The organism is Psychromarinibacter halotolerans, assembly GCF_029168315.1.
In the GTDB taxonomy this organism is placed as follows: Bacteria; Pseudomonadota; Alphaproteobacteria; order Rhodobacterales; family Rhodobacteraceae; genus Psychromarinibacter; species Psychromarinibacter halotolerans.
In genome coordinates, this window is the sequence record NZ_JARGYD010000009.1 from 112,844 (window position 1) to 168,283 (window position 55,440).

The window sequence follows — 55,440 nt, forward strand, 5'->3', positions numbered from 1 at the left end:
AGCTATTACGCCGTCAGCCTCGCGGCCTATGCGCTTTACCCGCTCGCCGACCCGCTCGGGCTGTCGAAGGGCATGCTGACCGCGCTTCTGGTGCCGGTGGTGGTGGGCGCCGTGTTCCTGATGGTCCGGCGGATCCGCAAGCGCCTGCACTGACCGGCTTGCGCCCGGGCGGCGCCGGCTTAGGATCGGGTGACAGGGAGGACAGGCGATGGATCTTAAGGGCAGGCACGCGCTGATCACGGGGGGCGGCACCGGGATCGGGCTGGGGATCGCGCGGGAACTCGCGGCAGCGGGCGCGCAGGTCACGATCTGCGGCCGCCGTCCCGGCCCGCTGGAGGATGCCGCCGCCTCTGCCACGGGTCTGTTTCCGCAAGTGATGGATGTCAGCGACGAGGCGTCCGTCCGCGACGGGTTCGCCGCAGCGGTGAACGCGCGGGGGCCGGTGGCGATCCATGTCGCCAACGCCGGCATCGCCGAGGGCCGGTCGCTGCGGAAGACCGATCTGGCGTTCTGGCGCCGGATGATGGGCATCAACCTCGACGGCGCTTTCCTGACCATCCGCGAGTCGCTGGAGACCATGTCGGACCTCGATTGGGGCCGGGTCATCGCGGTGTCGTCCATCGCAGGGCTGAAAGGCCTGCGCGGCGCACCGGCCTATAGCGCGTCCAAACACGCGATGGTCGGATTGATCCGTGCGATCGCTGCCGACTACACGGGGCGGCCCTTGACCTTCAACGCGCTCTGCCCCGGCTATGTCGAGACCGAGATCGTCGACCGCAACGTCGTGTCGATCCGCGCCCGCACCGGCATGTCCGAAGACGAGGCGCTGGCGGTCATGGTCGGCGCCAACCCGCACGGGCGGCTGGTGACCGTGGAAGAAGTGGCAGAGGCCGCGATGTTCCTGTGCGGCCCGCACTCGGGCAGCGTAAACGGCCAGACGATCACCGTCGCGGGCGGTGAACCGTGACCGCTTGCATCCGCGTCCCGGTCGGGGCACGCCCTGCGGCATGACCGATTTCACCGCCACCCGCGCCCGCTTCGACCTGCCTGACGGGATCGTCTATCTTGACGGCAACTCGTTGGGCCCCCTGCCCCGCGACGCCGCCCATCGCATCGCGCGCACCGTCACCGACGAATGGGGCGGCCAGCTGATCACCGCGTGGAACCGCGCGGGGTGGATGGATCAGCCCGCGCGGCTGGGCGACCGGATCGCCCGGCTGGTCGGCGCGGCGCCCGGCACGGTGGTGGTCGGCGACACCCTGTCGCTGAAGGTGACGCAATGCCTTGCGGCGGCGCTGCAACTGCGCCCCGACCGCCGGGTCGTTCTGTCGGACAGCGGCAACTTCCCGTCCGATCTGTACATGGCGCAAGGCCTGCTTGCGGCCCTTGGACAGGGGCACGAGCTGCGCGTCGTCGCCCCCGAGGATGTCGAGGCCGCGATCGGCCCGGAGGTCGCCGCCCTGATGCTGACCGAGGTCGACTATCGCACCGGCCGCAAGCACGACATGGCGGCGCTGACGGCAAAGGCCCACGACGTCGGCGCGCTTGCGATCTGGGATCTCGCCCATTCCGCCGGTGCCCTGCCCGTGGACCTGACCGGCACGGGCGCGGACTTCGCGGCGGGCTGCACCTACAAGTTCCTGAACGGCGGCCCCGGTGCCCCCGCTTTCGTCTACGTCGCGCCCGACCACCAGCACGTCGCGCCGCTGCTGTCCGGCTGGCTGGGGCACGAAGCGCCCTTCGCTTTCGACCCGGACTATCGCCCCGGCCCCGGCATTTCCCGGATGCGCGTGGGCACCCCGCCGGTGCTTCAGATGGCGGCGCTGGAGGCGGCGCTCGATATCTTCGACACCGTCGACATGCAGGCCCTGCGCGCCCGCTCGCAGCACCTCGGCGACCGGCTGATCGCGGCGGTCGAGGCGCGCTGCCCGAACGTGACCCTCGCCAGCCCGCGCGATCCCGAGGCGCGCGGCAGCCAGATCTCGTTCCGCCACCCCGAAGGCTATGCGGTGATGCAGGCGCTGATCGCGCGCGGCGTGGTCGGCGACTTCCGCGCGCCGGACATCCTGCGGTTCGGGATCACGCCGCTGTACATCGGAGAGGCCGAGATCGACCGCGCCGCCGAAACGCTGGCCGACATCCTCGACACCGCCGCGTGGGACCGCCCCGAGTACAAGCACCGCGCCGCGGTAACCTGATCCCCGGCTTCTTCTGACCATAAATATACCCGCCGGAGGCTCCCGCACTCGGCCACGGGCGCGTCGGCTACCAGCTGCCGCTTGCCCCGCCGCCCGAGGACGACCCGCCCCCGAAAGACGACCGGCTGGACCCCGATCCGCCGGACGATTTGACCTTGGGGATCGTGCGGACCTCGCTGTCGTGATAGCCGCAATTCTGGCAGTCGTAGTCCAGCCGCTTCCGGCCGGTGCTGGACTTGGTCGCCGCCTGCAGCACCTCGGCGGTGGTGCTGAGGGTGCGATAGCTGCATTGCGGGCAGGCGCTGTAGCCCGAGAACCATGACCGATAGCGCTGGATCAGCATGTGCGCGCAGGACGGGCAGTGCCAGACGTCGTAGTCCACGGACCGCAGGTATTCCTCCAGCCGCTGGCCGCCATCCAGATGCGCGTCGTCGGCCTGTTCCCCGGCGCGCAGCATCGTCGTGCCGCAGACGTCGCAGGGGCGCGGGCGGTTGCGAAGATGGCGGCGCACCGCGAAGACCACCGCGCCCACCGGCGCGGCGATCAGGCCCCATGCAAACTGGCCCAGCGCCTGTATCCAGTGCCAGATGCGGCCGAACCCGCGTTCCAGCGTGGTCGCTTCGAACTCGTCGGGATAGTTGCCGGTCAACTCGAAGATCGTCTCGTCCACGCCGGTCAGAATGCCCGCTTGGTACGCCTCGTCGCGGAAGTCGGGCAGGAAGCCCTCGTCCACGACCCGCTGCATCCGCTCGTCCCAGGCGCGGGAATACCCTGCCCCGATCTCGATCCGAATCCGGCGGTCACCGACCGAGACCAGCACCAGCACCCCGTCGTTGCTGTCCGCGTTGCCGATGCCCCATGTGTTGAACAGCGCCGTCGCGAAGGTTTCCAGCGTCCCCCTATGCCCATAGGTGGCAAGGTCCGGGATCGTCAGAACGGTCATCTCGATACCGGTCTGGTCGTACAGCAGGATCAGGTCGTCGCGAACGGCACCTTCCGCCGTATCGTCCAGAACGTCGGCGTAGTCGTTCACGTAAACATCGGAATAGCCGGGGATCGTGCCGACGGCGCGCTCGGCATCACTTTGTACCGCGTCGGGGCTGAAGCTGACCGGACCTGCAGGAAGCTCGGCCAGCGGGGCGGCGGGACGCGTCAGCGTTCCCACAAGAAACCCTGCGCCCAGCCCGATGACGACCACGGCGAAGGCGATCGCCAGTGCGAAATTCATATCGTGTTTCGTCATCCGCCTGCCCTGCCCGCGCCTTTCCTGTCTGGCGAGACCCTAGGCGGCGGAACGGCATGCGCCAATGGCGGAATTCCGGTATCGGAAACGGACCGCCCGGACCCAGCCCGGACGGCCCGCAAGACCTTGGCCTAGAACGGGTTCGGATGCATCCGGTTCGCCTCGTCGATCTGTTCGAGAACCTCGTCGGACAGCGTGAGTTCACCGCCCTGAAGCGCGATCTCGACATGTTCGACCGACGACGCGCCGAAGATCGGCGACGCGACCGAATGCCGGGTCAGCGCCCATGCCAGCGCCATCGCCGACGGGTCCATCCCGTGCCGTTTGGCGATGGCGATATACGCCTCGATCGCCGGCCAGACCTTGGGATTGATCCGCCCGTTCAGCGTGCTTTCCTGCGCGCGGCGGGTTTTCTCGGGCGTCAACTCGGGCCCGTACTTGCCCGAGATCAGCCCCATCCCCAGCGGCGAGAACGGGATCTGCGGCACGTCTTCCGCCAGACAGGCCTCGGCAAGGTCGGTGTCGGCGATCCGGTGCAGGATCGAGTACTCGTTCTGGATCGTCAGCGGACGCGGCAGGCCGTTCTCTTCGGCGACGCGGACCCATGTGGTCAGGCCCCACGCCGTCTCGTTCGACAGGCCCCAATGGCGGATCTTGCCCGCCTCGATCAGGCGCTGCATTCCGCCCATCAGGTCGATCATGTGCGCTTCGATGGCGGCGCGGTCGATGCGCTCGGGGTTGTATTTCCACTGGGCGCGCATGTGGTACTGCGGGCGCAGCGGGAAATGCGTCTGGTACAGGTCGATCACGTCCGTCTGCAGCCGCTTCAACGAGCCGTCGACCGTACGCTGCACGATGTCGCCGGAATAGCCCTCGCCGTCGCGCACCGCGCCTTGGTTCGGGGCCGCGACCTTGGTGGCCAGCACGATGTCGTCCCGCCGACCGGTCTTGGCGATCCAGCTGCCGACGATCTCTTCGGTGCGGCCAACGGTCTCTGCTTTGACCGGGTAGGTCGGGTAAACCTCTGCGGTGTCGACGAAATTGATGCCGCCGGCGATTGCGGCGTTCATCTGCGCGTGGCCCTCGGCCTCGGTGTTGCGGCTGCCCCACCCCATCGTGCCAAGGCACAGGCGCGAGACCTGAAGGTCACTGCGGCCCAGCTTGATCCTGTCCATGTTCGTTCTCCTGTTCGGGTGCTGGGCGCAAGCTAACCGCTGGTCGCTCAGGGGCAAGCGGGTTTGCCCAGGACGGGCGCTGTTTGCGCGGGGCGGACGCTGTTTGCACTTGAGAACAAAATGGGAACATGTAGGATGGGAACCATGACCGCCCATCTTCTGTCCCGCACCACGTCGTCCCGCGACCGCGACCGGCCCGCCCTGTCCTTTCTGGACGGGATGGCGCTGCCGCTGGCCCGCGCGCACGAGTTCTGCGGCGACGCCCGGCGCACGCTGGCGGCGCTGGTGGCGGCCCGGACCGAGGGGCCGGTGTTCTGGATCTCGCCCTCGTGGCAGCCCGAACGGCTGAACCCCGAGGCGGCCGCGCACCTGTTCGACCCCGGCCGCGTGGTGTTTCTTGAACCGCAGCGCGCCGAGGATCTGCTGTGGTGCCTCGAAGAGGTGCTGCGCGCGGGCGTGGTGCCGCTGGCGGTGGCCGACCTGCCGGGCCCGCCGGGAATGACGGCGGTGCGGCGGCTGCACCTTGCCGCCGAAACCGGCGCGGCCGAGGGCGAAGTGGCGCCGCTGGGCCTGATCCTGACCCCCGGAGACGGCGGCGCGCCGGGGATCGAGTCGCGCTGGCGGATGCGCTCGGCGCACGGGATGCAGGCGGACGCGTCCGGCAAGCTGCGGCAGGGCTGGCACCTGCACCGCCTGCGCGCCCGCACCGCGCCGGTGCAGGGCTGGCAGGTGAACCTTTCGCCACAGGGGCTTCGCGCGGCCCCGCTGTCGGAAGCGGCTTAAGCCGCGCGCGCCAGTCCCCGCATCCCAGTCCCCGCACCCCCGTCCCCAGACCTGTGGCCCGCATCCCGCGTCCCGCCTGCCTCTGGCCCATTCCCTGCGAATAGGCTAAGGCGCGCGGGACACCAAAAGGACGCGAACATGGCCCGGATTCTCATCACCTCCGCCATTCCCTACATCAACGGGATCAAGCACCTGGGCAACCTTGTCGGCTCCCAGCTGCCCGCCGACCTCTACGCCCGGTTCTGCCGCGCGCGGGGCGACGAGGTCATGTTCATCTGCGCCACCGACGAACACGGCACCCCTGCCGAGCTTGCCGCCGCCAAGGCTGGCAAACCGGTGGCCGAGTACTGCGCCGAAATGCACGAGGTCCAGAAAGGCCTGAGCGACGGCTTCCGCCTGTCCTTCGACAAGTTCGGCCGGTCCTCCAGCCCGCAGAACCGCGCGCTGACGCAGTATTTCGCAGGCCGGCTGGCCGACAACGGCTACATCGAGGAAGTCAGCGAAAAGCAGGTCTATTCCAACGCCGACGGCCGCTTCCTGCCCGACCGCTACATCGAGGGCACCTGCCCCAACTGCGGCTACGACAAGGCGCGCGGCGACCAGTGCGAGAACTGCACCAAGCAGCTGGACCCGACCGACCTGATCGACCCGCGCTCGGCGATCTCGGGGTCCACCGATCTGGAAGTGCGCGAGACCAAGCACCTGTACCTGCGCCAGTCGGCGCTGAAGGACCGGCTGGACGCATGGATCGACGAAAAGACCGACTGGCCCGTGCTGACCACCTCGATCGCGAAGAAATGGCTGCACGACGGCGACGGGCTGCAAGACCGTGGCATCACCCGTGACCTTGACTGGGGCGTGCCGGTGAAACGCGGCGACGCGGACTGGCCGGGGATGGAAGGCAAGGTCTTCTACGTCTGGTTCGACGCCCCGATCGAATACATCGCCGCGACCAAGGAATGGGCCGACGAAAAAGGTCTGGACGACGACGCGTGGCAAAGCTGGTGGCGCACCGACAAGGGCGCGGACGACGTCCGCTATGTCCAGTTCATGGGCAAGGACAACGTGCCGTTCCACACCCTGTCCTTCCCCGCCACGATCATCGGCTCGGGCGACCCGTGGAAGCTGGTCGATTACATCAAGTCGTTCAACTACCTGAACTACGATGGCGGCCAGTTCAGCACCTCGCAGGGGCGCGGCGTGTTCATGGATCAGGCGCTGGACATCCTGCCCGCCGATTACTGGCGCTGGTGGTTGCTAAGCCACGCGCCCGAGAACTCGGACAGCGAATTCACGTGGGAGAACTTCCAAGCCTCGGTGAACAAGGACCTTGCCGACGTGCTGGGCAACTTCGCCAGCCGCGTCACCAAGTTCTGCCGCTCGAAGTTCGGCGAGGTCGTCCCCGAGGGCGGCGAGACCGGCCCGCGTGAACAGGCGCTGATCGCCGACCTGTCGAAACGGCTTGATGCCTATCAGACCCACATGGAGGCGATCGACGTCCGCAAGGCATCGTCCGAGCTGCGCGCGATGTGGGCCGCCGGGAACGAGTACCTGCAAGAAGCCGCGCCGTGGTCCGTGTTCAAGGAAGACGAGGCCGCCGCCGCCGCGATCATCCGGCTGTCGCTGAACCTGATCCGGTTGTACGGCGTGCTGTCGGCCCCGTTCATCCCCGATGCCTCGGCCGAGATGCTGAAGGCGATGAACGCGGAAGACGCCGCGTGGCCGAAGGACATCGCCTCTGCGCTGTCCGCCCTGCCCGCCGGGCAGGCGTTCACCGTGCCAGAGAACCTGTTCCGCAAGATCACGGACGACGAGCGCGCGGACTGGCAGTCGCGCTTCTCCGGCGTGCGCAGCTAAGGCGTGATCCACGTCTGCCGTCGCGGCAGGCGTGGTGGCCCGGTGGAAAGCCGGGCCGCAAGCCCCTAGATCAGGCCGGTCCGCCAGTTCAGGAGTGACCGATGGTTCCGTATTCCGTTCTCGACCTTTCGCCCGTGCCCGCCGGCAAGACCCCGGCCGACGCGCTGGCGAATTCCGTCGACCTTGCCCAGAACGCCGAGACCTGGGGCTATAATCGCTACTGGCTGGCCGAGCATCACAACATGACCGGTATCGCGTCGGCGGCAACGTCGCTGGTGATCAGCCATGTCGCGGCGAACACCAAGACGATCCGCGTGGGCGCTGGCGGCATCATGCTGCCCAACCATTCGCCGCTGGTGATCGCCGAGCAGTTCGGCACGCTGGCGACGCTGTACCCCGGCCGGATCGACCTTGGGCTGGGCCGTGCGCCCGGCACCGACATGGGCACCGCCCGCGCCCTGCGCCGCGGCATGGGGAATAACGACGACTTCCCCAACGACGTGGTCGAACTGATGTCCTACCTCGGCCCGGAACAGCCCGACGCCCGCGTGCGCGCGGTTCCGGGCACCGGGACCGAGGTTCCGGTCTGGATGCTGGGGTCCAGCCTGTACGGCGCGCAACTGGCGGCGCATCTTGGCCTGCCATACGCCTTCGCGTCGCATTTCGCGCCCGGCTACCTGCAGCCCGCGCTTGAAACCTACCGGTCCAGCTATCGCCCGTCCGAAGCTTGGCCCGAGCCGCATTTCATGCTTGCGATCAACGTGTTCGCTGCCGACACCGATGAAGAAGGCGCGCGCCTTCGGACCTCGATGCAGCAGACCTTCCTGAACCTGCGCCGCGGCCGTCCCGGCCCGCTTCCGGCGCCGGTCGACACGCTGGACGCGACGCCCGACGAACTGGCGGGCGTGAACGAGGCGCTGATGGTCAGCGCGGTTGGCAGCAAGGATACGGTGCGGGCCCGGCTGGACGAACTGATCGGCATGTTCAAACCCGACGAGGTCATCCTGACCGGTCAGATCCACGACCACGACGCACGGGTGAAATCCTTCGGCATGGCGGCGGACATCCTCGGCTGATGCGGCGCGTCCGCGTTTACGAGGAATAAACCCGGGGCCTTTAGTCCTCTGGCATCCGGTTGTGGCCCGGTCATCCCGGCCGACGCCCACCGGCGCCGGAGGGTTGCCATGCGCCGACGTCTATTTCTTTGCCTGTGTGCCGCGCTGCTTGCGCCGCCCGCCGCCCACGCGCAACAGGCGACCCCGGATCACGTGTTTCAGCGCACGGAAGAAATCCTGCTGCATCTCGACCTGCTGAATACGGCGAATTTCTCTGAATCCGCCGGGGTCGAGGTGCCGTCAGACCCGACCCGCCCGCGCCACGTCCTGCAATCGGCGCGGGACGTGTGGCGCAAGCTGCAATTGTTGCGCTACATGAACGGCCTGCCCACGGCGTCGCTGGACCCCGTCCCCGCGCGCGAGGTGACGCCAGCGGACGTCAAGGACGTGATGGACCGCGTTTTGTCGGGTGTCGTCGACCTGCGTGGCGCCTATGGCGTCGACGATCCGGTGACCGCCCCCGCCCTGCCGCAAGGCAAGACGCCCGCCGACGTCTATGCCAACCTGATGCGCATCGACGCGCAGCTTGATGCGCTGGGTGTCCCCGCCACGGTGCCGAACGACGTGTTCCAGCTGGCATCCAGCGTCCTGATGGCGCTTGAGGATATCGCCACCCACGCCGGGATCGAGGCGGACACAGCCTCGTTGTGGCCCGAAACCGGGCGCACGCCGGAAAACGTGTACAAGGCAGTGCACCAACTGATCGCCGATCTGAAGACCCTGTCAGACGCCGACGCGCGCTTTGCAGTGGACGGCATCGTGGACCCGTCCCTTGTGTCTGGCGACATCACCCCGTCCGAAGTGATGAAGATCCTGTCGCGCGCCATGGCCGACGTACAGGCGATCCGCGCCGCCGCAGGTGTGCCCGACCCGGCCGAAACCGCGCCCTACGTCGGCGGCAAGACCCCGTCCGACGTGTATTTCGCAGTCAAACGCGCCCGCGCCGTGGTCGCCGCCCTGTCGGGCGCCAGCGGCAGCCTGTTCTAAGCCCTTGGCAGGAGGATCGCGCATGACCGCGGACGACACCGTCACCGAAGCAGAACCGCGCCGGACCGTCTTCGGCCTTGCCGCCCGGATCATGGCATGGGTCGTCGGCCCGATCTTCTTTCTTGCCATCCTGAACGCCGTCACCATCGACCTGTCGTCGCGCCGCGCCGCCGCCTCCTTCGAACGGCAGGACGCCACGATGCGCACGGCAGAGACGGTGTCGCAGATCAGCGCGCAGATGACCGGCGCGCTGTTGGACATCAACACCAGCCTTGCCGCCCTGCTGGACCTGCGCGCCGCCAACATCGCCGCCAAGCGGTTCGAGCCGCAGGCGGAAATCGCCCTTCGCACCCGTTTGCGCAGCGCGATCCGCGCCTATTTCGGCGCGGTCATGCGCCTGTCCTCTGCGCTTGAACAGGCCGATCTTGCCGATGACCGGCTTGACGCCGCGCTGAACCTTTTGTCCCGCAAAGCGGCCGAGATGGAGCGGATCATGTCGCTGTACATCGTGTCCAACAGCCGCACGCTGCGCCTGTCCCGCGATGGAAACTTCGACAACGCGTCGAACAACTTCCGTTTCGAGGAACAGATCCACGTCGCGGCGATCCGGCGCAGCCTCGAAGCGGCAAGCCTCAAGTTCACAGAGGTGACGGAAACGACCGGGATGCTGCTGGGCGCCGCCAGCCGCGCAGCCGCCGCCGACGACCAACGCGCCGAAGCGCGCGGCCGCCTTGTCGCCTTCGCGATGCTGGCCGCCATCGCTTTGATCGCCACGCTTGGCGCCGTGGTATCCGTGCGCCGCTCGATCCTGCGGCCCCTCAAGCGGCTGAACGGCCAAATGGTCGCCATCGCTGGCGGGACACTGGACACCTCCCTGCCCGACACGGACCGCCACGACGAGCTTGGGGCAATGGCCCGCTCGGTCGAGGTGTTCCGCGAGAACGCGATCGAAAAACTGCGCCTTCAGGAAGAGGAGCGCCGCGCACAGGCCGCCGCGCAAGAGGCCGAACGCGAACGATTGGCCGAGGACGCCGCGCGGGAGGAAGAGGAACGCCGCCGCGAAGACGCCGACGCCGAACGCGCGCGTCAGGATCAGGCCGAACGCGACGCGGCCCGCCGCATCGCCGAGCAAGAGCGTCAGGCGCGGCTGGCCGAGCAGGGCCGCGTGGTCACGGAACTGGCCGACGCCCTTGGCCGCCTGGCGGCCGGCGACTTGTCGCACGGCATCGACGCCGAACTGGCCGAGGGTTACGATACGCTGCGCGTGGACTTCAACGCCGCCGTCGCGCAGCTGACCGACACGATGGGGCACATCCTTCTGTCGACGGAGACGATCCGGAACGAGGTCGACCAGATCTCCGGCGCCTCGGATTCACTGGCGCAACGCACCGAAAGCCAGGCCGCGTCGCTGCAGGAAACCTCTGCCGCGCTCGAGGTGCTGACCGCCGCCATGAAGTCCGCCGCCGACAGCTCTGCCGAGGTCGACACCTTCGTGCGCGAGGCTCGGGATACGGCCGAAAACAGCAAAGAGGCCGTGACCCGGATGGTCGGCGCGATGGAGGGCATCAGCCGTTCGTCGCAAGAGACCGGCCGCATCGTGAACCTGATCGACGACATCGCTTTCCAGACCAACCTTCTGGCGCTGAACGCCGGGGTCGAAGCCGCCCGCGCCGGCGAGGCCGGGCGCGGCTTCGCCGTCGTCGCCTCCGAGGTTCGCGCCCTCGCCCAGCGCGCATCGGAAGCGGCGCAGGACATCACCGCCCTGATCGCCCGAAGCGACGAACAGGTCCGCGCCGGAACCGGCTTCGTCGACGAGGTTCAGACCGCGCTTGTCGGCATCGTGACCACGGTCGGCTCGGTCGCCGAACGGGTGTCGGGCATCACCGTCAAGATGAGCGGCCAGTCAGAGACGCTGGGCGGCATCAACGCCGCCGTCGCGCAGTTGGACCAGCTGACCCAGAAGAACGCCGCCATGTTCGAAGAAACCACGGCAGCCACGCGGCTTCTTGTCTCTGAATGCGAAACGCTTGGCCATGCGGTCGGCCGGTTCACCCTGCCCGACGACCCCGAGGACCTGCGCGGCGCCGCCTGACGCGGCTGGCGCAGGGCCTCTGTTGCACGGGCGGCACCTGCCCGCGGACCGTCGACTTCGCAGGGCAAACCCGCTATCCCGGCGCCGAACATCCCCGGCGGCGAGGAGCAGCAAATGGCGGACGCGTACCCAACCTATGGCCGGATCGACGGCCCGATCGTGATCATCGGCTTCGGCTCTATCGGCAAGGGCACCTTGCCCCTGATCGAGCGTCACTTCGACTACGACGCCTCGAAGCTGACCGTGATCGACCCCGACCCGTCCAAGGCCGTCTTCCTGCGCCAGCACCAGATCAACCACCTGCAGACCCGCCTGACCCCCGAAAACTACCGCGAGGTTCTGGGCGATCTGTTCGAAGGCGGGGGTGGCTTCTGCGTGAACCTGTCCGTCGACACCTCGTCGCTCGACATCATGAAGTTCATGCGCGAACTCGGCGTGCTGTACATCGACACCGTGGCAGAGCCTTGGGCCGGCTACTATTTCAACACCCCCGACAACGCGGACCGCACCAACTACGCGCTGCGTCAGGCCGTCCGCGACGAAAAGGCCCGCAGCCCCGGCGGCACCACCGCCGTCAGCTGCTGCGGGGCCAACCCCGGCATGGTCAGCTGGTTCGTGAAAGACGCGCTGTTGACCCTGTCCCGCGACCTAGGCCGGGAAACCGCCCCGCCCGAAGACCGGGCCGGCTGGGCCGCGCTGATGCAAAGCCTCGGCGTCAAGGGCGTCCACATCGCAGAGCGCGACACTCAGGCGCGCCGCGTCCCCCGCCCCCGCGGCACCTTCGTCAACACGTGGTCGGTCGAGGGCTTCATCGCCGAAGGCTTCCAGCCCGCCGAACTCGGCTGGGGCACGCACGAGACGTGGTTCCCCGAGAACGCCCACCGCCATGACACCGGCTGCCAAGCAGCGATCTGGCTGGAGCGCCCGGGCGCCATCACCCGTGTCCACACGTGGTGCCCGACCCCGGGCCCGCAGTTCGGTTTCATCGTCACCCACAACGAGGCGATCTCGATCTCGGATTATTACACCGTCGGCGAAGGCGCCGCGCCAGAGTATCGCCCGACCTGCCACTATGCCTACCACCCCTGCGACGACGCGGTTCTCAGCCTGCACGAGATGTTCGGCTCGGGCCGCCAGCAGACCCGGCATCACATCCTGACCGAGGATGAGATCGTCGAGGGTATCGACGAACTCGGCGTGCTTCTGTACGGCCACGACAAGAACGCCCTCTGGTACGGCTCGCGTCTAAGCAACGAAGAGGCCCGCGATCTGGCCCCTTACCAGAACGCGACCGGCCTGCAGGTCACGTCCGCCGTGCTGGCCGGCATGGTCTGGGCGCTGGAAAACCCGAACGCGGGGATCGTTGAAACTGACGAGATGGATTTCGCCCGCTGCCTCGAAGTGCAACGCCCTTACCTTGGCCCGGTCGAAGCGCACTACACCGACTGGACCCCGCTGCAGGACCGCTGGGCGCAGTTCCCCGAGGACATCGACGAATCCGACCCGTGGCAATTCCGGAACGTGCTGGCCACCTGACGCGCCAATCCCCGCCCCGCGCGGCTTTTTCAAACCCCGGCCAGTTTCGCCTTGTACTCCCTCCGCCGGCTTCGCTATACGCGTCGGCGGAGACGTGGCCGAGTGGTCGAAGGCGCTCCCCTGCTAAGGGAGTAGGCGGGAAACCGTCTCGAGGGTTCGAATCCCTTCGTCTCCGCCACCAGACCCCGCGACGCCACCATCGGCCCTGCCCAGCGCAGCGGGTTCGGCAGCCGAATTTCTTCGGGCCGGTCCAGCGGCAGACCCCTACATCTTCTTCAAATAACCACGCGCAGACCCGGTACCCTTTGCCCCGAAGCGGACGCCGCTTCGGGACCAATCCATGTCACCGCGCACGTCGCAAGATCAGGCCGCCGAAGACACCGGCTGGCTGACCGAGGCCGCCATCGACTTGGGGTAGCGGACCATCAGAAGCGCGGGGCTTTCGATGCCGTGATGGGCGACCGTGTCGGCCAGTGCGCCAAGGGTGGTGGAGACGTGGCGCTGGCTTCCGGTGCTGACCGAGGCGACGATGTCGACCGGACAGGCCACCGGGGCACCGGCGGCGACGAGGTCGGCCTGCACCAGCGCCGCCTTCTCAACCGCCATGTAGAACGCCACTGATGTCCCCGGCCGGGCCAGAAGGGCGCGATCCGGTTCGGCATCCTCGGGGCGGCAGGTTCCGGTCGTGATCACGAACGTGTCGGTTTCGCCGCGCTCGGTCAGCGGGCGTCCAAGGGCCGCGGCGGCGGCAGAGGCGGCGGTGATGCCCGGCACGATCTCGACCTCTATTCCGGCGGCGGTGGCGGCGGCGATCTCTTCGCAGGCGCGGCCGAAGACCGATGGGTCGCCGGATTTCAGGCGCACGACCCGCCTGCCCTGTGCCGCCTCGGCCACGATCAGCCGGTCGATCCGGTCCTGCGGCCATGCGCAGGCACCGACCTCTTTGCCGACGTAGACGCGGTCGGCATCCCGGCGCGCCAGTTCCAGAACCTCGGGATCGACGAGGCGGTCGTAGAAGATCACATCGGCGGCCTGCAACCGCTGCACCGCCCGCATCGTCAGAAGATCGCGGGCGCCCGGACCCGCGCCGACAAGCGCGATATGTCCCGTCATCTTTGGCGCCTGCCGGTCCGCGATCGCCTGCTTGAGAAGCAGGGCCGCCTGCCGTTCGCGTCCGTCCAGATGCGCGCGCCATGCCTCTCCGCTGAATGCCCATTCCCAGAACCCGCGCCGCGCGGCGTGGGGGAACGCCTCTGCCACGGCGCCGCGCAGGCGTCCGGCAAGCGCCACGAAAGACCCAAGACGCGGCGACAGCATGGTCTCGATCCGGGTTTTGATCGCGCGTCCCAGAACCGGCGCGGCCCCTTCGGTCCCGATGGCCACGACGACGGGATCGCGGTCGACAATCGACGGCGTGAACGCGTCGCACAGTTCGGGCCGGTCGATGACGTTCACCACGCCCCCCGCCGCGCGGGCGATCCCCGCAAGGCGCAGGTCAAGGTCGTCATCGCCGGTGCCGATGAACGCAAGCGCGGCGTTTTCGAAGGTTTCGTCGCGGATCTCGGCGTGGTGCTCTGCCCGCCCCGATGCAACAAGAGACGCCAGCTCGGGCTCCAGCGTGGGCGCAAGAAGGGTGATCTGCGCCTCGGTTTTCAGGATCAGGCGCGCCTTTCGGGCGACCTCTTCCCCGCCGCCACACAGCACGACACGGCGTCCGTCCATCCGCAGGAACATTGGAAAGTTCTTCATCTTGCAGCTCCGTCAAACACGAAAAAGGCCGCCGACACCAACGTGACGCGTGTCACGCATTGCCGAGCAGCCTTGCCCATTGACCCATTGTGGGGAATCGACGACGCCGTTGCCGTCGGGATCAGCTAGCCCCAGCGGGCCATCGGAATCAACAAAAAGCCGTCCGCGCCGTCGCGAAACGCGCCCGGAGGGCCCTGAACTGCGTCTATTTGCAGAAAAAACGGTCGGTCCGAAATTTCTTTCGGCCGAACCGCTGGATCACCGTGTTCGGGTAAACGGACCGGCGCGGGCTTAGCCCCGGCTGACGGTACGCAGGGTCAGCCGGCCAGGATCGGGCGCGAAGCCGTGGCCCGGCCGGTCGGGCGCGGTGATCGTGCCGGGACCGTTCAGAACGATATCGGGCGCCGCAAGATCCGTCTCGTACAGGCGGCCGCGCGGGAAGATGTCGGCCGCATAGGCCATGCCCGGCAGCGTCGCCAAGGCCAGCGACACCCCCTGCCCCACGTTGGATTCCAGCATACCACCGACCCAGCACGGGACACCCGCCCCGGTACAGTAGCGCTGGATCTCGATGGCGTTCGTCAGACCGCCCACGCGCCCGTGCTTGATGTTGATCCACCGGGACGCGCCCGTCTCTACCGCCTGCTTCGCGATCTCGACCGAGGTGATCGTCTCGTCCAGACAGATCGGCGTCTCCAGTTCGGCTTGCAGCTTCGCGTGGTCGATCAGGTCCTGCCAGCCCAGCGGCTGCTCGATCATCACCAGCCCAAGCGTATCCAGCTCGCGGAACAGGTCCATGTCGTCCAGCGTGAACCCAGAATTGCAGTCGATGTGCAGCGGCATGTCGGGGAACGCCTCGCGGACCGAAGCGACCATCCCCACCCCGCTGTCGGGCCGGAACTTCAGCTTGGTCCGGCTGAACCCGCCGTCCACCGCCGCCCGGACCCCGTCGTGCAGTGCCGCCATGCTGTCCTGCACCGGGATGTCCGCCCCCACCGCCACGTCCGGTGCGGTCCCGCCGATCATCTGCCACAGCGGGCGGTCTTCGATCCGCGCCGCAAGGTCCCACCACGCGGTGTCCAGCGCGGCCTTGGCGAACCAGTTGCCCTTGAAGCTGCCCAGGAGGTCCTGAAGCGCGGCGCCGCTGTCGATCTCGCGGCCAGTGACCAGCGGCGCAAAGACATCGCGGATCAAAAGGAAGACCCCGGCGGCCCATTCCGGACAGAACTGCGGCACGGCATAGGGCGCCGTTTCGCCCCACCCCACCATGTCGCCGGATCTCAGGCGGACCAGCACGGTGTCGATTGCCGTTTCAACGCTGAACGACGTCTTCCACGGTGCCTTCAGCGGCATCGAGACATGGAAGACGGACACCTCGTCAATCCGCATGGTGGGGGGCTCCTGTCATGTTCCGGGGTCGAGTTCGCCAAGCTCGTCAAGCATCGTCTCGATCCCGCTCAGGCGCGCGCGCCCCGTCTGGCCCGAGGCGTGATAGGTGTGCGTGGCAAGATAGTTCAGCAGGCTGATGACGCCGACGTAGGAATCGAACAGCGACGTGCCGCGGACCTGACAGGCGAAGACCCATTTGGCGTATTCGCGGGTCCGCACGGCGCGCCGGTCGGTGATATAGGCGATCGGCACGCCACGGTCGCGGAACAGTTCCATCGCGCGGGCGGACTGGGCAGACCGGCGGCGCAGCCCGACAGCGATCAACAGATCGTCCGGCCCAAGGTCGCCGATATCCTCCATCAGCATCTGCCCCGCCGATGGGGCCAGTATCACGCCCGGCCGGATCAGGGTCAGCTGGCGGCGCAGGTAGTTCGCGAAAATATAGCTGTTGCGAAACCCAAGACAGACCACGCGCCGGGCCGACAGGATCTTCTGCGCCACCTCTGTCAGCAGGGTGGCGTCGATCTGTTCGATCGTGTCTCGCAGCGTCGCGAGGTCCTGTTCAAGGTGCAGCGCAAGGCTGCTTTGCCCGCGCTCTGGCTTGGCGGACAGGAAGATCGGGTCGCCCGTCATCTGCGCGTGCCGGATCTCGCGCTGCATCTCGCGGAAATCGCCATAGCCGATGCGCTTGACGAAACGGGACACCGCCGCTTTCGACGCGCCCGCACGGTCCGCAAGCTCGGTGGCAGAGTACAACAGCACCTCGTTCGGATACTCCAGAACGTGGTCCGCCAGCGCGCGCTCGCTGCCCGGCATCTCGTCGTATTTCGAGCGGATCAGTTTTTCGATCGCCCGCGGTTGCGGAGCATCTGACTGTTTTTCGGGCATTGCGCGTCTCTTACTCTGATCCGGTTAAAACACAATTTTCACATTATTGACAGGTTAAAATTTTCGTTTCAGTCTTATCCCTGTCATCACCCGAGGCGCCGGTCGGGAGGCCGGTTCCCTGATACAACCAACGACAGGAGAGAACGAGAATGAGATCGCGATTGAAACATTTGGCGGTCAGCGCACTGGCCATATCGCTGGGCACGCAGGCCTTCGCAGGGGACATCGTCTGGGCCCGCGACGGCGACATCGACTCGCTCGACCCGCACCGCGCGACGTCCACCCTGTCGCGGCAGGTCTGGTATCAGATCTACGACTCGCTGCTGGAATTCGACGACGACGGTTCGGTCGTGTCGAACCTCGCCGAAAGCTGGGACGTGTCCGAGGACGGCACCGAGATCACTTTCACGCTTCACGATGACATCATGTGCCACGACGGCACCCCGTTCGACGCCGACGACGTCATGTGGACGGCGGAACGCGCCTTGTTCGGCGACAACCCGAGCCTGACCAAGGCAAGCTGGGGCAACGTCAGCGCGGTCGACAAGATCGACAGCCTGACGGTGATGTTCACGCTGGACACGCCGTTCGGCGCCTTCGTTCCGTTCATGGCCGACCAGTTCACCTCGATGCTGTGCGACAGCAACGCCGAGGCCGCCGATTTCGGCACGGGGTCGGCCATCGGCACCGGACCGTGGAAATTCGGGTCGTGGACCAAGGGGTCCGAGATCGTTCTGGAAGCGAACGCCGACTACGTGAACCGTGGCCGGCCCGTCGATAACCCCGGCGCGCCGCTGGCCGACCGGCTGATCGTGCGCACCATGCCCGAGGGCCAGACCCGCGTGGCCGGCCTGCGCACGGGCGAGTTGAACGTCATCGTCCCGCCGATCCAGGAAGTGAAGTCGCTTCAGGACGACGAGGCGGTCGAGGTTCACGTCGCCGAGGGCACCGGCCAGAACATGTTCCTGCAGTTCGCCGTGACGCGCCCGCCGTTCGACGACCCGCGCGCCCGCCGCGCCGTCAGCCACGCCATCGACAAGGACATGGCGATTCAGGTCGTCTATGGCGACCTCGTGGAACGCCAGTACTGCCCGATCTCGCGCGGGGTGTTCGGCAACGATCCCGAATTCTGCAAGCAGTTCGATCAGGACTATGATCCCGAGAAGGCGACCGAGCTGCTGGCCGAACTTGGCTATGGCCCGGACAATCCGATGGAAATCATCCTGGCCACCTGGACCGGCGACAACCGCGAGCGGATGCTGCAAATGCTGCAGAACCAGCTCAAGCAGGTGAACATCATCGCCTCGATCGAGGTGATGGACATCGGCACCCTGAACGCCCGCGACACGCAGGAAAACAACAAGACCGAAGGCCCCGGCTATGTCGACCTGATGGGCTGGACGTGGTTCGACCCCGACCTGCTGTACCTTCTGTGGCACTCGCCCGGCGCCTACGAAGGGTTCCACACCCCCGAGCTGGATACGATCCTTGAAGCGACGCGCACCACCGTTGACCCCGCCGAGCGCGAGGAAGTCGTGAAAGAGGCGTTCAAGATCCTGCTCGAAGAAGCCGGACAGGTGCCGATCTACACCCCGGGCTGGCTGTGGCTGTACGCCGTGTCCGCCGACACGCCGGGCTTCAAGATCGGCCCTTTCAACCGGGCTCAGTTCGGCGCGATGGAAGCGTCCTAGGCACCACTTGGCGGGCGGGGATCTTCCCCGCCCGTCACCACCCCCAGCCAGAGGAGCAGAAACGCCCGTGGCCCAATTCCTTGTGCAACGCCTTCTTGCGGCCGTCCTGACGATCTTCGTCACGACCATCGCCGTCTCGATGCTGATCCACCTTGTTCCCGGCGATCCCGTTCAGATCATGTTCGCCCAAAGCCAGGGCACCACGCCCGAGCAACTGGAAGAGGTGCGCCAGCGCCTTGGCCTCGACCAGCCGCTGGTGAAACAGTACATCGCCTATCTCGGTCGGCTGCTGCAGGGCGATCTTGGGGTCACGATCCGGGGCGAACAGCCGGTGCTGCAACTGTTGCTGCTGCGGCTTCCGAACACGCTGATCCTTGCCGCCTCGGCACTGCTGATCGCGTCTGTGATCGGTCTGACCTTCGGCTTCATCGCGGCCTACAAGCGGGGCAGCTGGCTGGACACCTTCCTGATGACCACCGCGATCTTGGGCGTGTCGATGCCGCACTTCTGGCTTGGCCTGATCCTGCTGTTCTATTTCGCGGTGCACCTTGGATGGTTCCCCGTCGCCGGAAGCGGGTTCCCGAACCTCGTGCTTCCCGCGCTGACGCTGGGGCTGACCAACGCCGCGATCATCGCCCGCCTGACCCGGTCGTCGATGATCGACATCTTCGACCAGGATTTCATCCGCACTGCCCACGCCAAGGGCCTGCCCCGCGCGATGGTCCTGTACCGCCACGCGCTGCGGGCCGGGCTTGTCCCCATCGTCACGATGATGGGCCTGCAGTTCACCTACATGATGGGCGGCGCCATCGTGGTCGAGAATGTCTTCGGCTGGAACGGCGTCGGACGCATGGCGATCCAGGCGATTTTCCAGCGGGACTATCCCCTGATCCAAGGCTTCATCCTGATGTTCGCCATCGTGGTGGTGCTGGTCTCGATCCTGATGGACGTGATCTATGCCCTGCTCGATCCCCGGATACGGCACTAGGAGGCGACGACGATGAACCAGAGAGTAACCCGCGCCGTAGATCTGGCCACCGCCGCCATCGACGCCGCCCCGGCCCGCAGCAGCATCGGACGGCGCATGATCGGCGTCCTGCAGGCGGCGACCGCGAACCGGGGCGCACGCATCGGCCTTGGTCTTGTCCTTATCCTGATCGTCACCGCGATCTTCGCCCCGTGGATCGCGCCCTATGGCGCCGACCAGATGGGCGCCGGCATGAGCCTGATGCCCCCCTCGTGGGATCACTGGTTCGGCACCGACGAGTTCGGCCGCGACATGTTCAGCCGCGTCGTCTATGGCGCGCGCCTGACGATCCAGGTCGGGGTGATCGCCGTCGGCATCTCGCTGACCATCGGCACGCTGATGGGGCTTGTCGCCGGTTACGCGCGCGGCTGGACCGAACGGATCCTGATGCGCCTTGTCGACGTGGTGTTTTCCTTCACCGAGACGCTGATCGCCCTGGCGGCGGTCGCCGTGCTGGGCCCAAGCCTGACCAACGCGATGATCGCGGTCGGCATCGCCGCGATCCCGTTCTATGCGCGCATCGCCTATTCGGTGACGCTGGTCGAACGGAACAAGGCCTATTTCAGCGCCGCCTATGTCGCGGGGGCCGGGCACTTTCGGCTGGTGTTCGTGCACCTGCTGCCCAACATCGTGCCGCCCCTGATCGTGGTCGCGACGCTTGGCGTGTCCTCGGCCGTGCTGGCCGCCGCCGGGCTTAGCTTTCTCGGCCTCGGGGCACAGCCGCCGTCGCCGGAATGGGGCGCGATGCTGTCGGCGGGCCGCGACTACTTCACGCAAGCCTCGTGGATCATGATCTATCCCGGCCTTGCAATCATGATCACCGTGCTGGCGTTCAACCTGCTGGGCGACGGTATCCGCGAGGCGCTTGACCCGAAACAGAAGGCAAAGCGATGACCGACACAGCAACTCAGGCGATCACCGCGCCGACCCCCGACACCCGCGAGACCGTGCTGTCCGTGCAGGACCTCACGACCGAGTTCCGAAGCGGCAAAGGCAGCGTGCGCGCCGTCGATGGCGTGTCCTTCGACCTGAAGAAGGGGGAAATCCTGTCCATCGTCGGCGAATCCGGATCGGGCAAAAGCGTCACCTCGCTGTCGATCATGGGGCTTCTGCCCTACCCCGCCGGACACATCGCCGGGGGCCGCATCCTGTTCGAAAACCGCGATCTGGCCTCTTTGTCGGACCGCGAGATGCGCAAGCTGCGCGGTGCGGGCCTGTCGATGATCTTTCAGGAACCGCTGACCTCGCTGAACCCGGTGCTGTCCATCGGACGGCAGATGACCGAAGGCATCATGCAGCACCTTGGCCTGTCCAAGCCCGAAGCCCGCAAGCGCGCGGTCGAGATGATGCGGCGGGTCAGCATCCCCGCCCCCGAAGACCGGCTGAAGGACTATCCGCACCAGTACTCGGGCGGCATGTTGCAGCGCATCATGATCGCGATCGCGATGTCCTGCGACCCGCGCGTCCTGATCGCGGACGAACCGACGACGGCCCTTGACGTGACGATCCAGGCGCAGATCCTTGAACTGATGAAGGACCTCCGCGACCGGACCGGCGCGTCTATCGTGCTGATCACCCACGACATGGGCGTGGTTGCGGAAATGGCGGACCGGGTGATCGTGATGTACTGCGGCCGCAAGGTAGAGGAAGGACCAGTGGACAAGGTCTTCGCGGGGCCCAAGCACCCGTATACCATCGGCCTTCTGGGCGCGCTTCCGGTGCTTGGCCAAGCAGGATCGGTCGGCGACACCGAACTGGCCGAGATCCCCGGCGTGGTGCCCGCGCTGGACGCGCTTCCGTCCGGCTGCCGGTTCTCGGACCGCTGCCGTTTCGCCACCGACAAATGCCGGGCCGAGGATCCGCCGTTCGTGGAATCGGACCCCGATCACTTTTCCGCCTGCTGGCACACCGACAAGCTGGAGGCCCACACATGACCGCGGCACCGATCCTTGAACTCGACAGCCTGATCAAACGGTTCCCGGTCAAGGGCCGCCTGTTCGGCCCCAAGAAGACATTGGCCGCCGTCAACGGCGTCTCGCTAGAGATCAGGCCCGGCGAGACGCTGGCGCTTGTGGGCGAGTCCGGCTGCGGGAAATCGACCGTCGGCAAGACGATCATGAAGCTGCACGACCCGTCCGAGGGACGCATCCTGATCAACGGACGCGACATCGCCCCCCTGTCCCGCGCTGGCATGAAACCGGTCTGGCGCAAGGTGCAGACGATCTTTCAGGATCCCTTCGCCTCTCTCAACCCGCGCATGACGGCGGGCGCGATCGTCGGCGAACCGCTGACGATCCACGGGCTGGCCAAGGGCGCCGAGAAGGACCGGATCGTCGCGGAAACCTTCCGCAAGGTGGGCCTGCGCCCCGACCAGATGGCCCGGTTCGCGCATGAGTTCTCGGGCGGCCAGCGCCAGCGCCTGTCGATTGCCCGCGCGCTGGTGACGGAACCGGACCTGATCGTCGCTGACGAACCCGTGTCGGCGCTTGACGTCTCGATCCAAGCCTCGGTCATCAACCTGCTGATCCGGCTGCAAAAAGAGATGGGGCTGGCGATGCTGTTCATCTCGCACGACATGAGCGTGGTGGAACACATCAGCCACCGCGTCGCGGTGATGTACCTTGGCCGGCTGGTCGAAAGCGGCCCGCGGGCCGAGATCTACCGCAACCCGCAACACCCCTATACGCAGGCGCTGTTGTCGGCGGTTCCGGTGGCGGACCCGTCGCTGCGCGGACGCGAACGGATCGTGCTGAAGGGCGACGTGCCCAGCCCCATCGACCCGCCATCGGGCTGCCCGTTCCGCACCCGCTGCCCGATCGCCGAGGACGTCTGCGCCACCGCCATGCCGAAGACGACGACGGTCTCGGAGGGCCACGGGGTTGCGTGCCACGTCCGCGCGCGCGGGCTAGCCGCATGACCATCGGCATCGGCGCCATCGGCCCGAACGCCGGGCTGGCCGTGGTCCGCGCGCTTGCCGCGGCAGAGGCGGTCGGCACCGGCGCCATCGGCGGCTTCGCCGTGTTCGCGGCCATCGGTGCCGACGGGCGCCTATACCGGGCCGAGACGCAGCGCGGCGGCACCAAGACGCTGTTCACCGACGGCGAAACAACCGGCACAGCCCCGCCGCCCGAGATCGCCGCCGCCCCGTTCGCCGCGCTGATGTCGAGCGGCCCGGACCGGCCCGCGCCGCTGTCGCAGTTCCTTGCCGCGTCGGGGGCGGGCCTTGTCACCGGTCACCGCCTGCCGAACACCCCCGGCCCCGACGGGCGCCCGGCGAACGAGGCGGTGCTGGCCGCGATGGCTGCGGGCCGCAAGGCGCAGGACGCCTTGACGGATATCCTTGACGCCGATCCGACCGTCGATGCCGGGATGATCGCGCTGGGACCGGGCCGCGGCCTTGCCGCCCGCAACAGCCGCCTTGTCGCGACCCGGCCCGACCTTGGCGGCGCCACGCTGACGGCGGGCGACTGTTCCGTGGCCGTCCTGCACAACGCGATCCGCCCCGATGCCACGCTGGCGCCGATGGTCGCCGCCGTCGCGCTCGACTTCCTCGTGCCGCCCCACACGGTCGCGGGGCACGCCACCGTGCGGGCTGGAACTCCGGTGGCATTGGCCGACGCGCACCGCGTGACGCTTGGCCCCGACGGCGTCGCCACCCTGATCGAGACGACCGACCCCCGCCTCACGACCGGCCGCCACGCCTGCGCCGCGATCTACCTTGGCGCGCTGGTGGTGCAGGACGGCGTGCCGCTGGGGCGCACCGTCATGGAACCCAACGTGCTGGTCGAAGACGGACGCATCCGCCGTCTGAGCGGTCAGGACGAGGTCCGCATCCCCTTTGCAAAGGCCGATTGAACCCTTGAACACCCGCGACATACTCGACCGCCTGATCGCCTTTCCGTCGGTCTTCACCGCCGACGACTATTCCGACATCACCGACTTCGCCATCGACTTGCTGGAACCGCTGGGCGTGGCGTGTCACCGGCTGGACGCGCCGGACGGCGGCCGCGCCGGGCTGTTCGCCGCGACGGGCCCGTCCGGTCCGGGCGGGGTGATGCTGTCGGCTCATCTCGACGTGGTGCCGGTCATCGGACAGGCGTGGCAAACCGCCCCCTTCACCGCCACCGAACGCGCCGGGCTTATCTATGGGCGCGGCACCTCGGACATGAAGGGCTTCGCCGCCGCCGCCTTGCACGCCATGATCGACGCGGCGCGGCGCCCGCTGGCCCAGCCTCTGAAGCTGGCACTGTCCTACGACGAAGAGGCCGGGTGCATCGGGATCACCGACATGATCGGCGCGCTCGACCGGACCATCGGCCGCCCTGACCTGTGCATCGTGGGCGAACCGACGCGGATGCAGATCGTGTCCGGCCACAAGGGCAAGACGTCGGTGCGGGTGACGTTCACCGGCTCGGCGGGGCATTCGGCGCAGGCGCCGCACCACGTCAACGCCCTGCACCTTGCTGCCGACCTCATGCAGGCGCTGCGGCGGTTGCAGGACGAGATCGCCAAGACCGGGCTGCACGTCGATGGCTATGCCGTGCCCCATTCGACCATCCACGTCGGCAGCCTGTCGGGCGGAACCGCACTGAACATGATCCCGGAAACCGCCGTTCTGGAATTCGAGATCCGCCACCTGTCGGGCGAGGACGTGCCCGCCCTGCTGGACCGGGTGCGCGACGCCGCCGCCGGGATCGAAGCCGAGGCGCAGAAGACCCGCCCCGAGGCGCGGATCGAAATGGCCACGTTCAACACCTATCCCGGCTTCGATCAGGCAGCACCGGACGCTATCGGCCTCGTCGAAAGCCTTGGCGGCCACCTGCCCCCCGGCAAGGTGGATTACGGCACGGACGGGGGCGTGATCGCCGCGCACGGCGTGCCCGTCCTTGTCTGTGGCCCCGGCGACATCGCGCGGGCGCACCGGGCCGACGAATACATCGCGGTCGCGGAACTAGGCGACTGCGACGCGTTTCTTGGCCGTCTGGTGAACAGGCTTGAAACGGGCGACGCGTTGACCTGACCGCCAAGGCGCACCGGCCTTTGGGCATCGCGCGCTTACCAACCGTTAGACCGGATCGGCTACACCGCCGGGATGAAGGACGCGTCGGACACGCCAGCCACCGGACAGTCAGCCGCAAGGATGCCGGGAACAGCACGATCGCCCTGCCCGCCCGTCATCGCCATCGGCGCTTCCACCGGCGGGACCGAAGCCTTGGCCGAGGTTCTGCACGCCCTGCCCGACGACATGCCGCCCATCGTCGTGGTCCAGCACATGCCGAAAGGCTTTACCGCGTCCTTCGCGCGGCGGCTGGACAAGCTGTGCCCGCTGTCCGTGGCAGAGGCCCGCACCGGCGACCATCTCGCGCATGGCCGGGTCCTGATCGCGCCGGGCGACCGGCACATGATCCTGCGGCGCGATGGGGCTGGCGCCTGCGTCGAAACCGTCGACGCCCCGCTTGTGTCGGGGCATCGCCCCTCGGTCGATGTGCTGTTCGGGTCCGTGGCGCAGGTGGCGGGGTCGGACGCACTTGGCGTGCTGATGACCGGGATGGGTAAGGACGGCGCGCGCGGCCTGCGCAAGATGAAGGATGCCGGCGCACGCACCTTCGTTCAGGACGCGGCAACCTGCGTCGTCTTCGGGATGCCGAAAGCGGCGCTGGCCATCGGCGCAAGCGACACCGCCGTCCCCCTTGGCCGCATCCCGGCCAAGCTTCGGGCATGGTCCCGGATCGCGCCGCACCCCTAAGCGTTCGGCCCAAGCCCCCCGCACCTGCCGGTCAGGAATACAGCCCCAGCCCCACGATGCCCCACAGCGCCAGCCCCGCCAGAAACAGCGTTTCTGCCACGATAAGGGTGATCGCGCCGCCGCCCACCCGCAGGATGTTGCGCAGGTCGGTCTTCATCCCGACCGCCGCGATGGCCGCAAGAAGCGCCCAAGACGACAGCCGCGCCAGCACCTCGGCCACGGCGGCAGGGATCAGCCCCAATGAGTTCAGCCCCGCCAGCACAAGAAATCCCAGCACGAAGCCCGGCACCAAGGGCGGGCGGTCGCCTTCGGTCTCGCGCGCCGACCGGGCGAAGATCAGCGGCAGCACCATCACGATGGGCGCAAGGAACGACACCCGGATCAGCTTGACCAGCGTCGATGTCTCGCCCGCCTCTTCCGAGATCGAGAACCCCGCCCCGACGACCTGCGCCACGTCGTGCACCGTGGCCCCGATGAACGCCCCCGCGGTGCGGTCATCAAAGCCCAGCGCGCGGGTCAGGATGGGGTACAGCACCATCGCAAGGGTCGACAGAACGGTCACGCCCAGCACGGTGAACAGTAGGTCGCGTTCGGATCGTTCGGATTTCGGCAGGACCGCCGCCAGCGCCATCGCGGCCGAGGCGCCGCAAATCGCGACCGCGCCGCCGGTAAGAACGGCGAACCGCGCGCTTTGGCCGGTCAGCCGCGCCAGCAAAAGGCCGAAGACGATGGTCAGCACAACCCCGGCCACCAGCAGCGCGATCATGCCCCAGCCCAGCGACAGCAGCATCTCGGTACTGACCCGCGCGCCCAACACGGCGACGCCCAGCCGCAGCACGTGGCGGGCGGTAAAGTCGATGCCGGGCGACGTCGGCCCCGGTTCGCCAAGGAAATTCAGCGCGATCCCGAACAACAGCGCCATCAGCATCGCGGGCGCGCCATAGTGTTCCGCCACGAACTGCGCCGCCAGCGCGACCAGCGCCGACACCATCAGGCCGGGAAACAGCGTTCGGGCGCGCTCTGCCACCGTCATGGACATGCACCCGGACCAAACAGCCGCGATGGATGGCCCGCTTGGCCCCCACGATCCGCTGTTCCCCTGCCCGCCATGTCTTCCCCCCAACGCGCCGTCCCGGTCAACACGCGATGGTTCGACGACGCTTCGCCGTTCGTCAAGCACGGGGGGATCGAAAATCCGGCAGGTGCCCGTCATCCGGGCAGGCCGGGCCGCGCCGCGCGCCATGGGCCGTTGCACCGCCGGTTGCCGCGCCTTCCCGCTGGTACGGGACGCCGGGCTTCGATACACAGACGCAGGACCTCGTCGCCGAAACGGTTTCCGCAACAAGGGATTGCCTCCATGAAGACCTCTATCGCTACCGTCTGCATCGCCGGTGACCTGCGCGAAAAACTTGCCGCCATCGCGGCCGCCGGTTTCGACGGGATCGAGATCTTCGAGCAGGATTTCATCACCTTCGACGCCTCCCCCTCAGAGGTCGGGGCGATGGTGCGCGACCACGGGCTGGAAATCTCGCTGTTCCAGCCGTTCCGCGATTTCGAGGGCCTGCCGGAACCCGAACGCGCCCGCGCCTTCGACCGGATGGAACGCAAGTTCGACCTGATGCAGGAACTGGGCACCGACCTTGTGCTGGTGTGCTCGTCGGTCCACCCCAAGGCGCTTGGCGGCATCGACCGCATGGCTGCCGACTTTGCAGAGCTGGGCGCGCGCGCCGCCGCCCGTGGTCTGCGCGTCGGGTTCGAGGCGCTGGCGTGGGGCAAGCACGTCTGGGACCACCGCGACGCGTGGGAGGTCGTGCGCCGCGCCGACCATCCGAATATCGGCCTGATCGTCGACAGCTTCCACACGCTGGGGCGCAAGCTGGACCCGGAATCGATCCGCCGCATCCCCGGCGACAAGATCTTCTTCGTCCAGTTGGCCGACGCGCCCCTGATCGAGATGGACCTGCTGTACTGGTCCCGCCACTTCCGCAACATGCCCGGCGAAGGCGATCTGGACGTCACCGGCTTCATGCGCGCCGTCGCGGCGACCGGCTATGACGGGCCGATCAGCCTTGAGGTGTTCAACGACCAGTTCCGGGGCGGCAGCCCGCGCGCCATCGCGCTGGACGGGCATCGGTCGCTGGTGTGGCTGATGGATCAGGTCAAGCGCGCCGAACCGGACATCGCGATCGACGTCCCCGACATTCCGCCGCGCGTCACCCCCGAAGGCGTTGCCTTCGTCGAGTTCGCCGCGAACGAGACCGAGGCCGACACCCTGCGCAAGCTGTTGCGGTCGCTGGGCTTCCGCCTTGCCGGGCGTCACATCGCGAAACAGGTCGAACTGTGGCAGCAGGGCGAGATCCGCATCGTCCTGAACACCGACCCCGAGGGGTTCGCCCACACGTCGCACATCGCCCACGGGCTGAACGTCTGCGACGTGGGGCTGGCGGTGGACAGCGCCGCCGCCACGGTGGAACGCGCCACCGCGCTTGGCGCCACCCCGTTCCGCCAGCCGGTCGGACCCGGAGAGCTTGAGATCCCGGCGATCCGGGGCGTGGGCAGCGGGCTGTTGCATTTCATCGACGGCACCAGCGATCTGGCCGACGTGTGGAAGACCGAGTTTCAGCCCGCCGAGGAACCGGAAACCGACGCCGGGCTGGTCCGGATCGACCACATTGCGCAGACGATGAACTATGAAGAAATGCTGACGTGGTCGCTGTTCTACACGTCCCTGTTCGACACGCGAAAGCAGGCGACGGTGGACGTGGTCGACCCCGGCGGGCTGGTGCGCAGTCAGGCGATCGAGTCGCCCGACGGCGCGCTGCGGGTGACGCTGAACGGGGCCGAGACGCACCGCACCTTCGCGGGCCGTTTCATCGCCGACAGCTTCGGGTCGTCGGTGCAGCATGTCGCCTTCGCGACCGACGACATCTTCGCCACCGCCGAGGCGCTGGAAAAGACCGGGTTTCAGGCGCTTGCGATGCCGGAAAACTACTACGACGACCTTGCCGCGCGGCTGGGGCTGGACGCGGATTTCGTGGCCGGGCTTCAGGCTCACAACATCCTGTACGACGAGGACGCCGACGGCGCGTTCTTCCAGATCTATTCGCGCAGCTTCGGGGACGGGATCTTTTTCGAGATCGTGCAGCGTAAACACGGCTATGGCGGCTATGGCGCCCCCAACGCGCCGTTCCGTGTGGCGGCACAGCGGCGGATGATGCCGCAGCCGGGAATGCCGCGCCGCTGACCGGCGCGAACCGTTCGGCAACACCCCGGCCCAACCCTGCCCCGGCCTTCGGGGTCGTCACAAAACTCCAACAGTAATCGTCTAGAGGACCTGTAAAACAAGACCGACCGGGGACAGTGACATGACCGAGATCGACCCAATCCGCTTCGTGCTGCAGTCCTGTTTCGGGACCGCCGAACGAAGCATGGCGCATCGCCTGCTGGCATGGTGGCGCGGCGAAGGCGACCTAGGCGATCTGCTTCACCGCTGAGCGAGACAGCCCGCCGCCTGTGCCGGTGGCACTCCCCGGCCCGTCGCGCGATAAGCGATGCGGCCCACCCATTCTTTCGCGCCGATATTCAGATCGTTCAGGTTCGTCGCCAGATCCCAACCCGGCGACCGTGCCGCCCCACGGGTGCGGAAATCGACGGGCCACGGCACAAGGCCGGTCCAACCGGCGGCGCAGAAACTTTCGACCGCCCGAGGCATGTGGAACGCACTGGTGACAAGAAGCCATGTCCCCTGCGCCTCGTCCCCTAGCAATTCCAAGGCGTTGGCCGCGTTCTCGGCCGTGTTCCGGGACCGCCCCTCCAGCCGCAGCCGCGCGGGGTCGATCCCGGCAGAGGTAAAGATCGCCCGCGCCAGATCCGCCTCGACCACCGGCCCGGCCAGATAGGCGCTGCCCCCCGCGAACCCAAGGATCGCATCCGGAAACCGGTGCGCCAACGTCAGCCCGGCCAGGTATCGTTCGCCGGCCTCGTTAAGGTTGGGCTGATCCCAATGGGCCGACACGTCATCGACCTCGGCCCCGCCCAGCACAAGGATACCGGCGATGTCGCTTACCTCGGGCTGGGGCGGATAGGCGGTTTCCAGCGGGCGCAGCAACGGGCCGCCCAGCGGCAGCACCGCCAGCAGAACCAGAAGCCCCGCCCCGGCACCGGCCAGCCGCATCCCCCACCGCCGCTGCCCCCGCGCCAGCAGGAATAGCCCCGCCACCAGCAGCAGCAGGATCACCGTGTCGGGCCGCATGACGAACCACACGATCTTCGCGACGATGTAGAAAAGCGTATCCAAGCCCTGCTCCGGTCTGATCCGGGCGCACAGGGCCGCATCCACAAGGGAACGTCAACATGTGGCGAAGGTCAGCCTGTGGGGAAGATGGTACCGCCTCCCTGGCTTGAACAGGGGACCTCTGGATCCACAATCCAGCGCTCTAACCAACTGAGCTAAGGCGGCACTGGCGGGCGAAGTATCGCCAAGAGCGCGCAAATGCAAGACCCTTCTGGCCGGGAAATCGCATGTCTCTCGCCAAGCTGCCAAAGGCGGGCCGGGACGTTACGGCAATTTCCGCGCACGCCGCGCCGGTGTGCGACGGTGTTCGACGTGGGGGCGTGCTTGGGGCCTGCGTGGGCCAAGACCCTTGCGACGCGACGCGCCTTGCGGTACCGCCGCGTCCATCCCACGCAAGGAACACGGATATGAGCATCAACAGCGAAAGCGACATCGAGGCCAACCTGCAGATCGGCCCGACCTCGGAAGGCATGGTGCGGATCTACGTCGAGGGCAAGGGAATCGAAATCCCGATGGATTTCGACCCCGAAGAGGCCGAGGAAATCGCGGAAGAGATCCGCGCCGCCGCCGCCCGCGCCCGCGCGGCAAACAAGAAGCGGAAGTAACCCGCTACCACGCCGCGAGGTTCAGGTCCGGATCGCGCGCCGCGTGCCAGCGCAGCGCCGCGTGACGGGCGAACTTTTGCAGCATCACTTTCCGCCGGGCGCCGGGAAGCTTGTCTTCCGGCGCCATGCGCAGGATCTCGGCGTCATAGGCGTCCGCGATGATCAGCCCGGTTTCGTCCGGCAGAAGCTCTGTCGGGAAATCGGCATCGACCGCCCAGAAGAACCGGTCGCACCATTCCAGATAGCCCTGCCACTTGTGATCCGACTGGTAATCGGCGCGGCTGGACTTGCATTCGATGATCCAGACCTCGCCCTTGGGACCCAGCGCCATGACGTCCACGCGCAGACCCGGCGTCGGCGTCAGTTCTTCCACCGTTACGAAATCGTGGCTTAACAGGTGACGGCACACGCCGCGCGCCAGCAACTGACCCGGCATCTTGCGGGACAGGTCCTGCGGGGCGGGCACGGGATCAGAAGACGTATCGGGGGAAGTATCGGGCATGGCGGAATGATGAACATTACGTGAACAAAAGGCAAGCCCCGAGGGAAAGCGCAGGTCCCCCTTGCCGGGCGCCGCATGCGGGCCTATGTCGGGGATTGGCGGGCACTGCCCTTCCTGTGCCGAGAAATATTCCGGTGGCCTTAAGCAATTCCGAGGGAGCTGGCTCTACCAGGACCGTGGTCTTGGCACCTGGCGCCCACCTGTATATACAGGTCCTCGGGAATAGAAAACTCCACGTTTGCGGTGGTCCCGCCACTTCCGCGCATCTCAGACGCCCCGATCCCGCGCCGCCCGGCCCGAGATCTGGATGGCGTTCCCGGCCGGATCCTTGAGGTTCGCAAAGCCATAACCATCCGCCCGATGCACTGGCCCCACATCCAGCCCCGCCGCGATCAGCGCCGCGCGGGCTGTGTCCACATCGTCGGCATCGAACACCAGCTTGACCTGCACCTGCCCCTGTTTCTGCCCCCTACCGGCCGGATGCAGCAGCAGGATCACGCCCTCGCCCTTGGGGCGCAGCTCTGTCAGACGATCATCGCTGTCCGGTTCGCGGGACAGGACGTAGCCGAAATGCGTCGTGTAAAACGCCACCATGCGGTCGATGTCCCGCGCGTACAGGATCACCCGCGTCACGCCCATGTCACGCCCCGATGGTCCGCCGCGGCAGGGTCAGCCATTCGGGCGGCCGGGCACAGGGGCGCGGATCGCCCCGCGCGTTTCCGGCGGGGACGGTCCGGTGCACCGCGCTCAGCGACGCCGACGCGGATCGTCGTCGGTGCGGACCGGGATCAGAAGGTCCGCGTGCTGCGGCGCACGCGTGCCGCCGGAATTGTCGTCCTTTTCGGCCAGCCGCATGATCGAAATGCCGAACTGCACGCCGGAAAACACGATGCCGTGGAACATCACCAGTAGGAACACGGCCAGCACGCCCACGTCGGAGTGGGTGACCAGATGCCAAAGGTTCGCGACGTTGAACCACAGCAACGCGGCCACGAAAGCGGCGGCGATGGCAAAGCCGATCAGCGTATGGCGGATATAGAATCGAACGAGTTGCGGCATGAAACCCTCCAAACTCTCTCGTATCTTTCCTATCTAACCTGAGCTTTGTTACCGTGCCGTCAAGACGAGATCGCGCGCCGGGCGCAATTTGCCGCGCCCACGCAGCTGTGACTGGTGCATGACGCGCCGATCGCCCTTTATGGTGGCTCGACTTTACCGGGCCACGTCTATGTTGACCCGCAGGGGGACCCGCAATGACCGATCAGAAGCCGCTTAGCCCGTCCGAGGCGCATGGCCTGCGATACGCGCAGGAACTGGAAGGCCATCTGGGCTGGCTGGACAGCTTCACCTCTGCCGCGCTGGCGGTGCTGGCGGTGGCGTCGGGGATCTACACCTATCTGGGCGTCTCGTCGCTGCTGGACGACAGCGGCGCGCTGTCCTTCTTCGCGGCGATGTCCTATTCGGTGGCGGTGTCGGTCGGGATCTTCGTGTTCTGGTCCTACATGATGCGGCTGTTGCCTGCGGTGCGAACGGCGGCGGCGCGCACCGGGCTGTTCGTGTCGATGGGCCTTGGCTGCTGCGCCATCGTCGCGATGTCGTCATGGCTGAACGCGGCGGCGCTGGCGGGCGCGGCGGCGGTGGAACAGCACCTTGCCAACACCGTCCAGCAATACCAGACGTCGCTGGAACGCGCCCATTCCGTCGCCGTGTCCGCGCAGGGGCTGGAACGCGACGTGGCGCGGGTGCGCCAAAGCTTTCAGGACCTGTCGGAACAAGAAGCCTCTGGCCAGTTGTCGGGTCTGGCCGGGCGCGGCGCGGTGTTCCGCGTGCTGCGGCAGAAGTCCGAGGAACTGGCCGCCCTTGAACAGCAAATTCAGGCGCAGGCCCCGCTGGTCGAGCAGGCATTCGCCGAGGGCAACGCGATCCTCAGCCGGATGCGCGCCCTGACCGTGGAACCCGGCCCGGTGGAACAGCGGTCGGTGTCCTTCTCGGAAGAGGCCGTGCGCCTTGCCGGGGTGATCACCACGCTGCGCCAACTGTCCGTCGCGCCGCTGGTGGTGCGGTCCGCCGACGACCTTGCCGCATCCGTGGTGCTGCCAGAGGTGGAAGAGATCCGCGACGAACAGTCGACCACCATCGCGTCGGTCCTGAACGTGCTGTCGCAGCGGGCCGAGACGCTGAAGATGGCGGCCGAGGCTGTGCTGGCCATGCCGGCCCCCGCCGACATCACCTATACCCCCGTCTCGACCGCCGACGCGGTGATCCTGTACGCTGGCAACTTCGTTCCTTCGTGGGCTGGCGCGATCTCGATCGACCTGCTGCCCGCCGTTCTGGTGTTCATCCTGATGGTCACGCAGGCGGCGATCCGGCAGGGACGCGGCCGCGCCGGGGTCGAAGACACGCTGACGCTGGCCGAATTCCGCGCCGCGCTGGGGGCCGTGCGAGAGGTCGAACTGGCGCTGGACCGCACCAACCGGGCCGAAAGCGCGGCACCCGCCGCTGCGGTCGCGCGCGCCGAGGCCCCGCGCCCTGACGCGCCGTTGCCCGAACCCTCCGCCCCAGACGCTGCGCCCGATCCGAAGGTTCAAAGGTTCAAGGCGGCGGGCGACGAGTGATGCGGGGCCCCCGGCTGACCACCGCCCGCGCGATCCGCGCGCTGCTGGCGTTCCAGATTGGCATCGGCGTGGTGCTGTTCGGGCAGGACATCGCGCGCACCCTGCCCCAGCTTGGATTCACCCCCCGCAGCCCCGGCATGGACGAACCGATCCGCCCCGGCGACCAGACGCGCCGGTTCCAACCGGACCGACTGCCGCTGCGGCGTCCGTCGCCCGGCACCGACATGCCGGACACCAGCGACATGCCCAACCGGCTGCAATTCACCGAGGCGGCGGACGACCCGACGGTGCTGGACGTGACCGGCGCCATCGCCGAGGGCGACTTTGTCCGGTTCGAGGATTTCCTTGAAACCACAAGCCTTTCGCCGGACACGATCCGCCTGAACAGCCCCGGCGGATCGGTGATCGACGCGCTGGCCATCGGCCGTGCGATCCGCGACGCCGGGTTCGACACGACCGTGGGCGAAGATGGCATTTGCCTGTCCGCCTGCCCTTATCTGCTGGCCGCCGGTGTCGAACGCAGCGCCGCCGAAACCGCGCAGGTCGGCGTCCATCAGCACTATTTCGACGAAAGCACCGTGCTGCCCGCCTTTCTTGCGGTCGAGGACATCCAGCGCGGTCAGGGCGAGGTTCTGGCCTATCTCATCGACATGGGGATCGACCCGGCGTTGATGCAGCACGCGCTGGTCACGCCGCCGCAAGAGATCTACATCCTGCTGCGCGAAGAGCTGGAAGATTACGCGATGGTCACGGACGTCCAAGATACCGGCTGACCCGGCGGACGCGCCGCCGGGGTCGTTCGCCGCTTAGACCGAGCGCGACAGCATCAGCAGCGAAATGCCCGAACTGACGAAGTGGATGCCCAGCATCAGGCCCAGCGCCCATTCGGCGGTGCTTGGCAGGCCGAACATCAGCAGGATGCCCAGCACCAGCGACAGCGCGCCCGACAGCACCAGAAAGCCCCAGCCGCGCGTCTGGCGGTTCTGCAGGCCGATCAAGACCTCGAACACGCCCTGCGCCGCGAAGGTCAGACCCAGAAGCAGGGTCAGCGCGACAAGCCCGGTCATCGGGAAGAAGGCAAGATAGACGCCGACCGCAAGCGACAGGACCGCGATCAGCGCATTCCAGATCGTCGAGCCCCATGACCGGGTCTGGAAGGCCGCCCACAGGTTGATGCCGCCCGCGACCAGCATGATCCACCCGACCATCACCTTGGCGGCGATGCTGGCGACCAGCGGGAACAGCAGGGCGACGACGCCCGCGATCAAAAGCGCCGCGCCAAGGAAGGTGAACCACCCCTTGTGCGCGCGGATCGCTTCCAGAAGTTCTTCGGGGGGCTGCCCCGGCTGGTGGCCGGGATCGTTGAGCGGGTCGGACATGACAATGCTCCTATCAAGCCGCGCGGCGGACCGGCGAACCCGCGACCGCCGACGTTAAGTATCTTTAACATAAATTTGTGTCGGGGGCGCCCCGCAGCAAGGGGCACGCGCCACGAAGTCGCGATTTGCGCGCGCTTCGGGCATGACGCCCGCCGGCGCGGTCCTGCCGCAGAATGTTGGATGGGGACAAGAAATGCAGGCAATCGCCGACAAAAGCGCCGGCAATTGCAAGGTTCGTGAAAGCCTTAGAAGGCTTCGGGCTTCGCCTCGCGGGCCATGTGGTCAAGCACGGCGTTGACGAAACGCGACTCTTTGCCTTCCGGGAAGAACGCTTTCGCCACGTCGACATATTCCACGATAACCACCTTCGGCGGCGTGTCGGACTGGACCAGTTCGGCCCCGGCGGCGCGGAACAGCGCGCGCAGGGTCGGGTCGATGCGGGCGATCGGCCATTTCGCGACCAGCGCGCGGTCGGTCATCTGGTCGATCTTCGCCTGATAGTTCACCGCGTGGTCCAGAACCTTGCGGAAGTGGTCGACGTCGCCCTCGACCATCTCGTCGCCGTCCAGCTCTGCGCCGAACCGGAAATCCTCGAACTCGGCGCGCACCGCCTCGACCGTCTGGCCCGAGGCTTCCATCTGGAACAGCGCCTGCACCGCGTACAGCCGCGAGGCGGACCGCATCTGTTTCTTGTCAGGAGCCTTGGTCATGCCGTTGCCGGTCCTTCCGCGTCGCCCGCCATCAGCGTGTCCTCGCCCGAGGGCTTGAAGCCGAAGCCGCCCTTCGGCTTGCCCCAGCGGCGTTGCAGCGCCAGCAGGTGGAGCGCGGCGGCGGCGGCACCGCCGCCCTTGTTCTGGCCCGCGGCCTCGGCCCGGACAACCGCCTGTTCGCGGTTCTCGACGGTCAGGATTCCGTTGCCGACGCAGCAGCCCTGCAGCCCCAACAGCGTCAGCCCGCGCGAGCTGTCGTTGCACACGGTGTCGTAATGCGTCGTCTCGCCCCGGATCACGCAGCCCAGCGCGACATAGGCGTCGAAGTTCGACAGCCGGTGCGCGGTTGCGATGGCGCTGGGGATCTCAAGCGCGCCGGGCACCTCGACCAGTTCGACCTCGGCGCCCGCTTCGGCGGCCACGGCTTTCGCCCCGGCGATCTGCTGGTCGGCGATGTCCTTGTAATAAGGCGCGACGACGATCAGCAGTTTCACCGGCGCGTCGAAGGACGGCAGCGGCAGTTCATAGTGGGTTTCGGTTCCGGCCATGTCAGCTCTCCGGTATCGCGCGGGTGCCCTCGATGGACAGCCCGTAACCTTCCAGGCCCACCACCTTCGGCAGCGGGGAATTCGTCAGCAGTATCAGTCGCGTCAGGCCCAGTGCCGACAAGATCTGCGCGCCCAGCCCGTACTGCCGCAGGATCTGCGGGCTGACCTGCCCGTCCGTCACCAGCTTCATCGACGGGTCGCGCAGCATCACCACCAGACCGCGCCCGACGTTGGCGATCTCGCGCATCGCGTTGCGCAACTCGTCCGCCGGGTGCGGGCCAAGGCCCAGCGCGTCGTCCAGCGGGTTCAGCGCGTGCATCCGCACCAGAACCGGCTCGTCCGTGGTCAGGTCGCCCTTCGACAGCACGATATGCTCGGCGCCTTGGGTTTCGTCGGTGAACACGCGCATCAGCCACTCGCCGCCGAACGCGCTTGTCACGGGCTTCACGGCGCTTTCGTTCACAAGGTTGTCGTGGCGATGGCGATAGCCGATCAGGTCGGAAATCGTGCCGACCTTCAGCCCGTGCTTCTGCGCGAAGGCGATCAGCTCGGGCAGGCGCGCCATCGTGCCGTCCTCGTTCATGATCTCGCAGATCACGCCCGAGGGGTTCAGCCCCGCAAGGCGCGAAATATCAACCGCTGCTTCGGTATGGCCGGCACGCACCAGCACGCCACCCTCGCGGGCGCGCAGCGGGAATACATGGCCCGGCGTCGCGATGTCGGCGGCGCCGCGCGTGGGGTCGATGGCGACCGATACGGTGCGCGCGCGGTCGTGGGCCGAGATGCCGGTGGTCACGCCCTCGCGCGCCTCGATCGACACGGTGAACGCGGTCTCGTGGCGCGACGAGTTCTGCGACGCCATCAGCGGCAGACCCAGTGCGTCGATCCGTTCGGTCGGCAGCGCAAGACAGATCAGGCCACGCCCGTGGGTGGCCATGAAGTTGATCGCTTCCGGCGTCGCCATCTGGGCGGGGATCACAAGATCGCCCTCGTTCTCGCGGTCCTCGTGGTCGACGAGGATGAACATCCGGCCGTTCCGCGCGTCCTCGATGATCTCTTCGATGGAAGAGATCGCGTCGGACCAGTCGCGCTCCACGGGTCCGGCCGACTCGTATGCCTTGTTCATCGGTGTCCTCGGTACAGTCTGCGCGCGCCAATTAGACCAAGTTTCGCGCCCCCGCCACCCCCAGCGGCGGAACGAGACGTCGCGGGGATGAACAGCCGCTGTGCAGTGGAAGCATGGCTGCCGGTGGGCCGGGTTAACGCGCTGTCACTTGTCTGCCAATTATCGCCGGTCCAAAGCCTGTCTGGGCCGCAGAATAAAACGGATCGCGTAATTCAGCCTGCGGTCCCAAAGAACCGCTCTGCCGGGATGACCCCCGCAAGCCGCCCTGCGCCGCACCACTCTGTTTCCACCGATGTCGCCGAAACCAGCACCACCTCGTCCCGACGCGCGCCTTTGGCGGCCAGAAGCTCGGTCAGCCGTCTGGCCGTCGCGGACCAGCTTTCGGTGAAGGACGGCGCCTGCGACACCAGTTCGAACAGCCCGGGGTTCGCGCCCGCGACCGCCTCTGGCATCGCATAAACGGCCGCCAGCCGATCCGCCCTGCCCTGCAGGTCGTGCAGCCGCTGGCCGATCCCGTCCGGCACCGCCACCCGTCGCGACCGAAGATCCAGCGCGTTGCCAGAAAACAGGAACGCCACCACGTCATGCCCAGACGCCGCGCGGATCGAGGCATAGGTGCGATAGTCGATCCCCAGCGCCGCCGCGCGTTTCACCCGGCGGCGCACGATTTCCAGCGGCACCGTGTTCGGGATCAGCTCTGCCCTCGCCTTCGTCCAGACATGCTTGCGCCAGCGATAGCCAGCTTCCATCGTCGGCCCGCCGTTGTGTCCGATGCCTGCGGTCATGCGCCCGTCTCCAGCCCGTGTTTCAATTCCGCCACCACAGCCGCGGCCTCGTCCGGTGTCAGCGCCGGCAATTCGGTGAAGGTTACCGTGTCTTCGGCGATGTACCGGCGCGAGGTCAGATCGTCCTTCTCGTGCAATGGCACGACATGCGCATGAGCATGCGCGATGTCTCCGCCGGTGAACGCGAAGCCGACCCGCTTGACCCGATAAGCCGGTTTCATCGCCCGCGCCAGCCGCTGGCCCAGCGCCAGTATCTGGGCGGACAGATCGGGGGGCAGATCCTCGAAATACGGATAATGCGCCCGCGGAATGATCTGCACATGCCCGCGCCGGATCGGCATGGTGTCCAGAAACGCGACGATCTCGTCATCCTCGAACACCACCGCCGCCGGAACCGACCCCGCCGCAATGCCACAGAACAGGCAGGTCATGCCCATTCTTGCAGGCGCGCGACATAGCGCGCGAGCGTGTCGATCTCTAGGTTCACGGCGTCGCCCGCAGACACCGCACCCCAAGTCGTAACCTCTTGCGTATGGGGGATAATATTCACACCAAAGTCGCGGCCATCTACCTCGTTCACCGTCAGCGACGTGCCGTTCAGCGCAACCGACCCCTTGGGCGCGACGAACCGCGCCAAAGCGTCCGGCGCGCGCAGGGTCACGCGGGTGCTGTCGCCTTCGGGCGTCACCGACAGCACCTCGGCCACGCCGTCGACATGGCCCGACACGATGTGCCCGCCCAGCTCGTCCCCCACCTTCAGCGCGCGTTCCAGATTGATCTGCCGCCCTTCGGCCCAGCCGGTCACGCCGATGCTGGTCTTCGACACCGTTTCGGCGCTGATTTCGACCTGAAACCAAGGCACCGGACCCCGCCCCAGCGCGATCACCGTCAGGCAGACCCCGTCGCAGGCGATCGAGGCGCCGATGTCGATGCCGTCCACGTCGTAGCCGGTCGCGATCCGCGCCCGCAGGTCGCCGCGCGGCTCGACCTCTAGCACCTTTCCGACGTCGGTGATGATCCCGGTAAACATGGCCGTTTTCCAATTCCCTGTCCGCGTGACCTTGCCGTCAAGCGCATCCAAGGGCAAGAGAAGGGCAGTGCCTTGTCGTGTTAACCTTATGGCAGCCCAAAGAATGCCAGATTGCCACGGCAGCACATCACCCGAACCGGCAGAACGCCGGCGCGCCGCACCAGACGGGAGACGACGATGATCTCCGGCAAGGACCGGACATTCCTGTTCCTGCAGGGGCCGCACGGTCCCTATTTCCACCGGCTGGGGCGGATGCTTCGGGCGGCGGGGGCGGATGTCTGGCGGGTCGGGTTCAACGCGGGCGACCAGTTCTTCTGGCGCGACCGTGCGTCCTACATCCCGTATCGTAGCGAACCACAGGACTGGCCCGAAACGTTCCGCGCCATCGTCGCCGACAAGGGCGTGACCGATATCGTGCTGTACGGCGACACCCGCCGCATCCACGCGCAGGCGGTCGAGGCGGCGAAAGACCTTGGCCTGACGATCCATGTGTTCGAGGAAGGCTATCTGCGCCCCTACTGGGTGACCTACGAACGCAATGGGTCGAACGGCAATTCCGCGCTGATGGACCTTGGCGTGCCCGAGATGCAGCAGATCCTGTCCCGCGCCGAACTCGACATCCCCGAGGCGCCGGCCCATTGGGGCGACATGCGCCACCATGTGTTCTACGGCGCGGCCTACCACGGGCTTCTGCTGCTGGCGAACCGCAGCTACCGCAATTTCGAAGCGCATCGCGATCTGACGGTGGGGCAGGAATTCCTGTTGTATCTCAAGCGCCTGCTGTTGATGCCGTGGCTTTGGGCCGACCGGGTTCAGGCGACGTGGCGGATCAAGTACGGCGGGTTCCCGTACCACCTGACCCTGCTGCAACTGGCGCATGACGCCAGCTTCCGCGACCACAGCCGCTTTGCGTCGATGACCGAGTTTCTGCAAACCGTGATCGAAGGCTTTGCCAAGGGCGCGCCGCCGCACCATCACATGGTGTTCAAGGCGCACCCCCTGGAAGACGGCCGCGCCCCGATCCGGCGCGATATCCGGCGGCTGGCGGCGGAACACGGGGTCGCCGACCGGGTCCATTATGTGCGGGGCGGCAAGCTGGCCGCGCTTCTGGATCACGCGCGCGGCGCCGTGACGGTGAATTCCACGGCGGCGCAGCAGGTGCTGTGGCGTGGCCTGCCGCTGCGCGTGTTCGGCAGCGCGGTGTTCGCCAAACCGGAATTCGTCTCGACCCAGTCGCTGCCCGAATTCTTCTCGCGCCCCACCCGGCCCGACAACCGCGCCTATCGCGATTACCGCCATTTCCTGCTGGAAACCTCGCAGGTTCCGGGCGGTTTCTATTCCTCGCGCGGGCGGCGTCAGTTGCTGCGGCAGGTGGTCGACATGATGCTGGTGGGCGAAGATCCCTATGACGCGCTGCGCAAGGGGACAGCGGCACCTCGGCAACAGTTGCGCGTGATCAAATAGCGCCCACGACCGTTTGCTGCTGGCGTTTTGGGCCTGTTTCCGATAGGTTACCTCAAAAAATTGAGGCAGATAAAACAGGTCGAGGAGACCGGGCAGTGAAAATCAAGGCATCGCGAGTCGCGCGAGCTGCCGCTCTTGTGGCGCTTGTGGGCTTTACCGCAAGCTGTGGCCTGCCCCGTTCGGGGCCGAACAAGCGCGAAATCTACGCCGGATCCGTCCAGAAAGAGGGCGATGCGTTCATCGTCAGCGTCAACGAGCGTGTGACGCGCGCCACCGCCGTGGTGCCCGCGCTTGGATTTTCCGACGCGTTCCTGAACGCCGGCATCGTCGGATCCGACACCATCCGCCCCGGCGACACGCTGGGGCTGACGATTTACGAGAACGTCGACGACGGCCTTCTGTCGGCGACCGGGCTGAACTCTTCCGTGCTGGAACAGGTGCAGGTCGACGGGTCGGGCTTTATCTTCGTGCCGTATGCCGGGCGCATCCGCGCCGCGGGCAACACGCCCGAGACCATCCGCCGCCTGATCACCGAGAAGCTGGCCGAACAGACGCCGGACCCGCAGGTCATGGTTCGCCGTCTTGCCGGTAACGGCGCCACGGTTTCGCTGACCGGCGCGATCACCGGACAGGGCGTCTACCCCATCGAGCGGCCCACCCGCACGCTGAGCGCGATGATCGCCGCTGCGGGCGGTGTCACCGTTGAACCCGAAGCCGCGAAGGTGAAGATCATTCGCGGCGGCCATACCGGAGAAATCTGGTTCGAGGATCTGTTCTTCGACCCGACGGCGGACGTCGCCCTGCGCGGCGGCGACCGGATTCTGGTCGAGGCCGACACCCGCACCTTCACCGCGCTTGGCGCGACCGGCCAGCAAAGCCAGGTCCGGTTCGAAACCCGCACGATCACCGCGATCGAGGCCATCGCCCAAGTCGGTGGCCTGCGCGCCGTGTCGGCGGACCCGACCGGCGTGTTCGTGCTGCGCAACGAGCCCGAGGAAATCGCCCGTCAGGTTCTGGGCCGCGGCGACCTGATCGGGGCGCAGCGCATGGTCTACGTGCTGGACCTGACCGAACCCAACGGCCTGTTCGAGGCGCGCGATTTCGTGATCCGCGACGGCGATACCGTCTATGTGACCGAAGCGCCGTTCGCCCAGTGGTCCAAGACCATCGGTGCCCTGACGGGGACGCTGTCCGCGGTCGGCGGCCTTGCCAACGCGGCGGACTCCGTCAGCACCATCGGCGAGTGATCTCGTGACCCACATGGCCGGAGATATGGCCGCCGGGGTGGAAACACCCCGGCGGCTTTACGTTTACAACGGCGGTTTCCTGACCCCGCGCAGGATCCGGCGCATCCTTCAGCTTGCGGGCTGGGACATCCGCGTCGGTGCGCCCGGTCCCGACGACTGGGTCGGCGTCTGGGGCAAAAGCCCCACCTCGCCCCGGGGCGAAACCGTGGCCGACCGCACCGGCGCGCCGGTGCTGCGGGTCGAGGATGCGTTCCTGCGGTCCTTGTATCCCGGTCGCGACGGCGAGCCGCCGCTGGGCCTTCTGTTGGACCGCACCGGCCTGCATTTCGACCGCGCGCAGCCGTCGGACCTTGAAACCCTGCTGGCCACCCATCCGCTGGACGACACCGCGCTTCTGGACCGGGCCCGCGCCTGCAGCGCATGGATCCGCGAGGCGCATCTGTCGAAATACAACGCCTTCGATCCTGCCGCGCCCGTCCCCACCGCGCCTTACGTGGTGGTGATCGACCAGACGCGCGGGGATGCCTCGATTGCCGGGTCTGGCGCGACAGAGGCGACCTTCCGCGAGATGCTGGTCTTCGCGCAAGAGGAACACCCCGGCGCGCAGATCGTGATCAAGTCGCATCCCGAAACCGCGGGCGGCCACCGCCCCGGCCATTTCGGACCCGAGGTCGAACGCCCCGGCATCACGCTGCTGACCGACCCGGTCAGCCCGTGGAAGCTGTTCGATGGCGCTCTTGGCGTCTACACGGTCAGTTCGGGTCTGGGGTTCGAGGCGATTTTCGCCGGGCACCGGCCCCGCGTGTTCGGCCAGCCGTTCTATGCTGGTTGGGGCCTGACGCAGGATGAATTCCCAATCGACCGCCGCCAGCGCCGCCTGACCCGCGCGCAGTTGTTCGCGGCGGCGATGATCCTTTACCCGACGTGGTACGACCCGTTTTCAGACAGCCTGTGCGAGCTGGAGGACGTGCTTGCCACGCTGGAAGCGAAGGCAAGGGCGTGGCGTGACGACCGGCATGGCTATGTCGCGTCGGGGATGCGCCTGTGGAAGCGCAAGCCGCTGCAAAAGGTGTTCGGCACCCAGCGCCGCCTGCGGTTCGAGGATGACCCCGCCCGAGCAGCAACGATCGCCGGGCGCGACGGTCGGCGGCTGATGGTCTGGGCCAGCCGCGAATATCCCGCCCATTCCGCGCCCCGCCCAAATCCTGGTCACAATCCTGGCCCCAATCCCGACGGCGCAACCGAAACGACCGAGGTCCTGCGGATCGAAGACGGCTTTCTGCGGTCGCGCGGGCTGGGCGCCGAGCTGGTGCCGCCGCTGTCGCTGGTCGCCGACGACCTTGGGATCTACTACGATCCGACGCGGCCCAGCCGCCTGGAAGACCTGATCGCCAAGGCGGCAGAGTTGCCCCCCGCGCGGCTGCTGCGCGCCGAACGGCTGGTGGCCCAGATCACCCGCGCGCGCCTGTCCAAGTACAACCTGCACCGCAACGGCGTCCCCGAGCTTCCCGCCGGTCATCGTATCCTTGTGCCCGGTCAGGTCGAGGATGACGCCTCGATCCTCAAGGGCGGCGGGCAGGTGCGGACCAATCGCGATCTGCTGGACCGCGCCCGCGCCGAGAACCCCGGCGCCGTGATCCTGTACAAGCCGCACCCCGACGTCGAGGCGGGCCTGCGCCCCGGTGCGCTGGACGCGGAAGCGACCGCTGCCGCCGATCTGGTGCTGGGTCCGTGCGATCCGGTCCGGCTTTTGGAGGAATGCGACGAGGTCTGGACCATGACCTCGTTGATGGGGTTCGAAGCGCTGCTGCGTGGCCTGCCCGTCACCTGTCTTGGGGCGCCGTTCTACGCCGGGTGGGGCCTGACCCGCGACCTTGGCCCGGTGCCGGACCGCCGACAGGCACGGCCCAGTTGCGCCGCGCTGGCCCATGCCACCCTGATCGCCTATCCGCGCTATTTCGATCCGGTCACCGGCGAACCCTGCCCCGCCGAGGTCGTCGCAGAGCGGCTGGAAACCGGCAACCTGCCGCGGCCGGGGCCCGTGAACCGGGGCGTCGCGAAATTGCAGGGCGCGCTTGCAAGCTATGCGTGGCTGTGGCGGCGCTGAAGCAGGCGACTAGTACGAACAGAACTATTTGCGGCTGATTTTACGGTCATTCACGCCGCTGGCTTGATCATAGCGGACATCAGCGACCCATCGTCAAAATTGCTCACTCGACCGGGTGGCGAGATCTTTGACGCTTGCCCACCCAGCCGACGATGACCAGCGCCAACAGGATCCTGAACAGGTGATGCGCCGTGACGATGACCGGGCTGGCCTCTAGGCTAAGCGCGATCAGCGCCATCTCTGTCATGCCGCCGGGGGCGAAGCTGATGAACAACGGCTCGAACCCGCCGGGCACCGCCCCTCGCAAAGCGAAGGCCGCGAAGGCGCCGATTGCAAGGATGCCGGACACGTTCACCACCCCAAGCGTGAAGGCCTTGATCAGAAGCTTGGCACTGGCCCCGGCGAACTGCGCGCCAAGCCCGGCCCCGACCACAAGCTGCGCCAGCGGCAACAGCCAGAACGGGCTGTGCAGGGTCAGCACGCCGGTCACATGCGCCAGCCCGCACAGCACCAAAGGCCCCATCAACTGCCCCGCCGGCAGGTGCAACCGGCGGCCCAGCACAAGGCCCAGCGGCGCAAGGATCGCGATGACGAACAGGTCGATCCACCCGGCCTTGCCGTCCGCCATCGTCTGCCCCGCCGCACTGCCCACCGTCTCGCCCCCGACCAACAGGAACAGCATGGGCACGGCCACAACCACCACAATGATCCGGGCAAAGTGCTGCACGGTCAGTACCCGCACGTCGGCGCCTTCGCGTTCCCCCAAGGTGATCGCCTCGATCAGCCCACCGGGAAGCGAGGCATAGGTCGCCGTCGGCCGGTCATAGCCACCGACCCGGCGCAGAACAATATAGCCAAAGCCATACGCCGCCAGCACGAAGGGAATAAGCGCAAGGAACGACGGCCAGTATTGCGGGAACAGACCCAGCAGATCCGGGGTGAACCGCGCGCCGATCATCGTACCGATGGTGGCGATGAAGAAGAACCGCAGGTTGCGCGGGAATTTGACGATGTGGTCCCGGTGCGTCTGGACCATCGTGTAGGCCGCGCTGAACGTCAGGCTGCCCAGCATGTAGGGCATCGGCAACCCGGCGAAAGCCGCCAGGGTGCCCCCCAGAACGCCGAGCACGAGCAGCGCGCCAATATCGAACACGTTCACCTGTTGCATGGCGCCCTTATCCGCCTCCCGGCAGAAAGATGCCAGAGTCATTTATTAGGCGTAAGCGACCCCCTGCACCTTGACGTGCAGCGCATACAGCGACCGGCTGGCCGCCATGAACAGCCGCGTCCGGTGACGCCCGCCGAAGCACAGGTTGGCGCAGCGTTCCGGCAGGTGGATGTGGCCGATGGCAGTGCCGTCCGGGGCGAAGACCCGCACACCGTCCAGACCCTCGCCCAGACCCCAGCCAGCCCAAAGGTTGCCTTCCACGTCGCAGCGGAACCCGTCCGGCGTGCCCTGCTCGCCCGCCTCCACAAAGACCCGCCCGTCGCCGACGGACCGCCCGTCGGACGATACGTCGAACGCGTGGATCTTCTTCGGCAGGCCGGATTGCACAAGGTACAGCAGGCGTTCGTCGGGCGAGAAACACAGGCCGTTCGGCTGGTCTATGCCCTTGATGACGGCGGTAATTTCCCCGGTGTCTCCGTCGATGCGGTAGACATTCGTGGGCAGTTCCGGGTCGGCGACGCCGCCCTCGTAATGGCTGAGGATGCCGAAGGTCGGATCGGTGAACCAGACGCTGCCGTCCGACTTCACCACCACATCGTTGGGCGAGTTCAGGCGCTTGCCGTCAAAGCTGTCGGTCAGAACGGTCAGGCTGCCGTCGATCTCCGTGCGGACCACAGCGCGGCGTCCATGCTGGCACGAGATCAGCCGCCCCTGCCGGTCGCGCGTGTTGCCGTTCGCGTGGCCGCCCTTGCGAAACTCGGACACGCCGCCCGTCGTCTCGTCCCAGCGCATCAGCCGGTCGTTCGGGATGTCGGACCAGACCAGCGCACGCTGGTCGCCGAACCACACCGGCCCCTCGGACCACCGGCAGCCTGTCGCCAGCCGTTCCACGGCGGCATGCCACAGCACCAGATCGGCAAAGCGATCGTCCAGAATCTCGATGGACGGGTCGGGATAGCGTTCGGCGGGTTCCCACATGCGACAGTCTCCTCCTTGCTGCACCGCCAAGGCTTAACGCGCGCCTGCCCAAGCTGCCAGTGCGAACCCCGCCCCTACGCCCCGGCGCGCCCCTTACCACCGGCACGAAAAAGCGCGACCCCGTCTCCGGGGCCGCGCGGCACTCGTACAACGACCTGTCTTGGGGGGTTAGAACGGCAGGCCGACGTAGTTTTCAGCCAGCGACCCCAGCGCCCGCTCGGACGAGAACAGGTAGTCCATGTCCGTGTCCTGCAGCCGCTGGTCATAGGTGATGCTGTCCGGGAAGGTGTGCAGCAGCGTGGTCATCCACCACGAGAACCGCTGCGCCTTCCACACCCGCGCCAGCGCCTTGGCGGAATAGCCGTCCAGCCCCGCGTCGTCGCCCTTCAGGTAGTGGTCCATCATGCCGTGGTACAGATAGTAGATATCGGACGCGGCAGAGTTCAGCCCCCGCGCGCCGGTCGGCGGCACGATGTGCGCCGCGTCGCCCGCAAGGAACAGGTTGCCATAGCGCATCGGCTCGGCCACGAAAGACCGCAGCGGCGCGATGGATTTCTCGATCGACGGCCCGGTTTCCAGCTTTGCCGCGACCTCTTCGGGCAGCCGCTTCTTCAGCTCGGCCCAGAAGGCATCATCCGACCAGTCCTCGACCCGGTCGGTCAGCGGGACCTGAAGATAATAGCGGCTAAGGACCTGACTGCGCAGGGAACACAGCGCGAAGCCGCGCTCGTGCCGGGCATAGATCAGTTCGTGGTTCACCGGCTTGGTGCGGCTGAGAACGCCCAGCCAGCCGAAGGGATAGACCTTTTCGTGCTCGGTCAGCACGTCCTTCGGGATCGACTTGCGGCTGACCCCGTGGAACCCGTCGGCCCCGATCACGAAGTCGCAGTCGATGCGCACGATCTCGTCGCCGTCGCGGTAGGTGACCCACGGCGCGTCGCTTTTCAGGTCATGCAGGGTCACGTCCTCGACGTTGTGGATGACCTTGCCGCCCATCCGGTCGCGCGCCTCGTACAGGTCGCGGGTCAGTTCGGTCTGGCCGTAAACGACCACCGACGAGCCGCCCGAGTATTTCTTTAGATCGACCCGGTCCAGCTTGCCGTCGTGGGCGATGTAGAACCCGTCGTGTATCTCGCCCTCGCGGTCCATCCGTTCGCCGCACTGCGCTTCGCGCATCAGCTCGGCAAAGCCGTGTTCCAGCACCCCCGCCCGGATACGGCCCAGCACGTATTCGCGGCTTTGGCGTTCCAGAACGACGGTGTCGATGCCCTTGAGGTGCAGAAGCTGGCTGAGCATCAGCCCCGAGGGCCCGCCGCCGATGATGCAGACTTGCGTTTTCATGTCGCGCTCTCCTCCGTTGATCGTGCGAATTTACGCGTCCGAGGGCGGGCACGGAATGGACCGGCCTGCGGAAAACTTGTACGCATCGGACATGACCCAAGGCGCGCAGATCCTGACCTATAACTTGTTCGGCGAATCCACCGACCTGCCGGACGTGGTGCATTGCGAAACGATCGAGACGCGGTCGCGCCTGCACGACTGGGAATTCGCGCCGCACCGCCACGCCCGGCTGCATCAGGCGCTGTTCGTGGAGACCGGCGGCGGGCAGGCTTCGCTGGACGGCATGACGCTGGATCTGCGGCCGATGTGCCTGTTGAACGTGCCAACCGGGCTGGTGCACGGGTTCCGATTTGCCCCGGGCACGGTGGGGCTGGTGGTGACACTGGCGGCGGAAATTCTGGACGAAAGCCTGCACCCGGCCGAGGGGCTGCGCCCCGTGCTGGCCCGCCCTGCCCTGATCGACGCCGATCCGGCGACCGTCGCCACCCTGCGCGCCATCGCCGCCGAGCATCCGGGACGGGGGTTCGCCCGGGCCCAGATCCTGCGGGCGCTTGCCGGAGAGTTACTTGGACGGATCGCACGGTCCCTGACCGACGAAAGCCCCGAAGACGCGGCAGGCGGCGGCGACCTGCTGGACAGGTTCAGTGCGCTGCTGGACGCGCATTACGCGGATCACTGGAAGGTTGCGGACTATGCCAATGCGCTGGCGGTCAGCACGACACACCTTAGCCGCGTGGCGCGCGCCGCGACGGGGCGGCCCGCGACGGGCCTGATCGAAGAACGGCTGATCCGAGAGGCGCGGCGGAACCTTGTCTACACCAACCTGCCGGTGTCGACGGTCGCCTATGCGCTGGGGTTTTCGGACCCGGCCTATTTCAGCCGGGTCTTTTCGCGTGCCACCGGCCTGTCGCCGCGCGCCTTCCGGGCGCGGCTTCAGGATGGCAACTGACAGGAATTTCCAGAAAGCCCTGTTAAACAGGACCTTCTAGAGGATCGTGATCGCCCCGGCTTAGAAGCCGACCGCGATATCCTCGGCGTCAAGGCCCAGACGCGCCCGCAGGTCCGCCGGAAGCAGGCGGGCCGACGCGATGCGCGGCAGCGGCATCTCGTCGATGGTGCGCTCTTCGCCACACAGCGCCTGATACTCGGCGAAGTTGTCGAACGCCCGGCGGCCGACGTTGTCGACATAGGTCTCGGCCGGGGTGCCGTTGGCGAGGATGACCTCGTGGTGGTCGGTCTCGACGTGGTAGTAGGTCACCTGCTCGGGCAGGTCCGCCATCGCGTCGAAACGGATCGTGGTGCCGTTGACCAGCGCGCCCGCGTTCACCGCCATCCCATCAAGGATCAGCGCGTGGTCCGCCGTCAGCACCAGATCGGTGTGCGGAATGCCGTCGCCCAGTGCGCCAGCGGTCACGCGCACCGGCGCGAACTTTTCGGCCGGGGTGAACAGCTTGTGCACGGTCCGGCGGCCGACCCAAGTCACGGTCGCCTCGCCTTCGGGCGTCAGCACTCGGTCGCCCGGTTCCAGCGTCTCGACCGCGCGTTCACCGCCCGGCGCCGCGATCTGCGTGCCGGCGGCAAAGCAGGTCACGTTGTAGGCGTAGGGATTAATGGTATCGACGGTGAAGCTGTCGTTCTGTTCAACGTTCGGGTTGTTGGTGAAGAGGTAGTAGTTGCCAAATCCATCAAGGTCGAGAACAACGCCGACGTTCGCAATCGTTCCGACCACTTCGAATACGCCTGACCCGAGGGCCTCAAAGGTATTGTCACCGACAAAAGTAAGTTCGTCCCCTAACCCGTCTTGGGAATCGACTAGTTCAAAGGACGCTGTGGTGGGACTACCGGTTGCGGTAAATGTCGTTCCATCGAAGGAACCTTGGAATAGCGTCGTAAAGCTCTGACTCATTGGGCTGCCCTGCCTCTGGTTTGAATTTACAACCGGACATTGCGTTGCAGAATATAACTTATCAAGATTTTTTCCGGACGGCTTTTGACACCCGAGGGATCAGGGGACTTCGCGACACACATCAGCCCAATCTGTTGGCAGCCAACCAATCCGTCATTGCCGTCACCACCGCGCCGGGCTTCTCGAACGGCAGGAAATGCCCGGCGCCGTCGACCACCACGACATCGGACGGCCCCGACACCATCCGGGCGATCTCGCGGTGCTGCGGCTCGGGGCTCCAGACGTCTTCGTCACCGACCAGCAACAGTACCGGACAGGTCACGTCGCCCAGCGAAGCACCCGCGTCAGGGCGACCGATCAGGGCCCCGATCTGGCGGGCGTGCACCTCGGGCCCGCAGGCGGCGGCCATGTCGGTCAGCTCGCCCATCAGACCGGCATTCCCGTGATGCGACGCGCCCACCATCGGCGGCAGCCATGCCTTGACCATCGCGGCCATGTCGGCGCGGCCCTCGGCCACCTTCGCCTCGCGCTTGGCCCGCTCGCCTTCGGCCAGCGCGTTGTGTCCCGTGTCGGCCAGAACCAGCCCCGCCATCCGCGCGGGCGCCAGCCGCGCCATCTCCATCGACACGCGCCCGCCCATCGAGTGCCCCACCGGGATCACCGGCCCGTCGGCCAGCGCAAGCGCGCTTTCAGCCATCGCGGTGATGCTGTTCTGCGTGGTCACGTCGGCGATCACGAAATCGCCCCCCACCCCTTCGGCCACCTCGCGCCAGACGCGGGCATCGGACAGCAGTCCGGGAACATAGATCAGAGTTGTCATGGGGGGTCTCCTCGCAAAGACAAAGGCCCCGGCGCTGCCGCCGGGGCCCTTCCGTCACATGACATCTATCAGGCCGCGCATTCCAGCAAAAGCGTCCCCGCGGCGGTGTTCGAGATCGGAATGTGATAGTTCCGCGTGATCTCTGTCACGTCGTCACCCAGCGCCCCGCGCATCATCATCCACATCAGGAACTCGGTCCCCTGCGCACCGGCCTTCTCGACCAGCTCCATCCGGGTGATCTTGGTCAGTTCCTCGGGGTTCGAGACAATGTTTTCAAGGCAGTACTGGTCGAATTCCTTGTTGATGAAACCTGCACGCTCGCCATCCAACTGGTGCGACAACCCGCCGGTGCCAAGGATGACGATCTTCGCGTCCTCGGGGAACGACCGCAGCGCACGGCCCAGCGCCTTGCCGAAATCCAAAGCCCGTTTCAGCGTCGGGATCGGGTGCTGCACCGTGTTGGCGCTGATCGGCACCGCGCGCGGCATGTCGGGGTTGTTCGGCGCCCCCGGCCAGAACAGCTGCATCGGCACCACGAAACCGTGGTCCACCGCCAGTTCCTGACACGAGGTGATGTCGAATTCGTCCGCCACCATGCTTTCGATGATGTGCCAGCTTAGCTCGGGCGCGCCAGGGAACGGCGGCAGCGAGGGCAGGCCCCAGCCTTCGTCCTCGTTGCGGTATTCGTGCGCCGCGCCGATGGCGAATGTCGGCATCCGGTCAAGGAAGAAGCCCAGCCCGTGGTCGTTGTAGATGTTGATCACATAGTCGGGCTTCGTCTCTTTGATCCACGCATGGACCTTGGGATAGCCGTCGAAGAAGGGCTTCCAGTACGGATCGTCGTACATTTCCTTCTGGATCGCGTTGCCCACCGCCGGGATATGAGAGGTGGTGATGCCGCCAAGTACCTTTGCCATTGTAGCCTCTCCTTATGCCTGGCTTTGCAGGAAGTCCTGAAATTCCTCGGTGGTGCGCCCGGTCTGGAGGCCGCCCACGTCCTGAACCGACAGCTTGAAGATCCCGGCCAGCTTGGCGAGGTAGTAGATGTTGCCGCCTTCCTCGATCATCTGCAGGATGTTGCGGCTGCGGATGGCGGCTTTCTGACCCTCGGTCAGGCCGTATTTCGTCATCCAGCCTTCTTCATCCGCCTTGAACCCTTCGCGGTTCTCGGCGCGGTTGAAGTCATAGCACATCTTGTTCAGCGCATAGCCCTTCATGGCCTGCTTGCCGTCGAAGATCGTCGTTCCGGGGATGTCGATGTGATAGTCGTAGCCGGGTTGGTCCATGATCTCCTCCTGTGTCACTCCGGGCGTCGCGCCTGTGTCGCACACAGCCCCGAGCGGAAGGTTTGATGTGGATCAAACAAGGGTCGCGCCGGTCGCAGATCGAATAGAAGGGTCGCAAAACTTATAGGTAAGGCGCCCCTTCGGCTGTCCCCGGTTTGCCGGGCTTAGGCCGGGACCGGACCGGAACCGGGCCGAGGGCCTCTAAACAAATTCGTGACACTGCATATATAAATTGCCCCGCCGCAGCCCGACCTGTACCGTAGCGTCAGCCATCGAAGGACCATCGCCATGCACCGCACCCTCCGTTTCCCCACCCTACTCGCGGCCCTGCTGATCCTGCTTCCGCTCGCCTCTGCCGCGCAGATGTTTGGACACGGCGGCGGCATGGGCCACGGCCACGGCGCGGACGGCACAGGGCACGACATGGTGAACATGCCGGGCCTGCAGGGCCAGAACGCGACGCCGGAGGAAAGCACCGAGCTGGCGGTAATGTTCCGCAACTTCCACACCATCACCCGCGACGTCACCAACCTGCCGAACGGCATCCGCACCGTGACCCGATCTTCCGATCCAGAGGTGATGGACGTTCTGGTCAGCCATGTCGTGGGGATGATTGGGCGGGTCGAGGCGGCGGACGACCCGCAGATCTTCATTCAAAGCCCAACGCTGGACATCTTCTTCGAACGTGGCGACCGGATCGAGACCGAGATCGAGGTCACCGACGACGGCATCGTCGTGGTCCAGACCTCGGACGATCCGGAATTGGTCGCGGCCATGCACACCCACGCGGCCGAGGTCTCTGCCATGGCCGACCACGGCATGCAGGCGGTGCACGAAATGATGATGACCCGCGCCGCGAACTGACACCCGCCCGGTCGGCCGGGACGCCTGTTCGGCAGCGTAGGGTGGGTTTCCAACCCACCGCCCCCCAAAGAAAAAGGGCGCCGCGACCCCGGCCGCAGCGCCCCCGGACATGGCCCTGTGCCTTAGACAGAAACGGCGCCGCCGCCCCCGTCGATGCGATAGTAAGCGCCGGTGATGAAGCTGGCCTTGTCGCTGGACAGGAACAGCATCAGGTCGGCGATCTCGTCCGCCTCGGCGTAGCGGCCCAGCGGCACGCTGGATTCGAAGGTCTCGCGCGCGTTCTCCGACCCGCTCGCGGTGGCGTTCTCTTCGATCGAGCGCATCATCTGCGTGTCGACCCCGGACGGACAGACGGCATTCACACGGATGTTGTCGCCCGCCACCTCAAGCGCCACGGACTTGTTGATCCCGATCACGGCGTGCTTCGACGCGACATAGGCGCTCATCCCCGGCGCCCCCAACAGGCCACCATTGGACGCGGTGTTCACGATGGCGCCGCCGCCCTGCTTTTTCATCTGCGCGACGACATGCTTCAAGCCCAGCGCGACACCGATCACGTTGATGTCCAGCACCTTGCGATAGTTGTCGACGGTCTGATCGGTGATCGGCTTGAAGTCACCGTTGATGCCGGCGTTGTTCACGAACACGTCGATCCGGCCGAATGCCTCGACCGTCTTCGCGACATAGTCCTTCACGTCGTCTTCGTTCGACACGTCCGCCGACAGCAACAGCGCACCGTCCATGTCGCCCGCCGCCTGTTCCAGCGCGTCCTGCTTCAGATCGACCAGCGCGACCTTCGCGCCTTCGGCCGCGTATTTCCGCGCCGCAGCCAGTCCGATGCCGCCAGCAGCGCCGGTGATCAGTACAACCTTGTCCTTGAAATCCATTGGGATGCTCCTTCTGTATGCAATGGAATACCATTGACTTAACACCCATGTAGGAGCGAATTTCCCAAATACGACAACGCCTTGGACGCCGCGCGCTCACCTTTCCGTGCGCTGCCTGCACGTCAGGTGGGCACACACGCCCGGAACGCGAACGGGGCGCCGCAGCCTTCGCCACGACGCCCCGCCAAACCTGTTCGCGAACCGGACCGCGCCGGATCAGCGCGCCCAGTACAGCCGCATCGGGTTGTCCACCAGAAGCTTCTGCTGCAACTCGGGCGTGGTCGCGATCTTCGGAATGAAATCGACCAGCACGCCGTCATCGGGCATGTGCGATTTCATGTTCGGATGCGGCCAGTCGGTCCCGGACAGCACGCGGTCGGGGAACGTCTCGACGATCAGCTTCGCGAAGGGGATCACGTCGGCATAGCCGGTGTCCGGCCCGTCCTCGGACAGCCGTTCCGGGCAGGTCACCTTGGACCAGATCGTCGGCACGTCTTCCATCAGTTGCACGAAACGCTGGAAGTCCGGGTGATCCACGCCCTTCGACACGTCGGGCCGGCCCATGTGGTCGACCACGATGACGGTGGGCAGCTGCTTGAGGAACGGGATCAGCTCTTCCAGATCCTGCGCCTCGAAATAGACGACGATGTGCCAGTCCAGCTTGGCGATCTTCTCGGCGATGCCCAGAAAGACCTCTTTCGGCGTGGAGTCCACCAGCCGCTTGACGAAGTTGAACCGCACGCCGCGCACGCCGGCCGCGTCCATCTCTTCCAGCTCTTCCATCGTGATGTCCGGCCCGACGGTCGCGATGCCGCGCGCCAAATCGCCCGCAGTGCGGCAGGCGTCGACCATCGCGCGGTTGTCCTTGCCGTGGCAGGTCGCCTGCACGATCACGTTGCGCGAAAACCCGAGATGGTCGCGCAGCGCGTAAAGCTGGTCCTTGCCCGCGTCGCAGGGCGTGTACTTGCGCTCGGGCGCGAAGGGGAACTCGTCCTTCGGGCCGAAGACGTGGCAATGCGCGTCCACCGCGCCTTCGGGCAGCTTGAAATCGGGTTTCTTCGGGTTCGGATGGAACACCAGCCAGTCGGGATCCATCACCTGTACCTCGTCGCTCATGCGAACACCTCTCCGTCCATAAGTTTCCGTGCGGTCCGCAGGATCGCCGCCGAGGCGACCGCGCCGCTGTCATCCAGTTTCGCCACGACGCTCATCTCGCCGGTGGGATGCTCCACCGACAGCGTCCGCTCGGCCCCCTCGCCGCGCGCGGCAAGGTCATAGGCGGGCGAGCCCTCGGTCAGGCAGGCTGTCGCGACCGAGACCGCGCCAAGCACGCCGATGGTCTTGTGGCAGCGGTGCGGGATGAACGTGCGCGTCGCGATCGCCCCGCCGTTCCGGGGCGCGCTGACCATCGTCATCTTCGGCACCGACTTCTCGGCCACGTCGCCAAGGTTCATCATCGGCCCGCAGGCCAGCCGGATCGTCTCCAGCTTGGCGCGCAAGTCCTCGTTCGCCTCAAGCTCCTCCGGCGTCTCCTCGCCCGAGATCCCCATGTCCGAGGCCCGCATCACCACGCAGGGCATCCCGTTGTCGATCATCGTGACCTCGACACCCTCGACGGTATCGCAAGGATTGCCCGTGGGCAGCAGCGCGCCGCAGGACGACCCGGCGGTGTCCTTGAACTCGCACGGCACCGGCGCCGCCGTTCCCGGCACGCCGTCGATCTTCGCGTCACCGGCATAGGACACGACGCCGCCGGGGGTCTTCACCACCTCGACCGCGACCTGCCCGGTGTTTTCCATGAAGATGGCGACCGGCGTCTCGCCGTCCTGCGCATCGACCAGCCCCCGCTCGATGGCGAAGGGCCCGACACCGGCAAGGATATTGCCGCAGTTCTGCGCGTCGGTGACGATCGGCTTGTCCACGAAAACCTGCAGGAACAGATAGTCGACATCGACCCCGTCCCGCTCGGACCGCTTCACCACCGCGACCTTCGACGTCAGCGGATCGGATCCGCCCATCCCGTCGATCTGCCGCACATCCGGCGACCCCATGATCCGCAAAAGGAACGCATCGCGCTCCCCCGCGTCGGCAGGCAGGTCATCGGCCAGGAAATACCCGCCCTTCGAGGTCCCGCCCCGCATCCACATGCAGCGCACGCCGTCAGTCATCCGTCTCTCCTCGACCCATTCGTCCACCGGGGCTCCGCCCGGTCCCGCCTCGGATGGTCCCCCGAGACGGTCCGCCGCGTCGCGGACCGGCGATCCCCCTCCCGCTTCTTCTCTTTCCAAGTACCTTGGGGGGT

General features: G+C 66.8%; 54 protein-coding genes and 2 tRNA genes (1 of these 56 running past the window's edge). 28 read left to right on the top strand and 28 right to left on the bottom strand.

The window, feature by feature from the left end:
- The 3 genes in view from P1K30_RS19450 to kynU are tightly spaced (at most 55 nt apart) and all read left to right on the top strand, a layout consistent with a single transcriptional unit that may run on beyond the window.
- A protein-coding gene (locus P1K30_RS19450) for a DUF3422 family protein (protein ID WP_275634443.1) crosses the window boundary here: on the top strand, nt 1–153 show its 3' portion. 1,128 nt of this gene lie to the left of the window's left edge; the window shows 153 of its 1,281 coding nt (coding positions 1,129–1,281); its start codon lies beyond the left edge, outside the window; its stop codon occupies nt 151–153.
- Between the two features lie 55 nt (nt 154–208).
- Entirely contained in the window at nt 209–967 is a 759-nt protein-coding gene (locus P1K30_RS19455; protein ID WP_275634444.1) for an SDR family NAD(P)-dependent oxidoreductase, read from the top strand.
- A gap of 40 nt (nt 968–1,007) precedes the next feature.
- The gene (gene kynU / locus P1K30_RS19460; RefSeq protein WP_275634445.1) at nt 1,008–2,198 is read left to right on the top strand and encodes a kynureninase; all 1,191 of its coding nucleotides are present in this window, start codon (nt 1,008–1,010) and stop codon (nt 2,196–2,198) included.
- Between the two features lie 67 nt (nt 2,199–2,265).
- Here the strand turns inward: kynU and P1K30_RS19465 are convergent, their stop codons facing one another.
- Both P1K30_RS19465 and P1K30_RS19470 read right to left on the bottom strand, forming a co-directional pair.
- Nucleotides 2,266–3,441, bottom strand: coding sequence for a TPM domain-containing protein (locus P1K30_RS19465; protein ID WP_275634446.1), 1,176 nt, complete (start codon nt 3,439–3,441; stop codon nt 2,266–2,268).
- 131 nt (nt 3,442–3,572) lie between these two features.
- Complete coding sequence (locus P1K30_RS19470; protein WP_275634447.1) at nt 3,573–4,616, bottom strand: aldo/keto reductase; 1,044 nt, start codon at nt 4,614–4,616, stop codon at nt 3,573–3,575.
- 144 nt (nt 4,617–4,760) lie between these two features.
- Here P1K30_RS19470 and P1K30_RS19475 point away from each other — a divergent pair, with 144 nt between their 5' ends.
- The 7 genes from P1K30_RS19475 to P1K30_RS19505 all read left to right on the top strand — a co-directional run bounded on the left by P1K30_RS19475 (nt 4,761) and on the right by P1K30_RS19505 (nt 13,164).
- Complete coding sequence (locus P1K30_RS19475) at nt 4,761–5,399, top strand: ImuA family protein (RefSeq protein ID WP_275634448.1); 639 nt, start codon at nt 4,761–4,763, stop codon at nt 5,397–5,399.
- A gap of 138 nt (nt 5,400–5,537) precedes the next feature.
- Nucleotides 5,538–7,256 carry a methionine--tRNA ligase gene (gene metG / locus P1K30_RS19480; RefSeq protein ID WP_275634449.1) on the top strand — a complete coding sequence of 573 codons (1,719 nt, stop codon included), beginning with the start codon at nt 5,538–5,540 and terminating at the stop codon, nt 7,254–7,256.
- A gap of 101 nt (nt 7,257–7,357) precedes the next feature.
- A complete protein-coding gene (locus P1K30_RS19485) occupies nt 7,358–8,332 on the top strand; it encodes an LLM class flavin-dependent oxidoreductase (RefSeq protein WP_275634450.1) in 975 nt (324 codons plus the stop codon).
- Between the two features lie 108 nt (nt 8,333–8,440).
- Nucleotides 8,441–9,358 carry a hypothetical protein gene (locus P1K30_RS19490; RefSeq protein ID WP_275634451.1) on the top strand — a complete coding sequence of 306 codons (918 nt, stop codon included), beginning with the start codon at nt 8,441–8,443 and terminating at the stop codon, nt 9,356–9,358.
- Nucleotides 9,359–9,380: 22 nt separating this feature from the next.
- A complete protein-coding gene (locus tag P1K30_RS19495) occupies nt 9,381–11,450 on the top strand; it encodes a methyl-accepting chemotaxis protein (protein ID WP_275634452.1) in 2,070 nt (689 codons plus the stop codon).
- A 114-nt stretch (nt 11,451–11,564) separates the two neighbouring features.
- Nucleotides 11,565–12,986 (top strand): homospermidine synthase, encoded by a 1,422-nt coding sequence (locus P1K30_RS19500; RefSeq protein WP_275634453.1) that lies wholly within the window; start codon nt 11,565–11,567, stop codon nt 12,984–12,986.
- An 88-nt stretch (nt 12,987–13,074) separates the two neighbouring features.
- Nucleotides 13,075–13,164, top strand: a tRNA-Ser gene (locus tag P1K30_RS19505).
- A 185-nt stretch (nt 13,165–13,349) separates the two neighbouring features.
- Here P1K30_RS19505 and cysG read toward each other — a convergent pair.
- From cysG to P1K30_RS19520, 3 genes are all read right to left on the bottom strand, one after another.
- Nucleotides 13,350–14,735 (bottom strand): siroheme synthase CysG, encoded by a 1,386-nt coding sequence (gene cysG, locus P1K30_RS19510; RefSeq protein WP_275634454.1) that lies wholly within the window; start codon nt 14,733–14,735, stop codon nt 13,350–13,352.
- A gap of 291 nt (nt 14,736–15,026) precedes the next feature.
- A complete protein-coding gene (gene menC / locus P1K30_RS19515; protein ID WP_275634455.1) occupies nt 15,027–16,124 on the bottom strand; it encodes an o-succinylbenzoate synthase in 1,098 nt (365 codons plus the stop codon).
- Nucleotides 16,125–16,139: 15 nt separating this feature from the next.
- Entirely contained in the window at nt 16,140–17,012 is an 873-nt protein-coding gene (locus P1K30_RS19520; protein ID WP_275634456.1) for a MurR/RpiR family transcriptional regulator, read from the bottom strand.
- Between the two features lie 149 nt (nt 17,013–17,161).
- On the opposite strand from P1K30_RS19520, the gene P1K30_RS19525 reads away from it, so the two are divergent.
- The 8 genes from P1K30_RS19525 to P1K30_RS19560 all read left to right on the top strand — a co-directional run bounded on the left by P1K30_RS19525 (nt 17,162) and on the right by P1K30_RS19560 (nt 25,476).
- A complete protein-coding gene (locus P1K30_RS19525) occupies nt 17,162–18,703 on the top strand; it encodes an ABC transporter substrate-binding protein (protein ID WP_275634457.1) in 1,542 nt (513 codons plus the stop codon).
- Between the two features lie 67 nt (nt 18,704–18,770).
- Nucleotides 18,771–19,691, top strand: coding sequence for an ABC transporter permease (locus tag P1K30_RS19530; RefSeq protein ID WP_275634458.1), 921 nt, complete (start codon nt 18,771–18,773; stop codon nt 19,689–19,691).
- 12 nt (nt 19,692–19,703) lie between these two features.
- On the top strand, nt 19,704–20,624 hold the full coding sequence (nikC, locus tag P1K30_RS19535) for a nickel transporter permease (protein ID WP_275634459.1): 921 nt from the start codon (nt 19,704–19,706) through the stop codon (nt 20,622–20,624).
- Nucleotides 20,621–21,664, top strand: a complete 1,044-nt coding sequence (locus tag P1K30_RS19540) for an ABC transporter ATP-binding protein (protein WP_275634460.1) — start codon at nt 20,621–20,623, stop codon at nt 21,662–21,664. Before nikC ends, P1K30_RS19540 begins: the two co-directional genes overlap by 4 nt.
- Nucleotides 21,661–22,647, top strand: a complete 987-nt coding sequence (locus P1K30_RS19545; protein WP_275634461.1) for an ABC transporter ATP-binding protein — start codon at nt 21,661–21,663, stop codon at nt 22,645–22,647. Before P1K30_RS19540 ends, P1K30_RS19545 begins: the two co-directional genes overlap by 4 nt.
- Entirely contained in the window at nt 22,644–23,585 is a 942-nt protein-coding gene (locus P1K30_RS19550) for a DUF6963 family protein (RefSeq protein ID WP_275634462.1), read from the top strand. The genes P1K30_RS19545 and P1K30_RS19550 overlap by 4 nt, the downstream gene beginning before the upstream one ends.
- Nucleotides 23,586–23,589: 4 nt before the next feature.
- A complete protein-coding gene (argE, locus tag P1K30_RS19555) occupies nt 23,590–24,750 on the top strand; it encodes an acetylornithine deacetylase (protein WP_275634463.1) in 1,161 nt (386 codons plus the stop codon).
- Between the two features lie 120 nt (nt 24,751–24,870).
- The gene (locus P1K30_RS19560; protein ID WP_275634464.1) at nt 24,871–25,476 is read left to right on the top strand and encodes a CheB methylesterase domain-containing protein; all 606 of its coding nucleotides are present in this window, start codon (nt 24,871–24,873) and stop codon (nt 25,474–25,476) included.
- Between the two features lie 31 nt (nt 25,477–25,507).
- Here P1K30_RS19560 and P1K30_RS19565 read toward each other — a convergent pair whose 3' ends face one another.
- Nucleotides 25,508–26,515, bottom strand: coding sequence for a YeiH family protein (locus P1K30_RS19565; protein WP_275634465.1), 1,008 nt, complete (start codon nt 26,513–26,515; stop codon nt 25,508–25,510).
- Between the two features lie 318 nt (nt 26,516–26,833).
- Here P1K30_RS19565 and P1K30_RS19570 point away from each other — a divergent pair, with 318 nt between their 5' ends.
- Together P1K30_RS19570 and P1K30_RS19575 are read left to right on the top strand one after the other, a co-directional pair.
- Nucleotides 26,834–28,720, top strand: a complete 1,887-nt coding sequence (locus P1K30_RS19570) for a bifunctional sugar phosphate isomerase/epimerase/4-hydroxyphenylpyruvate dioxygenase family protein (RefSeq protein WP_275634466.1) — start codon at nt 26,834–26,836, stop codon at nt 28,718–28,720.
- Between the two features lie 121 nt (nt 28,721–28,841).
- Complete coding sequence (locus P1K30_RS19575) at nt 28,842–28,970, top strand: hypothetical protein (RefSeq protein ID WP_275634467.1); 129 nt, start codon at nt 28,842–28,844, stop codon at nt 28,968–28,970.
- On the opposite strand, the gene P1K30_RS19580 is transcribed toward P1K30_RS19575, so the two are convergent.
- Together P1K30_RS19580 and P1K30_RS19585 are read right to left on the bottom strand one after the other, a co-directional pair.
- Complete coding sequence (locus P1K30_RS19580) at nt 28,961–29,773, bottom strand: YdcF family protein (protein WP_275634468.1); 813 nt, start codon at nt 29,771–29,773, stop codon at nt 28,961–28,963. The two genes, P1K30_RS19575 and P1K30_RS19580, sit on opposite strands and share 10 nt — an antisense overlap.
- Nucleotides 29,774–29,858: 85 nt before the next feature.
- Nucleotides 29,859–29,935, bottom strand: a tRNA-His gene (locus P1K30_RS19585).
- Nucleotides 29,936–30,177: 242 nt separating this feature from the next.
- Between P1K30_RS19585 and P1K30_RS19590 the strand changes: the two genes are divergently transcribed.
- The gene (locus P1K30_RS19590) at nt 30,178–30,375 is read left to right on the top strand and encodes a DUF6324 family protein (RefSeq protein WP_275634469.1); all 198 of its coding nucleotides are present in this window, start codon (nt 30,178–30,180) and stop codon (nt 30,373–30,375) included.
- Between the two features lie 4 nt (nt 30,376–30,379).
- Here the strand turns inward: P1K30_RS19590 and P1K30_RS19595 are convergent, their stop codons facing one another.
- The 3 genes from P1K30_RS19595 to P1K30_RS19605 all read right to left on the bottom strand — a co-directional run bounded on the left by P1K30_RS19595 (nt 30,380) and on the right by P1K30_RS19605 (nt 31,936).
- A complete protein-coding gene (locus P1K30_RS19595) occupies nt 30,380–30,877 on the bottom strand; it encodes an MmcB family DNA repair protein (protein ID WP_379561484.1) in 498 nt (165 codons plus the stop codon).
- 267 nt (nt 30,878–31,144) lie between these two features.
- Nucleotides 31,145–31,516, bottom strand: coding sequence for a VOC family protein (locus P1K30_RS19600; RefSeq protein WP_275634470.1), 372 nt, complete (start codon nt 31,514–31,516; stop codon nt 31,145–31,147).
- A 108-nt stretch (nt 31,517–31,624) separates the two neighbouring features.
- Nucleotides 31,625–31,936: a hypothetical protein gene (locus tag P1K30_RS19605; protein WP_275634471.1), complete on the bottom strand. Its 312-nt coding sequence runs from the start codon at nt 31,934–31,936 to the stop codon at nt 31,625–31,627.
- A 194-nt stretch (nt 31,937–32,130) separates the two neighbouring features.
- On the opposite strand from P1K30_RS19605, the gene P1K30_RS19610 reads away from it, so the two are divergent.
- Both P1K30_RS19610 and P1K30_RS19615 read left to right on the top strand, forming a co-directional pair.
- Nucleotides 32,131–33,492, top strand: a complete 1,362-nt coding sequence (locus tag P1K30_RS19610; RefSeq protein WP_275634472.1) for a hypothetical protein — start codon at nt 32,131–32,133, stop codon at nt 33,490–33,492.
- Nucleotides 33,492–34,265, top strand: a complete 774-nt coding sequence (locus tag P1K30_RS19615; protein ID WP_275634473.1) for a COG3904 family protein — start codon at nt 33,492–33,494, stop codon at nt 34,263–34,265. Before P1K30_RS19610 ends, P1K30_RS19615 begins: the two co-directional genes overlap by 1 nt.
- Before the next feature lie 33 nt (nt 34,266–34,298).
- On the opposite strand, the gene P1K30_RS19620 is transcribed toward P1K30_RS19615, so the two are convergent.
- From P1K30_RS19620 to P1K30_RS19650, 7 genes are all read right to left on the bottom strand, one after another.
- On the bottom strand, nt 34,299–34,871 hold the full coding sequence (locus P1K30_RS19620) for an HdeD family acid-resistance protein (RefSeq protein WP_275634474.1): 573 nt from the start codon (nt 34,869–34,871) through the stop codon (nt 34,299–34,301).
- Nucleotides 34,872–35,116: 245 nt separating this feature from the next.
- A complete protein-coding gene (gene nusB / locus P1K30_RS19625; protein WP_275634475.1) occupies nt 35,117–35,581 on the bottom strand; it encodes a transcription antitermination factor NusB in 465 nt (154 codons plus the stop codon).
- The gene (locus P1K30_RS19630; protein ID WP_275634476.1) at nt 35,578–36,129 is read right to left on the bottom strand and encodes a 6,7-dimethyl-8-ribityllumazine synthase; all 552 of its coding nucleotides are present in this window, start codon (nt 36,127–36,129) and stop codon (nt 35,578–35,580) included. The genes nusB and P1K30_RS19630 overlap by 4 nt, the downstream gene beginning before the upstream one ends.
- 1 nt (nt 36,130) lies before the next feature.
- Nucleotides 36,131–37,255, bottom strand: a complete 1,125-nt coding sequence (gene ribB, locus P1K30_RS19635) for a 3,4-dihydroxy-2-butanone-4-phosphate synthase (protein WP_275634477.1) — start codon at nt 37,253–37,255, stop codon at nt 36,131–36,133.
- Nucleotides 37,256–37,467: 212 nt separating this feature from the next.
- Nucleotides 37,468–38,040: a hypothetical protein gene (locus P1K30_RS19640; protein ID WP_275634478.1), complete on the bottom strand. Its 573-nt coding sequence runs from the start codon at nt 38,038–38,040 to the stop codon at nt 37,468–37,470.
- Entirely contained in the window at nt 38,037–38,477 is a 441-nt protein-coding gene (locus P1K30_RS19645) for an HIT family protein (RefSeq protein ID WP_275634479.1), read from the bottom strand. The genes P1K30_RS19640 and P1K30_RS19645 overlap by 4 nt, the downstream gene beginning before the upstream one ends.
- Nucleotides 38,468–39,070, bottom strand: coding sequence for a riboflavin synthase (locus tag P1K30_RS19650; protein ID WP_275634480.1), 603 nt, complete (start codon nt 39,068–39,070; stop codon nt 38,468–38,470). The genes P1K30_RS19645 and P1K30_RS19650 overlap by 10 nt, the downstream gene beginning before the upstream one ends.
- 177 nt (nt 39,071–39,247) lie before the next feature.
- On the opposite strand from P1K30_RS19650, the gene P1K30_RS19655 reads away from it, so the two are divergent.
- The 3 genes from P1K30_RS19655 to P1K30_RS19665 all read left to right on the top strand — a co-directional run bounded on the left by P1K30_RS19655 (nt 39,248) and on the right by P1K30_RS19665 (nt 43,888).
- Entirely contained in the window at nt 39,248–40,534 is a 1,287-nt protein-coding gene (locus P1K30_RS19655; protein ID WP_275634481.1) for a capsule biosynthesis protein, read from the top strand.
- 95 nt (nt 40,535–40,629) lie between these two features.
- A complete protein-coding gene (locus tag P1K30_RS19660; protein ID WP_275634482.1) occupies nt 40,630–41,781 on the top strand; it encodes a polysaccharide biosynthesis/export family protein in 1,152 nt (383 codons plus the stop codon).
- 13 nt (nt 41,782–41,794) lie between these two features.
- Nucleotides 41,795–43,888, top strand: a complete 2,094-nt coding sequence (locus P1K30_RS19665; protein ID WP_275634483.1) for a capsular polysaccharide biosynthesis protein — start codon at nt 41,795–41,797, stop codon at nt 43,886–43,888.
- Nucleotides 43,889–43,991: 103 nt separating this feature from the next.
- Here the strand turns inward: P1K30_RS19665 and P1K30_RS19670 are convergent, their stop codons facing one another.
- From P1K30_RS19670 to pobA, 3 genes are all read right to left on the bottom strand, one after another.
- A complete protein-coding gene (locus P1K30_RS19670; protein ID WP_275634484.1) occupies nt 43,992–45,056 on the bottom strand; it encodes an AbrB family transcriptional regulator in 1,065 nt (354 codons plus the stop codon).
- Nucleotides 45,057–45,101: 45 nt separating this feature from the next.
- The gene (locus tag P1K30_RS19675; RefSeq protein ID WP_275634485.1) at nt 45,102–46,034 is read right to left on the bottom strand and encodes an SMP-30/gluconolactonase/LRE family protein; all 933 of its coding nucleotides are present in this window, start codon (nt 46,032–46,034) and stop codon (nt 45,102–45,104) included.
- A gap of 168 nt (nt 46,035–46,202) precedes the next feature.
- Entirely contained in the window at nt 46,203–47,375 is a 1,173-nt protein-coding gene (gene pobA, locus P1K30_RS19680; protein WP_275634486.1) for a 4-hydroxybenzoate 3-monooxygenase, read from the bottom strand.
- Between the two features lie 91 nt (nt 47,376–47,466).
- Here pobA and P1K30_RS19685 point away from each other — a divergent pair, with 91 nt between their 5' ends.
- The gene (locus tag P1K30_RS19685; protein ID WP_275634487.1) at nt 47,467–48,324 is read left to right on the top strand and encodes a helix-turn-helix domain-containing protein; all 858 of its coding nucleotides are present in this window, start codon (nt 47,467–47,469) and stop codon (nt 48,322–48,324) included.
- Between the two features lie 60 nt (nt 48,325–48,384).
- Here the strand turns inward: P1K30_RS19685 and P1K30_RS19690 are convergent, their stop codons facing one another.
- From P1K30_RS19690 to P1K30_RS19705, 4 genes are all read right to left on the bottom strand, one after another.
- Complete coding sequence (locus tag P1K30_RS19690; protein WP_275634488.1) at nt 48,385–49,104, bottom strand: Hint domain-containing protein; 720 nt, start codon at nt 49,102–49,104, stop codon at nt 48,385–48,387.
- Between the two features lie 298 nt (nt 49,105–49,402).
- Entirely contained in the window at nt 49,403–50,101 is a 699-nt protein-coding gene (locus P1K30_RS19695; protein ID WP_275634489.1) for an alpha/beta fold hydrolase, read from the bottom strand.
- 68 nt (nt 50,102–50,169) lie between these two features.
- Nucleotides 50,170–51,018: a class III extradiol dioxygenase family protein gene (locus tag P1K30_RS19700; protein WP_275634490.1), complete on the bottom strand. Its 849-nt coding sequence runs from the start codon at nt 51,016–51,018 to the stop codon at nt 50,170–50,172.
- 12 nt (nt 51,019–51,030) lie between these two features.
- Nucleotides 51,031–51,387, bottom strand: coding sequence for a protocatechuate 4,5-dioxygenase subunit alpha (locus P1K30_RS19705; protein ID WP_275634491.1), 357 nt, complete (start codon nt 51,385–51,387; stop codon nt 51,031–51,033).
- A gap of 288 nt (nt 51,388–51,675) precedes the next feature.
- Here P1K30_RS19705 and P1K30_RS19710 point away from each other — a divergent pair, with 288 nt between their 5' ends.
- Nucleotides 51,676–52,251, top strand: coding sequence for a hypothetical protein (locus P1K30_RS19710; protein ID WP_275634492.1), 576 nt, complete (start codon nt 51,676–51,678; stop codon nt 52,249–52,251).
- Nucleotides 52,252–52,373: 122 nt separating this feature from the next.
- Here the strand turns inward: P1K30_RS19710 and P1K30_RS19715 are convergent, their stop codons facing one another.
- The 3 genes from P1K30_RS19715 to P1K30_RS19725 form a co-directional block, all read right to left on the bottom strand.
- On the bottom strand, nt 52,374–53,138 hold the full coding sequence (locus P1K30_RS19715) for an SDR family NAD(P)-dependent oxidoreductase (protein WP_275634493.1): 765 nt from the start codon (nt 53,136–53,138) through the stop codon (nt 52,374–52,376).
- Between the two features lie 216 nt (nt 53,139–53,354).
- Nucleotides 53,355–54,254 (bottom strand): amidohydrolase family protein, encoded by a 900-nt coding sequence (locus P1K30_RS19720; protein WP_275634494.1) that lies wholly within the window; start codon nt 54,252–54,254, stop codon nt 53,355–53,357.
- A complete protein-coding gene (locus P1K30_RS19725; RefSeq protein ID WP_275634495.1) occupies nt 54,251–55,306 on the bottom strand; it encodes a 4-oxalomesaconate tautomerase in 1,056 nt (351 codons plus the stop codon). Before P1K30_RS19725 ends, P1K30_RS19720 begins: the two co-directional genes overlap by 4 nt.
- Nucleotides 55,307–55,440: the final 134 nt, after the last annotated feature.

Excerpts from the sequence above, each read along its gene's own strand:
- P1K30_RS19455 (WP_275634444.1), top strand. The coding sequence starts at position 209 with ATGGATCTTAAGGGCAGGCACGCGCTGATCACGGGGGGCGGCACCGGG.
- kynU (WP_275634445.1), top strand. The coding sequence starts at position 1,008 with ATGACCGATTTCACCGCCACCCGCGCCCGCTTCGACCTGCCTGACGGG.
- P1K30_RS19465 (WP_275634446.1), bottom strand. The coding sequence starts at position 3,441 with ATGACGAAACACGATATGAATTTCGCACTGGCGATCGCCTTCGCCGTG.
- P1K30_RS19470 (WP_275634447.1), bottom strand. The coding sequence starts at position 4,616 with ATGGACAGGATCAAGCTGGGCCGCAGTGACCTTCAGGTCTCGCGCCTG.
- P1K30_RS19475 (WP_275634448.1), top strand. The coding sequence starts at position 4,761 with ATGACCGCCCATCTTCTGTCCCGCACCACGTCGTCCCGCGACCGCGAC.
- metG (WP_275634449.1), top strand. The coding sequence starts at position 5,538 with ATGGCCCGGATTCTCATCACCTCCGCCATTCCCTACATCAACGGGATC.
- P1K30_RS19485 (WP_275634450.1), top strand. The coding sequence starts at position 7,358 with ATGGTTCCGTATTCCGTTCTCGACCTTTCGCCCGTGCCCGCCGGCAAG.
- P1K30_RS19490 (WP_275634451.1), top strand. The coding sequence starts at position 8,441 with ATGCGCCGACGTCTATTTCTTTGCCTGTGTGCCGCGCTGCTTGCGCCG.
- P1K30_RS19495 (WP_275634452.1), top strand. The coding sequence starts at position 9,381 with ATGACCGCGGACGACACCGTCACCGAAGCAGAACCGCGCCGGACCGTC.
- P1K30_RS19500 (WP_275634453.1), top strand. The coding sequence starts at position 11,565 with ATGGCGGACGCGTACCCAACCTATGGCCGGATCGACGGCCCGATCGTG.
- cysG (WP_275634454.1), bottom strand. The coding sequence starts at position 14,735 with ATGAAGAACTTTCCAATGTTCCTGCGGATGGACGGACGCCGTGTCGTG.
- menC (WP_275634455.1), bottom strand. The coding sequence starts at position 16,124 with ATGCGGATTGACGAGGTGTCCGTCTTCCATGTCTCGATGCCGCTGAAG.
- P1K30_RS19520 (WP_275634456.1), bottom strand. The coding sequence starts at position 17,012 with ATGCCCGAAAAACAGTCAGATGCTCCGCAACCGCGGGCGATCGAAAAA.
- P1K30_RS19525 (WP_275634457.1), top strand. The coding sequence starts at position 17,162 with ATGAGATCGCGATTGAAACATTTGGCGGTCAGCGCACTGGCCATATCG.
- nikC (WP_275634459.1), top strand. The coding sequence starts at position 19,704 with ATGAACCAGAGAGTAACCCGCGCCGTAGATCTGGCCACCGCCGCCATC.
- P1K30_RS19540 (WP_275634460.1), top strand. The coding sequence starts at position 20,621 with ATGACCGACACAGCAACTCAGGCGATCACCGCGCCGACCCCCGACACC.
- P1K30_RS19545 (WP_275634461.1), top strand. The coding sequence starts at position 21,661 with ATGACCGCGGCACCGATCCTTGAACTCGACAGCCTGATCAAACGGTTC.
- P1K30_RS19550 (WP_275634462.1), top strand. The coding sequence starts at position 22,644 with ATGACCATCGGCATCGGCGCCATCGGCCCGAACGCCGGGCTGGCCGTG.
- P1K30_RS19560 (WP_275634464.1), top strand. The coding sequence starts at position 24,871 with ATGCCGGGAACAGCACGATCGCCCTGCCCGCCCGTCATCGCCATCGGC.
- P1K30_RS19565 (WP_275634465.1), bottom strand. The coding sequence starts at position 26,515 with ATGTCCATGACGGTGGCAGAGCGCGCCCGAACGCTGTTTCCCGGCCTG.
- P1K30_RS19570 (WP_275634466.1), top strand. The coding sequence starts at position 26,834 with ATGAAGACCTCTATCGCTACCGTCTGCATCGCCGGTGACCTGCGCGAA.
- P1K30_RS19575 (WP_275634467.1), top strand. The coding sequence starts at position 28,842 with ATGACCGAGATCGACCCAATCCGCTTCGTGCTGCAGTCCTGTTTCGGG.
- P1K30_RS19590 (WP_275634469.1), top strand. The coding sequence starts at position 30,178 with ATGAGCATCAACAGCGAAAGCGACATCGAGGCCAACCTGCAGATCGGC.
- P1K30_RS19595 (WP_379561484.1), bottom strand. The coding sequence starts at position 30,877 with ATGCCCGATACTTCCCCCGATACGTCTTCTGATCCCGTGCCCGCCCCG.
- P1K30_RS19600 (WP_275634470.1), bottom strand. The coding sequence starts at position 31,516 with ATGGGCGTGACGCGGGTGATCCTGTACGCGCGGGACATCGACCGCATG.
- P1K30_RS19605 (WP_275634471.1), bottom strand. The coding sequence starts at position 31,936 with ATGCCGCAACTCGTTCGATTCTATATCCGCCATACGCTGATCGGCTTT.
- P1K30_RS19610 (WP_275634472.1), top strand. The coding sequence starts at position 32,131 with ATGACCGATCAGAAGCCGCTTAGCCCGTCCGAGGCGCATGGCCTGCGA.
- P1K30_RS19615 (WP_275634473.1), top strand. The coding sequence starts at position 33,492 with ATGCGGGGCCCCCGGCTGACCACCGCCCGCGCGATCCGCGCGCTGCTG.
- P1K30_RS19620 (WP_275634474.1), bottom strand. The coding sequence starts at position 34,871 with ATGTCCGACCCGCTCAACGATCCCGGCCACCAGCCGGGGCAGCCCCCC.
- nusB (WP_275634475.1), bottom strand. The coding sequence starts at position 35,581 with ATGACCAAGGCTCCTGACAAGAAACAGATGCGGTCCGCCTCGCGGCTG.
- P1K30_RS19630 (WP_275634476.1), bottom strand. The coding sequence starts at position 36,129 with ATGGCCGGAACCGAAACCCACTATGAACTGCCGCTGCCGTCCTTCGAC.
- ribB (WP_275634477.1), bottom strand. The coding sequence starts at position 37,255 with ATGAACAAGGCATACGAGTCGGCCGGACCCGTGGAGCGCGACTGGTCC.
- P1K30_RS19640 (WP_275634478.1), bottom strand. The coding sequence starts at position 38,040 with ATGACCGCAGGCATCGGACACAACGGCGGGCCGACGATGGAAGCTGGC.
- P1K30_RS19645 (WP_275634479.1), bottom strand. The coding sequence starts at position 38,477 with ATGGGCATGACCTGCCTGTTCTGTGGCATTGCGGCGGGGTCGGTTCCG.
- P1K30_RS19650 (WP_275634480.1), bottom strand. The coding sequence starts at position 39,070 with ATGTTTACCGGGATCATCACCGACGTCGGAAAGGTGCTAGAGGTCGAG.
- P1K30_RS19655 (WP_275634481.1), top strand. The coding sequence starts at position 39,248 with ATGATCTCCGGCAAGGACCGGACATTCCTGTTCCTGCAGGGGCCGCAC.
- P1K30_RS19665 (WP_275634483.1), top strand. The coding sequence starts at position 41,795 with ATGGCCGGAGATATGGCCGCCGGGGTGGAAACACCCCGGCGGCTTTAC.
- P1K30_RS19670 (WP_275634484.1), bottom strand. The coding sequence starts at position 45,056 with ATGCAACAGGTGAACGTGTTCGATATTGGCGCGCTGCTCGTGCTCGGC.
- P1K30_RS19675 (WP_275634485.1), bottom strand. The coding sequence starts at position 46,034 with ATGTGGGAACCCGCCGAACGCTATCCCGACCCGTCCATCGAGATTCTG.
- pobA (WP_275634486.1), bottom strand. The coding sequence starts at position 47,375 with ATGAAAACGCAAGTCTGCATCATCGGCGGCGGGCCCTCGGGGCTGATG.
- P1K30_RS19685 (WP_275634487.1), top strand. The coding sequence starts at position 47,467 with ATGACCCAAGGCGCGCAGATCCTGACCTATAACTTGTTCGGCGAATCC.
- P1K30_RS19695 (WP_275634489.1), bottom strand. The coding sequence starts at position 50,101 with ATGACAACTCTGATCTATGTTCCCGGACTGCTGTCCGATGCCCGCGTC.
- P1K30_RS19700 (WP_275634490.1), bottom strand. The coding sequence starts at position 51,018 with ATGGCAAAGGTACTTGGCGGCATCACCACCTCTCATATCCCGGCGGTG.
- P1K30_RS19705 (WP_275634491.1), bottom strand. The coding sequence starts at position 51,387 with ATGGACCAACCCGGCTACGACTATCACATCGACATCCCCGGAACGACG.
- P1K30_RS19710 (WP_275634492.1), top strand. The coding sequence starts at position 51,676 with ATGCACCGCACCCTCCGTTTCCCCACCCTACTCGCGGCCCTGCTGATC.
- P1K30_RS19715 (WP_275634493.1), bottom strand. The coding sequence starts at position 53,138 with ATGGATTTCAAGGACAAGGTTGTACTGATCACCGGCGCTGCTGGCGGC.
- P1K30_RS19720 (WP_275634494.1), bottom strand. The coding sequence starts at position 54,254 with ATGAGCGACGAGGTACAGGTGATGGATCCCGACTGGCTGGTGTTCCAT.
- P1K30_RS19725 (WP_275634495.1), bottom strand. The coding sequence starts at position 55,306 with ATGACTGACGGCGTGCGCTGCATGTGGATGCGGGGCGGGACCTCGAAG.